Below are 53885 nucleotides of genomic sequence, written 5' to 3'. Positions count from 1 at the left end.
TAAGGTAATAAAGCTGTTAATTTTGCCGTCAAGTTTCTCAATGCGATTTAAAAAATGCGTGGTCAAATCAACGCTACTAAACTGCTTATTTTGCAGCCCTTGAATGAGCTGCTCGGTACTTAACTCATGAATTTCAGACATAACAAGTCGTCCGTTTATTTAAAGGTAATTAACATAAAAAATCAAAAAACGATGCAATCACGACTATTCAATCACTTGCGGCACAAGATATAAGCCATCACCAACTTTTGGCGCCATCGATTGGTTCAACTCGCGGTCGATATCGTGACGCGCCACATCCGCGCGCAAGTCTTGGCACGCCTCATGAATGTTGGCAAGCGGCGCGACGTTATCGGTATCAACGCCGGCAAGCGTTTGCATTAAGCTTAAAATTTTGCTGATATCACCGGCATAATTTTCGGCGGTCGCCTCATCAATTCCTAATCGTGCTAAGCTCGCCACTTCCAAAATTTCTTGGCGGCTGACCGCGCTGTCGGTTAACGCGGCTTGTTGATTGTCCTGTGACATAATTGCTCCCATGCCAAATCAATTATAAAATGCTTAAAATTTATTTTAACATCCCAATTTGCCGACCATTATAAAGCATAACCAGTAAATTGACAGAAATTGCCGTCATGGCTTGCCAAAATATGACCTCAATCCTGACCCAAATGGTCGCTTTGATTTTCCTAACTGATTTTTTAATAATGATTGTTAAAAAGAGTGCCTTATGACTTTAATTTTAGCCTCAAGCTCGCCGCGCCGCCGTGAGTTATTAGCTCAAGCCGAACTTGATTTTAGCACCTTAAGCGTTGATATTGACGAAGCCGTTTTGCCCAATGAAGCGCCGACCGATTATATTCAGCGAATGGTAGCAAGCAAAGCTCAAGCAGCAGTTCGGGCATTAAATTCGCTTTCTAATTTGAATAACTTTTCTAATTTGAATGACAAAGACGATATTATTATCATTACCGCCGATACCATTGGCGTGCTTCCTGATGGTAAAACTGTTTTGGTAAAACCTATCGACGTTGATGATGCCCGCGCCATGTGGCAAAAAATGTCCGATGCCACCCATCAAGTTTGGACGGCAGTTACCGTTACCAAAGCGGCTTATTTACCTGATGCTTATTTACCTGATAATGAAAAAGGCAATAAAAACGCTTGGCAAATAAGCGATCAAAAAAGTTTGATTGAGCGCACTGACGTCACTTTTGTGCCATTAACGGATGCCATGATGCAGCGCTATTGGGACAGCGGCGAACCGCAAGATAAAGCAGGCGGCTATGGCATTCAAGGCTTGGCAGCCGCTTGGGTCGCTAAAATCAATGGCAGCTATACCAATGTTGTAGGATTGCCTTTGGCACAAACGTTAGCGCTGCTTAAGCCTTTTTATAATGAAAAATTTTAAATTAAAAATAGGTTAATGATAATGCAGTTAAAGAAATTTGGCTAAAAATGGCGCTTAAGGATTGTCAGCATTGAGAGCGCTTTTTTGCTACACTATCTGCTTACCAAAAAACCGCGCTGTCGCCAAAAAAAGCCATGACGTTGGCTCAAGTTTTGAGATCAATGACTTATCATAGCTATAAGTTTTCAACCCTTCACCATTTATCAATATCAGCAAAAGAGGCGTTATGTCTGAAGAGCTTTTGATTAACGTCAGTCCGATGGAATCGCGAGTTGCCGTCATGGACAACGGCGTATTAAGCGAGATTTATATTGAGCGCCACCATAAATTAGGACTCGTTGGCAATATCTATTTGGGAACGGTCGTTCGCGTGCTGCCGGGGATGCAAGCGGCGTTTGTCGATATTGGTCAATCAAGAACGGCGTTTTTACACGTTAATGATATGCAGCGCCCTATAAAAACCGCCCCAAAAGAAGCTCAAGAATTACAAGTAAAAACGGGCGACTCAGATCAGCCTTTAGCTGCCATTGAAGCGGTAAGAAATGAAGAAGGAGAGAGCTTACCGGCTGCTCCTGTATCCATTAACCCTGCGCCGCTGACCTCAATTGATCAAGCTCAAAACCTTATTCAAAATCGGCTTCATGAAAGCCAGCGCGTGTTGGTTCAAGTGACCAAAGACCAGCTAGGCAGTAAGGGCGCTCGCTTGACCACCAATATTTCTTTGCCATCGCGATATTTGGTCTATTTGCCGTCGAGTGAGCATATTGGTATTTCGCAGCGAATCGACAATGAAGACGAGCGCTTACGGCTCAAAACTGAGCTTAGCAATCTGATGCAAACGGTCAATTTAAAAGGCGGCTTGATTGCCAGAACCGCTGCTGAGCGCGTTTTGGTGAGTAAGCTTGAGGAGGATATTTATTATCTGCTTCAGCTTTGGCGAACCATTTGCGCCCGTAGGCTTGAAGTTAAGCCGCATCAAAGCTCCGCGCTCATTTATCAAGAGCTGTCTTTGCCGATGCGATCAATCCGCGATTTGGTTCATAGCGATACTGAAAAAGTAGTGGTGGACAATGCTCAGTTGTTTGAGCAGTTGCGTCATTTTGCTAAAGAGTTTGTGCCCTTTGTTTTTGATCGAATTGTTCATTATACCGCTGAGCCGCCGCTGTTTGATGTTCACCGCGTTGAAGAGGACTTACGCGATGCCTTAAAGCGCCGCGTTGATTTAAAATCCGGCGGTTATCTCATCATCGACCAAACCGAGGCGATGACCACCATTGATGTCAATACTGGCTCCTTTGTTGGCGGCAGATCGCTTGAGGATACCGTTTATAAAACCAATTTGGAAGCCACCCACGCCATTGCCCGTCAGCTTAGGCTTCGCAATTTAGGCGGCATCATCATCCTTGATTTTATTGACATGCTTGAGCAAGAGCATAAAGATGACGTGCTGGCAAGCTTGCAAGAGCAATTAGCAAAAGACTATGCCAAGACCAACATCACTCAAGTCAGCGAGCTTGGCTTGGTTGAGATGACCCGAAAGCGAACCCGTGAGTCCTTAGGTCAGCAGCTTTGCGAACCGTGTTCCACCTGTCAAGGTCGCGGCTTTGTCAAAACTGCCGAGACCGTTTGTTTTGAGATTTTCCGCGAAATTATGCGCTGCGCTCGAACCTATAATGCTCCCAAAAAATTTACCGTTGTTGCTCACGCCGCCGTTATTGATTTACTGCTTACTACGGAAGCAGATACCGTTGCCGATTTAGAATATCTGCTAGGTCGCGTCATTACTTTTGAAGTTGAAAATTTATATACCCAAGAACAATATGATATTGTCCTTGATTAATGAGTTGCAGCAATTTTATTGAAATTGACTGAAAATTTAGTAAAAAAAGCGCGATATTGTCTTTAAAAACATCAGTTAGCGCTAATATCGCCTTGCAATGATTTAAATTGTCTGTATAATACATCCCACTGAATTATCAGCGGGCAGCTATTATCTGCCGACGCTATGACAGCTAGAGCATCGTTTCTAGCACTATTTCACTTTGGCTTTGCTACCGTCCAATAATAGGAGGGTCAGCGGGGCTTGACTATTTTGCTTTTAGCTTGCTACTGGTTCTATAAAGAACTTAAGCCGCCTGAAGTGAATTTTTAATCAATCGGCTTTTACTGCTTAAAGTAAAAGCACATATTAGGAGCTTGCTGGCATGGCTAACCAGAGAATCCGTATCCGACTTAAGTCTTTTGACCATCGTCTTATTGATCAGTCAGCTCAAGAGATCGTCGATACTGCTAAGCGCACCGGCGCACAAATTTGCGGTCCTGTACCGTTGCCGACCCGCATTGAGCGTTTTAACGTTCTAACCTCGCCACACGTCAACAAAGACGCTCGTGACCAATACGAAATCCGCACTCACAAACGCATGGTTGATATCGTTCAGCCAACTGACAAAACTGTCGATGCGTTAATGAAGCTTGATTTAGCAGCGGGCGTTGACGTTCAAATTGCTTTGGGTTAATCAACCTACCCAACCCATTAACAAAGATATAAAGAGGTTTAAAATGGCGATCGGTTTAGTCGGTAAAAAATGCGGCATGACCCGTATCTTCACTGAAGCAGGCGCTGCAATTCCTGTGACCGTGATCGAGGTCGATGCAAACCGCATTACTCAAGTAAAAACTCAAGATACAGATGGCTACCAAGCGATTCAAATCACCACCGGAACTCGTCGCGACAGCCGTGTGACCGCCGCTCAAAAAGGTCACTTTGCTAAAGCGGGCGTAAAAGCAGGTCGCGGTGTTTGGGAATTTCGCGTCAATGACAGCGAGCTTGAAGGTCGTGAGCTTGGCGGCGAGATCCTAGCTGACTTGTTTGAACAAGGTCAGATGGTAGATGTTACTGGTCAAAGCAAAGGTAAAGGCTTTCAAGGCGGCGTAAAACGTCATAACTTTAACACGCAAGACGCCACTCACGGTAACTCAGTATCTCACCGTGTGGTAGGTTCAACGGGTCAAAACCAGACGCCAGGTCGCGTGTTCAAAGGCAAAAAAATGCCAGGACAAATGGGTAATAAACAAGTTACCGTTCAAGGTCTTGAAGTGATCTCGGTTGATGCCGAAAAAGGATTATTGGTCATCAAGGGTGCCATCCCTGGTGCCAACGGTGGCGATGTCATCGTTCGTCCGTCAATCAAAGCCTAAGCAAGGGGATTAACGTGGATTTAAAAACAGTTACAGGTGCGGCGGTTGAACTTTCTGACACAGCATTTGGTCGTGAATTCAACGAAGCATTGGTGCATCAAGTGGTAACCGCATATCTTGCTGGTGCGCGCCAAGGTACTCGTGCTCAAAAAACCCGTGGCGAAGTTTCAGGTGGTGGCATCAAGCCATGGCGCCAAAAAGGAACAGGTCGCGCTCGTGCAGGCTCAATTCGTAGCCCAATCTGGCGTTCAGGTGGTCGCGCTTTTGCCGCCAAACCACAAGACTGGTCACAAAAAGTCAACCGTAAAATGTATCGTGGTGCCATGCAGTGCATCCTAGCCGAGCTTGTTCGTCAAGAGCGCCTAATTTTGGTTGAAGACATCAGCGTTTCTGCACCTAAAACCAAAGAGTTGATCGCAAAATTAAGTGAATTGAACGCCCCACGCGCGCTCATCGTCACCAAAGAAGTGGACGAAAACTTATATCTTGCTGCTCGCAACATCCCACACGTCAACGTTCTTGGAACGACAGAAGTGGATCCTGTGAGCTTGATCGCCTTTGATAAAGTGATCATGTCTGTTGACGCTGCGAAACAATTTGAGGAAGCACTAGCATGAACAACGCAAGACTTTATCAGGTCTTAAGAGGACCTGTATTCTCAGAAAAATCTCAAATGCTTGGCGACTCACTTGGTGTTCAAGTATTTAAAGTTGATGGTAACGCCACAAAGCGCGAAATCAAAAAAGCAGTTGAGTTGATGTTTGAAGGCGTTGAAGTGACTCGCGTAAACACTTTGAATGTTAAAGGTAAGACAAAGCGTTTTGGTAAAAGCATCGGCCGTCGTAACGACTATAAAAAAGCCTATGTTACCTTAAAAGCTGGTCAAGATGTACAAATGGCTGATGCTGGTGAAGACGTTGCAACTACGGCTTCTACTAGTGAAACAGCGAACAACGAATAAGGATAACAATCATGCCTATCGTAAAAGCAAAGCCAACATCACCAGGGCGTCGTTTTGTCGAAAAAGTGGTTCACCCACACCTTTACAAAGGTCGTCCTTTTGCCGCTCTTGTTGAGTCAAAAGGCAAATCAGGTGGTCGTAACAACAATGGTCGTATCACCACCCGTCACGTTGGCGGCGGTCATAAGCACCATTACCGTATCATCGATTTTAAACGCACCAAAGACAGCATTCCTGCCATTGTTGAGCGTATTGAATACGATCCAAACCGTACCGCTCATATTGCACTACTAAAATATGCTGACGGCGAGCGCCGCTACATCATCGCTCCTAGAAAATTGGCTGTAGGCGATACTGTTCAATCAGGAGAAGGCTCACCAATCCGTCCAGGAAACTGTTTACCACTTAAAAACATTCCACTTGGTACTGTGATCCATAACATTGAGCTTAAGATCGGTAAAGGTGCTCAAATGGCACGTTCAGCCGGTGCTGGCGTTCAGTTATTAGGTCGCGACGGTATCTATGCGATTTTAAGATTGCGTTCAGGTGAGACTCGCCGCGTTCACGTCAATTGCCGTGCGGTTATTGGTGAAGTTTCAAACAATGAAAACAACCTAAAATCACTTGGTAAAGCTGGTGCAGCGCGGTGGCGCGGCGTTCGTCCAACCGTTCGCGGTGTGGCAATGAACCCTGTTGATCACCCACATGGTGGTGGTGAAGGTCGTAACAAAGGTCGTCATCCAACCAGCCCTTGGGGTCAGAAGTCTAAAGGACTTAAAACACGCCATAATAAGCGTACTGACAGTATGATCATCCGTCGCCGTCGCGCCAAGAAATAAAGGAAAAATTTCATGCCTCGTTCATTGAAAAAAGGTCCATTCATAGACGCGCACTTGTTTGCCAAAGTTGAGAATGCTATTGATACCAACTCTCGCAAGCCTATCAAAACTTGGTCGCGCCGCTCCATGATTTTGCCACAAATGGTTGGCCTCACCTTATCTGTTCATAACGGTCGCACTCATGTGCCCGTTATCGTAAGCGAGCAGATGGTTGGTCATAAACTCGGTGAATTCGCCCCAACCCGCACTTACCGCGGTCACGGCGTTGACAAAAAAGCTAAGAGATAAGGTGCTCACCATGGAAGTAACTGCAAAATTGCGCGGTGCCGCCATCTCGGCACAAAAAGTTAGACTCGTTGCTGATGAAGTTCGTGGCAAATCAATCGAGCGTGCTTTGGATATTTTAACGTATAGCAATAAAAAAGGCGCGGTGTTCGTTAAGAAATGCCTTAACTCAGCCATCGCCAATGCCGAACATAACCACGGCTTAGATATTGATGATTTAAAAGTCTCAACCATCTATGTTGATGAAGGCATCACGCTAAAGCGTATCCTACCACGTGCAAAAGGTCGCGCTGACCGTATCAGCAAGCGTACCTGTCACATCACTATCAAGGTAGGAGAATAAGCTATGGGTCAAAAAGTTCACCCAATCGGAATTCGTCTTGGCGTTGTTAAAAAGCACAATGCAAACTGGTATGCTGATCCAAAACAGTATTCAGAGTACCTGATTAACGATCTTCAAGTTCGCGAATACCTTCGCAAAAAACTTGACGCTGCCATGATCAGCAGCATCGTTATCGAGCGCCCAACTGGAGCCGCTAAAATTACCATCGCTACCGCGCGACCTGGTATTGTTATCGGTAAAAAAGGCGAAGATATCGAAAAACTTCAAAAAGAATTGACCAAAATGATGGGTGTTCCCGCTCAGGTTAATATTGAAGAAATCACCTCTCCTGATCTTGACGCGCGTCTTGTGGCTGATGGCATTGCAAGTCAGCTTGAGCGCCGTGTGATGTTCCGCCGCGCTATGAAGCGTGCGGTTCAAAACAGCATGCGTTCAGGAGCGCAAGGCATTAAAGTTGAATTGTCTGGTCGTTTAGGCGGTGCTGAGATTGCACGAACTGAATGGTACCGTGAAGGTCGCGTACCTTTACATACCCTTCGCGCTGATATTGACTATGCATCAGTTCGTGCCGAAACAACTTATGGCACCATTGGGGTAAAAGTTTGGATTTTCCGCGGCGAAATTCTTGACGGAATGAACAGTGTTTATAATCCCGTTAAAGAAGAGCAGACCCGTGCGCCAAAACAACGCCGTGGTCGTGGAAACCGTCGAAACTCAGACAGAGGTTAAACTATGTTACAGCCAAAACGTACCAAGTTTCGTAAAATGCACAAAGGTCGTAACACAGGACTTGCCCATCGTGGAAGCACCGTTGCATTTGGACAAATTGGTCTAAAATCAGTGTCACGCGGTCGTATGACAGCGCGTCAAATCGAAGCGGCTCGTCGAACCATCACTCGCCGCATCAAGCGTGGTGGTAAAATCTGGATCCGTGTGTTCCCAGACAAACCGATCACCAACAAGCCTTTAGAAGTTCGTATGGGTAAAGGTAAAGGCCCGGTTGAATATTGGGTTTGCGAAATCAAGCCTGGTAAAGTACTTTATGAAATTGAAGGGGTATCAGAAGAGCTTGCTCGTGAAGCACTAACGCTTGCAGCCGCCAAACTTCCCTTTAAAACTACCATTGTTAAGCGGACGATAATGTAATGAAGATCAGTGAATTACGTGATAAATCAGTAGAAGAGCTGACCCAGTTACTTGATGAAAAGCAACTTGATGCTTTCCGTATTCGTATGGCAAAAGCAACTGGTCAGTTAGGAAGTACCCATGAAGTCAAAAGCAATCGTCGCTTGATTGCCAAGATTCAGACTTTGATTAACGAAAAACAAAGAGGCGACTCATGAGTGATAACAATCAAACCAGCCAAGAGGTTGGCACACTGACCGGCCGTGTGGTCAGCGACAAGATGGATAAGTCGATCACCGTGTTGATTGAGCGTTTGGTTCGTCATCCTTTGTATGGCAAGCAGCTTCGCCGTTCTACTAAGATCAAAGCTCACGATGAGAACAACATCTGCCAACAAGGCGATCTTGTCCGAATCAAAGAAACGCGCCCAATCTCAAAAACCAAGTCTTGGACATTGGTGGATGTGGTTGAAAAAGCAGAAAAAATCTAAGAAAATTGCTTTAAAAGTTAGAAGCTGTTAAACTAACCGCCTTTTTAAGGTTGGCTGATTGCGCCAAGCAGATCTTACAAGTTAATTAGAACTTCAAGTTCTTTGGTTTAAGCCTTACGGGCTTAAACCGCTTGGCGGTCAGCGGCAGCAACTGGCTTTTATTGCTCACACGTTTGGAGTAACGCTATGATTCAGACAGAGTCAATGCTGGAAGTTGCAGACAATAGCGGTGCAAGACGCGTTCAGTGTATTAAAGTACTGGGCGGATCTCATCGTCGTTATGCATCAGTTGGCGATATCATTAAAGTAACGGTAAAAGAAGCCATTCCTCGCGGTCGTGTTAAAAAAGGCGACGTGATGAATGCGGTGGTTGTCCGTACCAAAAAAGGCGTTCGTCGTCCTGATGGTTCAGTCATTCGTTTTGATGACAATGCAGCTGTATTGTTGAATCAAAACAAAGCACCGATCGCAACTCGTATTTTTGGACCGGTAACTCGTGAACTACGTGGTGATCAGTTTATGAAAATTGTATCCTTAGCACCAGAAGTATTGTGAGGTAACCCATGGCTAAATTACGTAAAGGCGATTCAGTAATTGTGATTGCCGGCAAAGATAAAGGCAAGCAAGGCACAATTCTCGCGGTAAAAAATGACCGCGTAAAAGTTGAAGGCATCAACATTGTCACCAAACACCAAAAGCCTAATCAGGCGACGGGCACTGAAGGTGGTATCGTTAAGCAAGAAGCTTTTTTACATATTTCAAATGTCGCAATTTATAATGCGCAAACCCAAAAAGCAGATCGTATTGCTTACCAAATCAACGATGACGGCAAAAAATCTCGCGTTTATCGTTCATCTGGTGAAGCTGTGGCGACTGCGTAAAACACTAAGGGTGTAATGGTAATGGCAAGATTAAAATCTTTATATAACGATGAGTTAAAGCAGCAAATCAAATCTGAGCTTGGTCTTGAAAATGTAATGCAGGTACCAAAGATCACCAAAATCACCATCAATATGGGTGTTGGCGGCGCCGCTCAAGACAAAAAATTACTTGAAGGTGCACTATCAGACATGACCGCAATCGCCGGTCAAAAACCTGTAGTGACCAAAGCTCGTAAATCCGTTGCTGGTTTTAAAATTCGTGAAGAGTGGCCAATCGGCTGTAAAGTAACCCTGCGCGGTGAGCAAATGTACGAATTTTTAGATCGTCTCATTGCCATTGCAATTCCTCGTATTCGTGATTTCCGTGGTTTTTCTTCAAAAGCTTTTGACGGTCGTGGCAACTACTCACTTGGGATCAAAGAGCAAATCGTATTCCCTGAAGTAGACTTTGACAAGATTGATCGCATTCGTGGTATGGACGTGACAATCACCACATCCGCTCAAAATGATGATGAAGGTCGTGCGTTACTTAAAGCTTTCGGCTTCCCATTTAAATAAGGTAAAGACGTTATGGCAAAAAAGAGCATGATTAACCGCGAATTAAAACGCGAAAAAATGGTTGCTAAATACGCAGATAAGCGTGTGAAGCTAAAAGATATCATCGGCGATATGAACGCAAGTGATGAAGAGCGGATGGATGCGATGCTAGAGCTTCAAGCGCTACCACGCAACTCATCACCAGTTCGACTTCGCAACCGTTGTGGTCTCACCGGTCGTCCTCATGGTTACTTCCGTAAGTTTGGCTTATCACGCAACATGCTGCGTGAACGAGTCATGCAAGGCGATGTTCCTGGTGTTCGTAAAGCAAGCTGGTAAGGAGTAACTCATGAGTATGCAAGATACCGTTGCTGATATGCTAACCCGTATTCGTAACGCTCAAATGGCGAATAAAGTTTCTGTAGCAATGCCAAGCTCAAAGCTACGCAAATCAATCGCTGATTTATTAGTAAGTGAAGGCTACCTTCAAAGCGCTGAAGTTCAAGCTGAAGACAATGGTAAAGCGACTTTGTCAATTGAACTTAAGTACTATCAAGGTCGCCCTGTTATTGAAACCATTCAGCGCTATAGTCGCCCTGGTCTTCGTCAGTTCCGTGGTAAAGACGCCATTCCAAGCGTTAAGCAAGGTATGGGCATTGCCATCGTTTCAACCAGCCAAGGCATTATGAGCGATCGTGCTGCAAGAGCTGCGGGTATTGGTGGCGAAATCGTCGCTTTTGTTGCTTAATTTTTTTAAGCTTCAGCCCTTATTTAGACTTATCCCATTTTTTCTTTGAGAAAGTGGGATAATTGCTAAATAATCGCAAAAAAATTATCAAGATATAAATAATTCGTTTATAATACTTGAGCTAAAAAAGCTGCTGATATTTTGGCAGCTAATGATGAGAAGCTATGCTAAACTAGCAGGTTTTTAACTTGTTAGTTTTTTCGCTAATATAAGCAAGTCAAATTTTTAAGGAATATTCCTATGTCTCGTGTGGCTAAAGCCCCAGTGACGCTGCCAAATGGCGTAAGCGTTACTTTGAACGATCGGCAGGTCGAAGTTAAAGGCAAAAATGGTAATATGTCTTTACGCCTGCATGATTTGGTCGAGCTGAAACAGGAAGATGATGCTATTATCCTCACCCCTTCAGACGATTCAAAAGATGCGATGATGTACACCGGTACCATGCGTTCACTAATCAATAATTTGGTAGTGGGCGTAAGCGAAGGTTTTGAAAGACGCCTTCAGCTTATTGGTGTTGGTTACCGCGCTCAAGCCGCAGGCAACAAAGTAACGCTAAACGTTGGTTACTCGCATCCTGTTGAATACATTCTTCCTGAAGGCGTTTCTGCTGAAACCCCGTCACAAACTGAAATTGTCTTAAAATCAAATGACAAACAGCAGCTTGGTCAGGCAGCAGCGAATATCCGTGCGTTTCGTCCACCAGAGCCTTATAAAGGTAAAGGTATTCGTTACAGTGATGAGCACGTGGTTCGCAAAGAAGCTAAGAAAAAATAAGGTGAGTTGATATGTTTGATAAAAAAGCAGCTCGTCTGCGTCGAGCTAAAAAAACCCGTGCCCATATCCGTCACCTAGGCGTTCATCGCTTGACGGTTAACCGTACCCCAAAACACATCTATGCCCAGATTATCTCTCCAACTGGTGGTGAAGTGATCGCTCAAGCATCTACCTTAGATGGTAGCTTGCGTTCAGGCGCAACTGGCAATGCTGATGCTGCAACTTCAGTCGGTCAATTGATCGCTGAGCGCGCTAAAGCTGCCGGAATCACCAAAGTGGCCTTTGATCGTAGTGGCTTTAAATATCATGGCCGAGTAAAAGCGCTAGCAGAAGCGGCTCGTGAAAATGGATTGGAGTTTTAATCATGGCTAGAAATGATAAAAATGATAGAACTGAGCAAACAGACGGCTTAGTTGAGCGCTTAGTGACCGTTGATCGTGTTGCAAAAGTAGTTAAAGGTGGTCGTATTTTCTCATTTACTGCGCTAACCGTTGTTGGTGATGGTAATGGTCGCGTTGGTTTTGGTCGTGGTAAAGCTCGTGAAGTTCCAGCCGCGATTCAAAAAGCTCTAGAAGCTGCCAAACGCAACATGATTACTGTTGAATTGAACGATGCTACTTTGTATCACCCAATTAAAGCACGTCATGGCGCCAGTAAAGTATACATGCAGCCGGCTTCTGAAGGTACTGGCGTTATCGCTGGTGGCGCGATGCGAGCTGTGTTAGAAGTGGCTGGGGTTAAAGATGTTTTAACCAAATGCTATGGCTCTACCAATACCGCAAACGTCGTTCGTGCAACCTTTAACGGTCTTCGCGACATGTCAACTCCTGAGAAGATGGCAGCAAAACGTGGTAAAACTGTAGAAGAAATTTTGGGCTAACTTTAAGTAGGTGAGTTACGATGAAAACAATGAAAGTCACTCAATTTAAATCGGGAGCCCATCGCCTCAAAAGCCACAAAGCGTGCTTGAAAGGATTGGGACTGCGCCGTATCGGTCATACTGTTGAAGTAGAAGACACGCCATCTACCCGTGGAATGGTCAATCGCATCAACTACATGGTAAAAGTGGAGGAAGTGTAATGGGACTTCGATTAAACGAATTATCACCAGGCGTTGGTGCGAAAAAAACTGCCCATCGCCGTGGTCGTGGTATCGGTTCAGGACTTGGTAAAACTGGCGGCCGCGGGGTCAAAGGTCAAAAGTCACGTTCAGGATCAAGCATCGGTGCAGGATTTGAAGGTGGTCAAATGCCACTTTACCGCCGCGTTCCTAAGTTTGGCTTTACCAGTAAAATGGCAATGACGACTGCTGAAGTTCGTTTGTCTGAGCTTAACAAAGTAGACGGCGATGTTGTAAGTCTTGAAAGCTTAAAAGCGGCTAACATCATCCGTCATGATATGAAACGCGTTCGCGTTATCTTGTCAGGTGACGTGACAAAAGCTTTCACCTTTAAAGGTGTTAAAGTAACCAAAGGTGCTAAACAAGCGATCGAAGCTGCTGGCGGCAGCATCGAGGAGTAAATCGTGGCTAAACAATCAATGTCCTCATCAGGAATTCCGCTCAATCCCATCGCCTTCATTCGTAAATATGATGAGCTTTGGTCGCGGTTGTTATTTTTAATTGGCGCATTGATTGTTTATCGCTTAGGGTCCCATATTCCGGTTCCTGGAATCAATCCGGTTAATCTGGCAGAACTATTTTCGCGCAACGAAAACACCATCTTGAGCATGTTTAATATGTTCTCAGGAGGCGCGCTTGAGCGAATGTCGATTATGGCGCTTGGCATCATGCCTTATATTTCAGCGTCAATTATTGTTCAGATGATGTCGGCTGTCCTGCCTTCACTTGAAGCTTTGAAAAAAGAAGGTGAAGCAGGTCGGCGTAAGATTAACAAGTATACGCGCCAAGGAACGCTGGCATTGGCATTGGTACAGTCTTTTGGGATGTGTGCTGGGCTAATCAGTCAAAACTTGACGCTATCCTCAGGGTTGACCTTTTATATTCCAGCAGTGACCTCTTTGGTTGCTGGCGCCATGTTTTTGATGTGGCTTGGTGAACAGATCACTGAGCGCGGCGTTGGTAATGGCATTTCAATGCTGATCTTTGCCAGTATTGTTGCCGGAACTCCGGGGATTATTTCGCAATCTATTGAGCAGGTCAATCAGGGTCAATTAAATCTGATTGTGCTGTTTATATTTGTGGTATTAGGCGTTGCCGTTACTGCAGGGATTGTTTATATCGAGCGCGCTCAGCGCCGAGTTCCAGTAAATTATGCTCAAAAACAGCAGCAGGGCCGGAAGATATATGCCCAGCAGCAATCGCATTTACCACTTAAAATCAATATGGCTGGGGTCATTCCTGCTATTTTTGCAAGCTCTTTATTGCTGTTTCCTGCAAGTTTGGGGCAGTGGGTGGGTCAGTCTAATGACCCGACCATGATTCAAAAGATTTTGCAAAATATGGCATTGGTATTGTCACCTGGTCAACCTTTATATTTGATTTTATTTGGCGCTATGATTATCTTCTTTTGCTATTTTTATACGGCATTGGTTTTTAGTCCGCGCGAAGTTGCTGAAAACCTTAAACGAAGCGGCGCTTATATTCCAGGAATTCGTCCCGGACAACAAACTCAGCGTTATCTTGATCATGTTTTAAATCGGCTGACCTTTATTGGAGCGATTTATATGACGGTGATTTGTTTAATGCCAATGATTATTCAGTCCTCATTTGGAGTGCCATTTCATCTTGGTGGAACTTCACTACTTATTATGGTCGTGGTAGTAATGGACTTTATTTCTCAAATCCAAGCGCATTTGATGACTCACCAATACCATGATCAAACGTTAATTCAGTCGCCCTCACAATCATAATTAGGTTGTTGGGAACCATTTTTAGGAGCATGCGATGAAAGTTCAAGCATCAGTTAAGAAAATTTGTGGTAGCTGCAAAATCGTTCGCCGTAAAGGTCGCGTTCATGTGATCTGCACTGCAGAACCACGCCATAAGCAGCGTCAAGGTTAATTTAATAATTAATACTTGAAAAATAACGGCGGATAAGATATTATCCGCCACTTGCCGTAGTTCATACATAATTTAGTTTAAAAAAATTAAATTATTTCTATGAACCGCAATAAATCTGAAAAACAAAAATTTAACCTTTGTTTTTCTTTAATGGAGAATAAGCAATGGCTCGTATTGCCGGTGTCAACATTCCGGACAACAAGCACGCTGTGATCTCATTGACTTACATCTTTGGTATTGGCCGCACTACTGCTCAAAAAATTCTTGAAGCCGTAAACATTGCACCAACCACTAAGATCAGTCAACTTGACGATACTCAGTTAGATGCTGTCCGTGCAGAAGTTGCCAACTATGCGACCGAAGGTGATCTTCGTCGTGAAGTGTCAATGAATATCAAGCGTTTGGTCGATTTAGGCTGCTACCGTGGCATCCGCCATCGTCGTAACTTGCCTGTCAATGGTCAGCGTACGAAAACCAATGCGCGAACTCGTAAGGGTCCTCGCCGCGCAATCAAAAAATAATTAACTTAGGAAGCTAAAAGATGGCTAAAGACACTCGCAGTCGCAAGAAAGTGACGCGTCGTTCAGTATCGGAGGGCGTAGCCCATATCCATGCGTCTTTTAATAACACCATTGTTACGATTACCGATCGCCAAGGTAATGCATTGGCTTGGGCCACTTCAGGTGGACAAGGCTTCCGTGGTTCACGCAAATCTACCCCATTTGCCGCTCAGGTGGCAGCTGAAGTTGCTGGTAAAGCTGCTCAAGAATATGGTGTGAAGAATGTTGATGTTTTGGTCAAAGGACCAGGGCCAGGTCGTGAGTCTGCGGTAAGAGCTCTTGGAGCATTGGGATATAAAATCAACAGCATCTCTGATGTAACCCCAATCCCACACAATGGTTGCCGCCCGCCTAAAAAGCGCCGCGTCTAAGATTTCAGACGAAGCTTTTTATCCCAAAAGCTTAAGGAGACATTTCAATGGCCCGTTATATTGGACCAAAACTCAAGTTATCACGCCGCGAAGGTACTGATTTAGGTCTTAAATCAGGTGTTAAACCTTATGACGTGAAAACCAAAAAAGCCGGTCGTGCGCCAGGACAACATGGCACCAGCCGCAATAAAACGTCAGAATACGCGTTGCAGCTTCGTGAAAAACAAAAAGTGAAGCGCATGTATGGCGTTCTTGAGCGTCAATTTGCCAATTACTATAAAGAAGCCGCTCGTAAACGTGGCGCAACGGGTGAAAACCTTCTTGCAATGCTTGAAAGTCGCCTAGATAACGTTGTTTATCGTATGGGCTTTGGCTCAACTCGCGCAGAAGCGCGTCAGCTTGTAAGCCACCGTGCTATCATGCTTAAAAAAGCTGGCCGTGAGGAGTTTGTTCGCGTAAACATTCCATCAATTCAGCTTCAAGATGGGGATGTGATTGCCGTTCAAGAAAAATCTCGCGAACAGCTTCGAATCAAAAACGCTGTTGAGCTTGCTTCTCAGCGTGGAATTCCTGAGTGGCTAGACGTTGATCATAGCAAACTTCAAGGTACGTTTAAGCAAGCGCCTGAACGCATTGATTTGCCAGCTGAAATCAACGAAAGCTTGATTGTTGAGCTTTACTCTAAGTAATAGTTAGTTGCTGTTACAACTGAGGTTAAGACCAATAACGCAATTGCGTTTATTAAACCAGTTAAATAATTCGAGGTGACACCATGATGCTAAATGCAACTGAGTTTCTAACGCCAAATGCCATTAACGTGGATACGGTTAACGAAACGATTGCGAAAGTCACACTCGAACCGTTAGAGCGCGGCTTTGGGCATACCCTAGGAAATGCCCTTCGCCGCATCTTATTATCTTCATTACCAGGCGCAGCTGTCATTGAAGCTGAGATTGATGGGGTTAACCATGAATACTCAACGCTTGAGGGATTGCAAGAAGACGTTCTTGACTTGCTTTTAAACTTAAAAGGCTTGGCAATTACTTTGCATGACCAAAATGAAGTATTTTTGACCTTAGATAAACAAGGTCCAGGCACGATTACTGCTGCAGACATTGCGCTGCCGCATAATGTGGACATCGCCAATCCTGATTTGGTGCTTGGAACATTAAGCGAGCGCGGTCATTTAAAAATGCGTCTGCGAGTGGTAATGGGTCGTGGATATGAGCCTGCAAATCAGCGCCGTGAAGATGGTGACACCAAAGCAATTGGTCGCTTAAAGCTTGATGCAAGCTTTAGTCCTGTGCTTCGTGTTGCTTATCAGGTTGAGAACGCTCGTGTTGAACAGCGTACCGATCTTGATCGTCTTATCATTGAGCTTGAAACTAATGGCACAATTGATCCAGAAGAAGCAATTCGAAAAGCTGCCACTATTTTACAACAACAGATTTCTATCTTTGTTGACTTAGAAGCTGAAGAAGCGCCTGAGCCTGTGAAAGAAAAAGAAGAGGTCGATCCGGTGCTTTTGCGCCCTGTGGACGATCTTGAACTAACGGTTCGCTCAGCCAACTGCTTGAAAGCTGAAAACATTTACTATATCGGTGATTTGGTGCAACGTTCAGAGACTGAACTCTTAAAAACCCCAAATCTTGGTAAGAAATCATTGACTGAAATTAAAGACGTTCTGGCTTCTAAAGATTTAGAGCTTGGCATGCGTCTTGATAATTGGCCTCCTGCCGATTTGCGTGTTGATGACCGTTTTTCTTATCGTAGCCGTTAAACTTTAAGGATATTTGACCATGCGCCATCGTAAGAGTGGAGTCAAGCTGGGTCGTACCAGCAGTCATCGTAAGGCAATGTTCCAGAACATGACCAACTCACTGTTTGAGCATGAACTGATTAAAACCACGTTGCCAAAAGCTAAAGAATTGCGCCGCGTTGCCGAGCCATTAATCACTTTAGCAAAAGAAGATAGCGTTGCAAATCGTCGTTTGGCATTCAGCCGGATGCGTAGCAAAGCTATGGTTGGTAAATTATTTGGTACATTAGGACCTCGTTATCAAACTCGTCCAGGTGGCTACCTTCGCATTGTAAAATGCGGTTACCGTGATGGTGATAATGCGCCGATGGCTTATGTAGAATTGGTTGATCGCGACTAATTTTATAAAGGCTTAAGCTAAAAAAGCTCCAATTTATTTGGAGCTTTTTTTATGGCTCATGTTAACTATCAATCTACTACTAGCTAAATCATCAATGAATCCACGTTTGTTGCGCCTTGACGAATGATTTTAGGCGAGCTTTCAGTCATATCTACAATGGTGGTCAGCTTAGTTGTTTGGATTCCAGCGTTGATTAAGCCATCAATTTGATTGCTAAGCGCCTCTTCAATATCAAATGGATCATCAAGAATTTGGCTTTGATCAGGCAGAATCAATGAGCTGGTTAAAATAGGCTCATCCATAGCTTCTAATAGAGCTTGAGCAATGGGGTTACTTGGAACACGAATACCGATGGTTTTTTTCTTGGGATGAGCAAGCTTTTTGGGGACGTCACGCGTTGCTGTTAAAATAAAAGTGATCGGAGCGGGCGTATGCGCTTTTAGCTGCTTAAATTGATGATTATCCACCACCGCATAAGTTGCAATCTCACTTAAATCGCGACAAAGCAAAGTAAATTGATGCTTATCATCAAGCTCGCGGATGTGTTTTAATTTCTCCAAAGCCTCTTTGGCGCCTAGTCGGCAACCAAATGCGTAGCTGGTATCAGTTGGGTAAACGATCAGTTTGTCATCGCGCAAAAGCTGAGCGGCTTGGTCAATCAGTCGCGGTTGTGGGTTTTCTGGGTGGATGTAAAGTGTTTGCATGATGCGCTCCTTATAAAGCTGTTATTAGAATTAAAATAAATCGCCAACGACTCAACAGTATAAGAAAAAGCAGGTCTTGATAATATAATGCTGACGTTAAAGCGCGTAGTGAATCGTTAAAAAGGTGAACAGTAGCAGTTGAGCGTCACTTGGGAGGGCGCTTGGACGGCTTAGATAGTCTAGCGCTTGATCGTAAACATCAGCAGCAAAGGTGCTATGGCTGGTATCAAAGTCAGCAAATAAATTGTCTTGAGAGACTTGAAAAGGTCTTTGGCAACTTAGGGTTAATAAGCACTCAATCGCTTGTGGTTTAATTTCAACTTTTTCAAACGCTGATTGCTGCTGCGCTGATCGACCATCTGGCGCGTACCAGTAGCCAAAATCATTAAGCTTACGCCGCTTTTGACCGGCAATACACCAATGGCTCATTTCATGAAGGGCGCTTGCAAAAAAGCCATGAGCAAAAACAATTTTTGCAGGTTGATCAAAGGTTGCTGGAAAATATTCAGGTTCATGATTGCCGCGAACTAAAATGGTGTTTTGCTGAGTAAATAAAGTATTAAAGAGCTCAATTAACCATGTCGTTGCTTGTTCTTCGTGGATAAAATTAGGGCGACCGAAATTGACTAATTGATTGTTTGATAAGGTCTTGATTAAGCGCTCAGGGTTATTGATTAAGTTATCAAGTGCCAATAATAGTGCTTTGGCACGATATGAAGTCATGAGTTTAGAAAAACTTGGCGCAGTAGTTGTGGTCATCGTTATTATCAACGTTTAAGAAAGTTTTAATGAACAGCTAGAAATGGTTCTAGGCGTTGTAACAATCGGCTCCTAGAGCTTAGCAACAAATTGCGTTAGTATAGCGCTCATTATTATATATGATTTTTGTCAGCGAGGCTGCGAATGAAGCAAAGTGACGCCACCTTGTCATCTGATCACTTAAATGATCAACTGAAAACCACAATTCCTGATAGCTTAGCTTTAGAAAAGTGGGCGGATACAGATTTTAATTGGTCAGGAAAAATCCCTGTTACGGCATTTGAGCGCTTGTCGGTGCTAAGTGATGCCAGTCAATTGCCTGAGCCCTTATTAATTAATGCTCATTTTTATCGCCAAAACCATGTGCTACATTTGGTTTTTAAGGTTACAGGCGAAGTTTGGCTGACTTGCCAGCGCTGCTTAAACCCCGTTGCTGTTGATTTAACCGATGATTATGATTTGGCGCTTCTTGATGATGAAGCTCAAATTCAGCTCATTGATGAGGATCAAGACTATTTGGTGCTAAATGAGGTGGTTGAGCAATCTCATCATGAGCAATTGCTACCATTTAAAACCTTGATTGAAGATGAGATGCTGTTAAAGTTGCCTTTAGCACCCAAGCATGATGATTGCGAGATGGCGGTGGAGCAAGTTGGCGATATTCCAGAGATTGAGCAAGAAAACCCATTTGCAGCGCTTGCGGCATTAAAAGGTAAGCTTTAATTTTCAAAGCTTAGGGCTTTATTAATCGCAAAAACATGCGTATAATGACCGGTTTATTGCATTCTGGCAAAAAACTGCTGGTAATATCATTTAAAAGCAAGACTTTTAATCACAAGGCTTGTTCAAAATATGATGCCAGTTTATTACTTTTTTGATTTAATGATGCAGCGACTTTAGGTGTTGTGATGATAGCGCCTGCGTTAGTATCGATTAAAGCTGAATTTTAAGCTTACCCTTTTTAGTATAGGAGCTATATCATGGCTGTTCAACAAAACCGTAAAAGCCGTTCGCGTCGTGACATGCGCCGTTCACACCACCACATGAGCGTGGCTGAGCTGAGCATTGATGCCACTACTGGTGAAAAACATCGCCGTCACCACATGACTAAAGATGGTTTTTACCGTGGTCGTCAGTTGTTTAAAGTGAGCCAAGAGGCTTAATTGAGCCTTAAAAAGATGATCAGTCATCTTTTTATTTTGCAGCTAAGCTATAACCGCCAAGTTATTTTGCGTCTTTGATAAAGGCTGCCGGATAACTTGGTTTTTTATTGATTGAAATTTTTAGTGGTAATATTTGTTAGGCGTGCTTTGATAATGCTGAAAAAGGCTAGGCGTAAGACAAGTTGCAGTGTATAGTTTGAGCTTGCAAATTGGCAATGATTCACAACAGCCGTTTACTATTGCTAGTAATGATAGCAGCCGGTGCTGATCGTGATTGTCATTAACATCAGAGAATTCGATAACTATTTTTAAGGATAATGGGCTATGGCGTTTGCCACTGAAACTGCAACCACTTTGCCATCACGAGTTGCGGTGATTTTTCCAGGTCAAGGCTCGCAAGCGGTCGCCATGATGAGTGAGCTTGCCGAGTTATACCCACAAATTAAAGCCACGTTTTCTGAGGCAAGCCAAGCACTTGGTGAGGATTTGTGGGAGATTTGCCAAGATGATGTGCGCTTAAATCAAACCAAATACACGCAGCCAGCACTTCTTGCCGCAAGTATTGCCTTATGGCGCATTTTAGAAGATAAGCTTGAAAAAGCGCCTCGTTATTTGGCAGGGCATTCATTGGGTGAATATAGCGCGCTTTGTGCCGCTGGGGTGATCTCATTTGCGGATGCGATCCGCTTAGTTCATAAACGTGGCGAGTTGATGCAAGAAGCGGTTGCGGGCGTTGACACCGCAATGGCAGCAGTTTTAGGGCTTGAAGACAGCCGAGTTGAGACCCTTTGCGAGCAGGCAACAGAACACGTCGATGGCGCGATTGTTAATGCGGCAAACTTTAATAGCCCAGGTCAAGTGGTTGTTTCAGGAAATGAAACTGGCGTAAATGCAGTCATTGATAAAGTCCAAAATACCGGTAAAAAAGCCATTCCGCTAAAAGTAAGCGTTCCTTCACACTGCGCATTGATGACGCCTGCTACAAGCGCTTTGGCGGACATGCTTGCCGCCATTAAATTTGAGCCAGCAGTGATCCCTGTCATTCAAAATCGTCATGCTCGCGTTGAGGCTAATATTCAAGCGATTAAACAAGCGTTAACTGAACAATTAAGCGAGCCGGTGCTTTGGTCAAAAACTATGCAAGAGCTTGCCGATAAACAAATTGACATCTTAATTGAGTGTGGCAGCGGCAATGTGCTGAGCAACTTGGCAAAGCGTCAAGCTGAGCCGATTCCAAGCTATCCTACGGACAAACCTGCGCGATTAGATAAAGTACTGGAGGTACTATCATGAGCCGAACCATCACGTTAGTAACAGGCGCCAGCCGCGGTATTGGCAAAGCAGTTGCCAAGCGTTTTGCAAAAGAAGGTCATTTTGTGATTGGCACGGCAACGACTGAAAAAGGCGCGGCGCTGATCGATGATTATTTGCATGATATTGGTGGCATCGGTCGCGTTCTTGACGTTCGCGACATGAGTCAGATCGAAAAGCTATTTGAAGAAATTGAAAGCGTTTATGGCGCTGTTCAAGTTCTGGTGAATAATGCTGGGATCACCCAAGATGGCTTGCTTATGCGAATGAAAGATGAAGATTGGGACAATGTCATTGACACCAACTTAACTTCCGTTTATCGCTTGAGCAAACGCGCTATTCGCGGGATGATGAAAGCGCGCCGTGGTCGAATCATTAATATCAGCTCAGTCGTTGCCGAAATGGGGAATGCTGGTCAATCAAACTATGCGGCAACCAAAGCGGGCGTTGAAGGCTTTAGCCGGACGCTGGCACGCGAGATTGGCTCACGACAAATTACTGTAAACTGCGTCGCCCCCGGTCTTATTGAAACGGACATGACCGATGAGCTTGATGAGCGCTTACTAAACTCAATGCTTGATGCGGTGCCGATTGGGCGTTTAGGTCAACCAGAAGACATTGCAGCAGCGGTCTCGTTTTTAGCCAGTGATGAAGCCAGTTATATCACCGGTGCCGTGCTTGCGGTCAATGGCGGCATGTATATGTAATTAATATTTGCCATTAGCAAGGGATGGCAAGCTTTTGAAATCGCTAATGATCATAAACAATAAAAATATGCGTGAACGAGTGTAAACTCGATAGAATGGTGTTATAATCAAGCTACTTTTTCGCCCAAGCTTTATAGGTGGATACAAGATAAAATGCCGTGATGATAAGTTATAAGCCAAGCTGATAACATCGGGTCAAATAAAACGCATGACGCAAACGGTATTTTGCCAATCAAGCCAACATATTATCAATAACAAAGGAGCATTATATGAGTAATGATACTGAAGCAAGAGTTAAGTCAGCCGTTGCTGAACAGTTAGGAATGAACGTTGAAGACATCAAAAATGATGCTTCTTTTATGGAAGATCTTGGCGCTGATTCATTAGATTTGGTTGAGCTGGTCATGTCATTTGAAAGTGACTTTGGCATCACCATCCCTGATGAAGATTCTGCTGAATTGACTACCGTTCAAAAAGCCATTGACTACGTTCAAGCTCAGCTTTAAGACAGGAAACGGTCTTAATTATAGGAGCCTTTGAAGGTTGTTAATAAAGGCTTTTATAAGACTTGAAAACCGTCTGATTTTGATCAGGCGGTTTTTTTATTTTAATGATACTCAATTAACGAAAGTCGCGAGGTTTTAACATTAATCAACATACGCTTACTTTGCAATATTCAGCAGTTTGCTATACTTATTTTCGTTCAATAATATTTCGTTCAATATTAACTATAAAAATTAGGTCATGCAAACAGTAGCATTTAACAAAAACTTTATTTAACAAAAGTTAGCCTAGTTTTTATAACAACGATAAATAATAAGCAAATAAAGGAGAGATCATGGGAGTGTTTAGTTTTGCCAAAAGCGTTGGTGATAAAATTTTTCATCGTGATGATACCAAACACCAAGCAGAAACAGAAACTCATGCCGATGCCAGCAAACCTGTTCAGCCTACTGAGCCATCAGCACAATCGGTTGCCAATATTTTGTTGCACCGCATTCAACAGCAAAATTTGAATATCAGCAATCTCAAGGTTAAATATACCGGATCAACGGATACTGCCGAGATTAGTGGAACGGCAAAAACGCAAGCAGATCGCGAAAAAGCCATTATTGCCGTAGGAAACGTTCAGAACGTTGCTAAAGTTATTGACAATATTACCGTTGAGCAGCAGTCTCCTGAATCTACCATGTATACCGTCCAATCAGGTGATACCTTATCAAAAATTGCAAAAAGCGTTTATGGCTCAACAGATGACTATATGAAAATCTTTGAAGCTAATAAGCCATTATTATCTGATCCAAATAAAATTTATCCAGGACAAGTATTAAGAATTCCAAAATCATAATCAGTCTAATAAAGTAATTTAATAAAAAAAGCCTTTTGACAATCAAAAGGCTTTTTTTTAAGTGATAAAAAAGACCATTTTATGGCTATAGCGATTGGGTTGATATTTTTTTAAGTTTTTGATTTTGCTCATTAATTGCCCAGTTAATATGCTCATTAAGCATGGCGTTATGGACATGTTTTTGACGAGATAGGGCGCTTATAATTTCAGAACTTGGCGGCGCGTTTCCTAATCCAATGGCGATATTTCGTAAAAAATTAATAAATCCCGTCCGGCGAAGCGGGCTACCTTGGGTATTATTTAAAAAGGTGTCCTCTGACCACTGCCAAAGCTCAAGCAAGCTGCTGTCATCGAGCCGATTTCGGGGCAAAAAATCCTCAACGGGCGTCAGTTTGGCATAGCGATTCCAAGGGCAAATCAGCTGACAATCATCGCAGCCAAAGATACGATTGCCAATAGCACGGCGGTATTTAAGATCAATTGCGCCTTCATGCTCAATGGTTAAGTAAGAAATGCAAGCGCTGGCGTTGACTTCATAAGGGGCGACAATGGCTTTGGTAGGGCAAATGTCAATACAAGCTTGGCAGCTGCCGCAATGCGGCGTTATGGGCGAATCATCCGGTAAGTCTAAACTAATAAACAGCTCACCTAATACGAAAAATGATCCAGCGGATTTATTTAATAAAAGCGTGTGCTTTCCTGTCCAGCCAAGACCTGCGGCATCAGCAATGGCGCGCTCAAAAATAGGGGCAGAATCGCTAAAGGGTCGAAAAACAAAATCTTGCTCAGAGCAGATGCCAAGATGTTGCCATTCTGGAAGCTTTGTGGCAATTTGATGGGCTAACTGCTTAAGACGACCGCGCATGGTTTTATGATAATCGCGACCGCGAGCATAGCGGGCGATGATGGCATGATTGGGTCGCAGATCATCTTCAATCGTCCGCGGTTTAATGGGATCGGTAAGATAATCCATGCGAACGCTAACGATGGTTTTTGCGCCTTCGACCAGTTGTTCAGGATGGGCTCGCAGCTCATGATTGTTATGTAAAAACTGCAATTGACCTTCGTAGCCTTTATCAAGCCACTGCTGCAAATGCGCCATTTGTTTTTTAAATAACGGATGGTGAACAGAGATAAAGCCGCAATCGGCAAACCCAAGCGCTATGGCTTGGCTTCGAATCCACGCTTTAACTTCAATCACTGAGGCTTTTGGCAAATCTTCATTTGAATGGGATTTTTGGGTCATAACGCTATAATTTTAAACTAAGTTGTCCTATGTTCATTATAGCGTTAAAAATCGCTGCATTTAAAAAGATAACTGCCAAGCCCTTTATAAAACAAAATAAATAAGGACAAAAGGTGATGACCAATGTTAATGCTTTTAGCTCGCTAAATTCTCAAGAGCCGTGCCATCTGACTTTAAATAAAAGCGCTGCGCCAATCGATCTTTATGATGCTGATCAAATAAAGCAAATCGAGCAAGCTTGGTTTGATCAAAGCTTTGATCGCTTTGGGCTGATGCAGCAAGCGGCTTGGCAAATGGCTCAGCAAATTATTAAGGGCTATCGACCAAAACTTTCGGCAAGACCAAAATCGCCTATCGCTTTAATTTGGGTAGGTGAGGGTAATAATGGGGGCGATGGTTGGTTAATTGCTCATTATTTGCAGCAAGCAGGCTGGCAGGTTCACGTTATTTTAGTAACGGAAAGTCATCATAAAAAATTAACGGCAAACGAGACTGATGAAAATAGTGCCGATCGCGCTCGCGATCTCGCAATTTCGGCAAACTGTCCTTATAAGTGCTTTAAAGAGATCGCCGATACCTATCAAGATCAAGATCAACATCAGCACCATTTATTAAATGCCGATGTTTATGTTGATGCTATATTTGGAATTGGATTATCCCGAGCTCCAACGGGAGTCTTTAAAGACGCGATTAAGTTATTTAATCAAGCGGCAATGGAAAGTCACGCTTGGGTGATTGCTGCTGACATTCCAAGCGGGCTTATGGCGTCAACAGGTCAAGTCTTTGATGGGACTGCCGTTAAAGCCGAGGTAACCTTATGTTTAATTGCGCGAAAGTTAGGGCTGCATACCAAAGATGGCTTGGATTATTGCGGGGACATTATTGATCTGCCTTTAATTCCGCAAGCTCTACCGCCAAAAGCGCTCAGATTATCGCAACCTAGCGCTATTCCGCGTCGTCAGCAAAATAGCCATAAAGGCAGTTTTGGTCATGTGATCATTATTGGCGGCAATCAAGTCAACGGCTCGCAGGGCATGGGCGGCGCTACGATATTGGCATCGGCAAGTGCGCTTGCAATGGGTGCTGGCAAGTTAACAGTAGCTTGTCATAAGGCGTTTCATAGTGCGCTTTTGACCGTACTGCCGGATGCTATGACTGCTGATTTGCATGATGAACAAGGCGTTTGTCAGCTGATTAAAGCTGCGGACGTTATTGCCATTGGCATGGGACTTGGTCGCGATAAGCCTGCAAAAAACTTATTTATTAACTATGTTCAAGCTGCTATTAACCATGATAAACCGCTTATTATTGATGCCGATGGCTTATATCATTTGGCAGCGCTTAATTTAGATCAGCATTTTTTAATCGATCAGCTAAAAGCATTTAGCCAAAAGCAATCGCTTTATTTAACGCCGCATAGTGGCGAGGCGGCAACCTTATTAAATAGCAGCGCGGATAATGTGGAAGCGGATAGAGTGTCAGCAATTTATGCTTGTCAAAATCACTTTGGCGGCGCTTGGGTATTAAAGGGTGCAGGGTCGCTTATTTTGCAAGATCAGCTGTTTGTTTGTGGTACGGGAAATTCAGGGATGGCAAGCGCTGGCATGGGCGATGTGTTATCAGGCGTCATTGCAGGGTTGCTCGCCCAAAAGGATTTGGCAGAGTTACCAAATCCGTTAGCACAAGCGGTACTGATTCATGGCTTAGCGGGAGATATTTTAGTGAATGGTAACTCAAAATCACATCATTTTGAGCAAAATGGTCTTGTCATTGGTCAGCGCGGGCTGCAAGCTCAAGATATGCCAGCAGCCATTCGCCATGTGGTCGAAGCTTTTACAATTTAGCTTATGTAAGAACTTAGCTTGCGCAGTATTGGCTAATGGCTTGCTGGACACGATCGCGTTTAAGTTCAATCTCGCGGCTGTCTAAATATTTGCGATTGCCATTGGCGTCCATTTCATAGATGCGACCGCCAACATTTAAGTTGGTTAAATTATTTCTTAAAGACTGACAGCGCTGGGCGTTGGCATTGGCTTCTTGCTCTTGAATTCTAGCTTCAAGTTGAGCGACGCGCTGATCTTCAGCGCTTGGCGTGGCAGGCTGCTGATTGGGATCAGTTTTTCCAGCGTATTGCCCGGCGCTTGCTTGTCTGCCGTCACTGCGAAATTCAATCACTTCCACATTTTTGCCATGTTGCGGCGGATACTGGCTGTATTTAACCTCACCAAAACTGCCAATGGACTTATAAACCTGAATGGCGTGACTTTGGGTCATGCTTGCTGTCAAGCAAATCGTGGTCAATGCGCAAACAAGCCAAGTTTTGGCGTCCATGATTGATAAAGGCATAATGCAATCCTTAAAGCGTTAATATCATCAAAAAGTATCAGCCCAAAGTCGGCTTATGATCCTACGCGCAAAGGATTGCGCGATAATAAAGAAGTGAACTTATTTTAACAAAATTTACTTATGAGATCACCAAGTTTAATAACCATTAGTTAGTATTGACTATCATAAGTTTTTCTTGACAATACCGCATAAATTAACGAAGATAATAACTGTTGATTGGTCAGCGAGCGGCTTTTTTTATTGCCGTAGCGCTTGCAAATCCGCTTCTCCAAGGCGCTTATCGGTGATCTTGGTCAGCTGATTTCTTTGTGACAATAGCCGCTAAATTTAAGCTCAAAAAAGCTAAGTTGGCAGTTATCGTTTCTGGACTTATCGGTCTACAATGACTAAAACAAACTTATTGTTATTTAAATCGTGATAACGTCAAAGCGATTGCCTTTGCTTATCATGAGGGATAAAAATAATAAGCTTCTTTTAAAGGTGCTGCTGCATCTTGTCACTGATTGCCGATGATACCATCAATCATCTAACCTCGATCATCATATTCTATGAGTATGAGACTCATCGTCTTGACATAAAAATCAATAAGCCGCTTTTAGCCTTATTGACGCCGCAAATAAAAGGTGACGACAGTGACGCAAACCACGCAAAGCCCTAATATGACGGGCATCAATCAATCCGGAAATGCCGCTAAACATTTTAAAGAAAAGCAGCAACTGCTCGCTGAAGGTAGCGATAAGCCAGTCATGATGTCTGGGGCGGAAATGCTGGTGCAAGCGCTGACCGATGAGGGAGTCAAATACATTTTTGGCTATCCGGGTGGCGCGGTATTGCATATTTATGATGCCTTATTTCAGCAAGATAATATCGAGCACATTTTAGTTCGCCATGAACAAGCTGCCGGACATATGGCAGACGCTTACTCGCGGGTGACTGGAAAAGCGGGCGTGGTTTTGGCAACTTCAGGACCTGGCGCGACCAATACCGTTACCGCCATTGCAACGGCGTTTATGGACTCAGTGCCCATGGTGGTGATTGCAGGGCAGGTGCCAAGCAGCCTTATTGGCGAAGATGCGTTTCAAGAAACGGATATGATTGGCGTGTCACGACCCATCGTCAAACACAGCTTTCAAGTTCGCCACGCCAGTGAAATTCCAACCATTGTCAAAAAAGCCTTTTATATTGCTGAATCTGGACGCCCAGGTCCTGTGGTCATTGATATTCCAAAAGACATGACCGCGCCAAACGAAAAATACGCTTATGAGTACCCAAAAGAGGTGTTTGTTCGCTCGTATCAACCTTCCGTTAAAGGTCATTCTGGTCAAATCAAAAAAGCGGTTGAAACATTACTGGCGGCAAAACGTCCCGTGCTTTATTCAGGTGGCGGCGTGATTTGGGGCAATGCCAATGAAGAGCTTACCGAGCTTGCGCACCGCTTGAATTTGCCCGTGACCAATACCCTTATGGGACTTGGCGCGTTTCCAGGATCGGATCGTCAGTTTTTAGGAATGCTGGGTATGCATGGCACTTATGAAGCCAATATGACCATGCATCACGCCGATGTCATTTTAGCCGTTGGCGCGCGTTTTGATGACCGCGTGACCAATAACGTCAAAAAATTCTGCCCAAATGCCACCATTATTCATATTGATATTGATCCGGCATCCATTTCTAAAGCAATCATGGCGCATATCCCAATTGTTGGTGATGTCAAATCGGTATTGACCGATATGCTTGAGATGATTGGCGATGACAAAGCTTTAGACCAACATGCGCTCCTTGATTGGTGGTCGCAAATCAATGAGTGGCGCAAGCGTCATGGTCTGCGCTACGATACCAATACTGAAAACGGCATCAAGCCGCAAAGTGTGATTGAAGCGCTTGATCGCGTAACCCATAGCAATGCCATTATCACAAGTGATGTCGGTCAGCATCAGATGTTTGCCGCCCTTTATTATACTTACAATGAGCCGCGGCAATGGCTCAATTCAGGTGGTCTTGGCACCATGGGCGTTGGCTTGCCGTATGCGATGGCAGCAAAGCTTGCTTATCCTGAGCGCGATGTGGTTTGTATTACGGGTGAAGGCTCAATTCAGATGAATATCCAAGAGCTGTCAACCTGTTTGCAATATAATTTGCCAGTGAAGATTTTAAACTTAAATAATGCTCAGCTTGGTATGGTAAAACAGTGGCAAGACATGATCTACGAAGGTCGTCACGCCCACTCTTACATGGACTCCTTGCCAGATTTCATTAAGCTTGCTGAAAGCTATGGTCATGTGGGGATCAAAATTACTGACCCTAGCAAAATGGAAGAACAGCTTGCCGAAGCGATGGCAATGAAAGACAAACTGGTCTTTATTGATGTTTATGTGGATCGAAATGAGCATGTCTACCCGATGCAAGTTGCCGGTCAGACCATGCGCGATATGTGGTTATCAAAAGGGGAGCGAACCTAATGCAGCAGCATCTGATTTCAGTATTAATGGAAAACGAAGCCGGATCGTTGTCGCGGTTGGTTGGACTCTTCTCTCAGCGTGGCTACAATATCGAAACGCTAAATGTCGCCCCAACTGAAGACCCCTCGATTTCAAGGTTGACATTAACCACCATCACCTCTCCTGAAAAAATTGAGCAAATCACCAAGCAGCTGCATAAGCTGATTGAAGTGGTTAAAGTATTGAATTTGTCCAATACCGTTCACGTTGAGCGCGAGTTGATGCTGATTAAAGTTCGAGCAACGGGCAGCCACCGCGAAGAAATTAAGCGCAGTGCCGATATCTTTCGCGCGCAAATTGTCGATGTAAACAGCAATTTATATACCATTCAAATCGTTGGTGATACCGCCAAGCTTGATGGCTTTATCGATGTGATTGGTCGCGAGCGCATTTTAGAAGTGGTGCGCTCAGGCGTCATCGGCATTGCTCGCGGTGAAAAGACTTTGAGCATTTGATATCAATGAAATAACAGCTAAGCCAAACGTTTAGCTTAAACTAAAGTAATTTTAATGCGGTGTAATACGCTTATTTAAGCCATTACACCAACGACCCATGGCTTACCATGACTTAGGAAAAGGACGCTATCTATGAACGTTTATTATGACAAAGACTGTGATTTATCGATCATCCAAGGTAAAAAAGTTGCGATTATCGGCTATGGCTCACAAGGTCACGCCCACGCGCTAAACTTGCAAGATTCAGGAGTCGATGTTACCGTCGGTCTGCGCGCAGGATCAAGCTCATGGAAAAAAGCTGAAAATTCAAACCTAAAAGTAGCTGAAGTTGAAGAAGCGGTTGCCGCTGCTGACGTGGTCATGATTTTGACCCCAGATGAGTTTCAAAAAGAGCTTTACAGCGATGTGATTGAGCCGAACATCAAAGAAGGCGCAACTTTAGCCTTTGCTCATGGTTTTGCCATCCATTATAACCAAGTCGTTCCCCGTAAAGACTTGGATGTGATCATGGTTGCGCCAAAAGCACCAGGTCACACGGTTCGCTCAGAATTTGTTAAAGGCGGCGGTATTCCTGATTTGATCGCCATCTATCAAGACGCTTCAGGTCAAGCCAAACAATTGGCATTGTCTTATGCTTCAGGCGTTGGCGGCGGTCGCTCAGGAATTATCGAAACCACCTTTAAAGATGAAACCGAAACCGATCTTTTCGGTGAGCAAGCCGTACTTTGTGGCGGCGCAGTTGAGCTTGTTAAAATGGGCTTTGAAACCCTAACTGAAGCCGGCTACGCTCCTGAAATGGCATATTTTGAATGCTTACATGAGTTAAAATTGATCGTTGACTTAATGTATGAAGGCGGCATTGCAGATATGAACTATTCAATCAGTAACAACGCTGAATACGGCGAATACGTCACTGGTGTTGAGGTCATCAATGAGCAATCTCGCGAAGCCATGCGCAACGCCCTAAAACGCATCCAATCTGGCGAATACGCGAAAATGTTTATCAATGAAGGCATGAGCAACTACCCATCAATGACCGCACGCCGCCGTAACAACGCTGCTCACGATATCGAAGTGACCGGTGCCAAGCTTCGTGCGATGATGCCTTGGATTGGTGGTAACAAAATCATCGATAAAGACAAAAACTAAGCGATAATCCTTAAAAAGCATTATTAAAGCCCATGTCATTTTGGCATGGGTTTTTTTATGAAAGCCTTGAAAGCATAAGACGCCGACCTTATTTATCATGGCGATCAAAGCTTTTGACCGCTGAATTTAACTACGTTATTTTATCCAAGTGTGAGTGTTTCAAATGTCGTTTCCAAATGGGCTAACGCCGCAACTGTTCTATGTGATTTTTAGTGGCATGGTTGCCATCTTTATTTGGATTGAGGCATTCATGCTAAAAAAGAACAGTGGAAAGCTGCCTAAATCGACTCTATTTCAACTCAGCTCATTATTAGATACTGTTTGGTTTTTTGTTTCAGTAGCGGTGCTTTATCTAATTGATCTGACTCCGATTGCACTTGTTATCCCAGCGGCTTACGGCGTTTATACGCTTGTTGGCTGGGTTTATGGCTCAAGGCTTTTGCGCAAAAAAGGCATTCCTGACTCACCAAAAGCTTTGGTCGTGCCTAGCAAATATATCGCTTATAGTCAGTCATTTGCGCAAGTATTTTTCCTACTTTGTGTATTTGTTCTTATCAGTCCTAAAATTGGGATTTAACGGGTTAAAAGCAAAACTAGCCATTTAGCAAGTAAAATTTCATTGCGAACTTAAGTTTATTGTTAAGAAATGAAATTATTTACAAAACTCATTAATTTATTCTGTTAATCGATTTAAAAACTGCTATACTACAACAGTACTCAGGGGATTTTGATTAAAAATACTGAAATATCATTAAGGTATAAAAGTATCGCGATTAATGTTCTTATCTTAATTAAGCTGGGTATTTATCAATCAATCGGTGATGACTTGAGTCGCACCAATCGTTAAAAAGTTAGGAAAATTTATGTCTGAGAAAGTTGAAGGCACTGTAAAGTGGTTTAATGAAGCTAAAGGTTTTGGTTTTATCGCTCAAGATAACGGCGGACAAGACGTATTCGCCCACTACAGCGCAATCCAAGGTAATGGTTTCAAAACCCTAGCCGAAGGTCAAAAAGTGTCTTTCATTTTAGGTGAAGGCAAAAAAGGCCCACAAGCTGAGCAAATCGAAGCGATCTAATGTTAAAGCTTGGGAAGTCTTTCTGAGATTCAGTCAGCCTTTTATGCTTAAAATGACATCAACGCCAGATTAATTTGCTGAATAAGCAAATCCTATCGTTTAGACTGTATCGTAAAAGCAACCTTTAATCGGGTTGCTTTTTTTTGTCTAAAAACTTAACTTTTTAATAATATATAAGTCTGATCGTTGCAATAATTGTCTAGTAAAAATAGAAAAAAGTTTATTAAAATAATTAACTTAACTTATGAGTACTAAAATTTGTTAATTAATGGTGACAAATTTATGACGCATTATTCACGGCGTCGTCTTGATTTAACGTGAAGGCTCTTGCAAGATAGTTGAGGCGAATCGCAATTGCGAACGGGCGTTACTTTAAGATGGGTTTGCTGTGATTTTATTGACAGATCAAACTAAACTTATGTGAAAGTTGCCTAATTATTAAAAAATCATATTAAATTTGGCTTATGATAAGCCCTTTTTATTCATTACTATAACGAGGATCGTATGAAAGCACTAGTCGCCGTCAAGCGGGTTATTGATTATAACGTTAAAGTTCGGGTGAAAGCAGATCATTCAGCAGTGGATTTGACCAATACCAAAATGTCTATCAATCCGTTTGATGAGATTGCCGTTGAAGAAGCGGTTCGGCTCAAAGAAGCGGGCGTGATTGATGAAATTATTGTCGCCTCTATTGGTCCAAAAGAGTCTCAAGAGCAAATCCGCTCAGCGCTAGCCCTCGGCGCCGATCGTGGCATTTTGGTACAAACTGAGGATAAAGCCTATCCGCTTCAAGTTGCCAAAATTCTAAAAAGCATTGCTGAAACTGAAGGCACAGAAATCATCTTACTGGGTAAGCAAGCCATTGATGATGATAACAATCAGACCGGTCAGATGCTTGCAGCATTGATGGGCGCGCCGCAAGGCACATTTGCTTCAAAAGTAGTGGTTGAAGGCAATGAAGTGAAGGTAACTCGCGAAGTTGATGGCGGCTTGCAAACCGTTGCGCTTGATTTGCCTGCAATTATCACAACCGATTTGCGTTTAAATGAGCCGCGCTACGCCAAATTGCCAAACATCATGAAGGCAAAGAAAAAGCCGCTTGATGAAAAAACCCCTGCGGATTTTGGCGTGGATATGACTTCAAAACAACAAATCATCCAAGTTGAGCCGCCAGCGGATCGTAAAGCGGGTATCAAAGTAGGATCAGTTGATGAATTGGTTGATAAACTTAAAAATGAAGCAAAAGTTATTTAATTGGTCGTTAAACGCTAACTCATTTTATAGTAATTGATAACATTAAAATAAAGGACAATAACGATGGCAATTTTGGTATATGGTGAGCATGACAATGTCAGCTTAAAAAAAGCAACACTGAACACCATTGCGGCGGCAAAGCAAATGGGCGATGAGGTTCATGTTTTGGTCGCAGGAAGTAACAATCAAGCGGTTGCTGCTGCTGCCGCAAAAGCTGAAGGCGTAAGCAAAGTTTTAGTGGCGGATAACGCCGCTTATGAGCATCAAATGGCAGAAAATATTGCACTGTTGGTGAGCGATGTAGCAGGTGGTAACTATAGCCATGTGGTAGCAGCAGCAACAACGACCGGTAAAAACTTTATGCCGCGCGTGGCAGCGCTTTTGGATGTCAGTATGATTTCTGATGTCACCGCAGTGATTGATGCCAATACCTTTAAGCGCCCAATTTATGCAGGCAACGCGACAGCAACGGTTCAAACCTCTGAAAGCAAAATTGTTGTTACGGTTCGTACTACAGCTTTTGATGCGGTGGCAAGCGAAGGTGGTTCGGCAAGCATTGAAACGCTTGATGACGTTCAAAACGCCGGTAAGTCGCAATTTGTCAGCGAAGAGATGGCAAAATCGGATCGCCCAGAGTTGACCTCAGCAAGTATTGTGGTTTCAGGGGGTCGCGCGCTTGGCAGCGAGGAGAACTTTGAAAAGTATATTGAGCCACTTGCTGACAAACTTGGCGCGGCAGTCGGGGCATCTCGCGCGGCAGTTGACGCAGGTTACGTTCCAAACGATATGCAAGTTGGTCAAACGGGTAAAATTGTGGCTCCTGATTTGTATATTGCTGCCGGAATTTCAGGCGCCATCCAGCATTTAGCGGGAATGAAAGACTCTAAGGTAATTGTAGCAATTAACAATGACCCAGAATCACCAATTGCAAGCATTGCTGATTATTATTTAGAAGGCGATTTGTTCAGTGTGCTTCCTGAGTTGACCAGCAAAATTTAAGTTGACACTTGCTACAAAAAAACCCGCCAAAGATTAGCGGGTTTTTTTTTGAAGTTGTAAGTTACGTTTTATTTAGAGCTATAGTGGCGCTGACGCAGCGTTTCATAAAGGCAAAGCGATCCTGCAATAGCAACATTTAAGCTTTCTTGACCATTAGGCTGCGGCAGGGCAATGGCGGTTGCTGATTGTAAAAAGTTTTGGCTCACCCCTTGACCTTCATGTCCCATCACCCAAGCCAAAGGCGATTGCAAATCGTAATCATAAATGAGCGTTTTGGTGTGTGAGCTTGTGGCTAACAGCGGCACTTTAACGTGAGCCAATACGTCATCAATGCTAAGCCCCTCAAAAATACTCAAAGAAAACTGCGCTCCCATACCAGCGCGTAACGTCTTTGGTGACCAAGCTTGCGCCGTTTGCGTGGTGCAAAGGATCGTGTTAACGCCAACTGCTGCTGCCGTTCTAAGGAGCGCCCCAACATTACCGCTGTCTTGAACGTCATTTAAAATCAGGCAGTCATTATGAATAGCAGTAAGCTTTGGCGTTGGGATATCAATGATCGCTAAAATATCAATTCCTGTGCCAAGGGTTTTAACACTGCTATAAAGCGCATCAGTCAAGGTGAGCACGGTCGTGGTTTCAGTCAAGCGGCTTAACAGCGCTTGAACCTCGGGGTGGTGATGCATGGATTCAGCGACCATGACCTGATTTATTGTCAGCGGGCTGTTCAGCGCGGCATCAATTAGATGCGCGCCTTCAAGGATGGTTTGACCTGATTTTTTGCGCTGGCGTGATTGAGAAAGCAGCGCTTTAACCAATTTGACCTGCGGATTTTTATCCGAGGATATTGGCTCAAAAGCAAAGATTGCCATTACTTAGCGCTACCTTGTTGACCAGATAGCGAGTGAATATGAAGACTTTTAACATAATCTACTTCATTTTTACTGCCTAAAACGACTGGAACGCGCTGATGAATGTCAATAGGAGTAATATCCAAAATACGATTGATGGCATCAGTTGCGCCGCCGCCTGCGCGTTCAATAAGTAGGCTCATCGGATTGGCTTCATACATCAAGCGCAGTTTGCCGGCTTTGTTAGGATCTTTGGTGTCAAAAGGGTAGGTGAAAATACCGCCGCGGCACAAAATACGGTGGACGTCGCCGACCATCGCCGCAACCCAGCGTGTGTTAAAATCGCGACCGCGAGCGCCGGTTTTGCCAGCAATCAGTTCGTCAATATACTGCTGCATTGGCGCTTGCCAGTAGCGATAGTTGGAGCTGTTAATCGCGTATTCTTTGGTGTCCGCATCAATCTGAACGCGATCATTAATTAAAATAAACGCATGGCTGTCCGGATCAAGGCTAAACATAGCAACGTTATCGTTGACGGTTAAAGCCAGCATGGTTGAGGTGCCATAAAGCAAATATCCGGCGGCTAATTGCTGATTTCCCGCTTGTAAAAAATCGCTGTTTTGGCTTTTTTGACCTTGGTTTTGATACGGTAAAATTGAGAAAATCGTGCCAACTGCCATATTGATATCAATATTTGAGGAGCCATCAAGTGGGTCAAATAATACAAGTAAGCTGCCGTTATCATTGGCGGGAGTGGCATCATCAAGCTCTTCTGAAGCGACGCCTGCGCAGTGCTTATTTTGGGTGAGGGCGTCAAGGAGCAAGTCATTGGCAAGAACGTCCAGCTTTTTTTGGTCTTCACCTTGGACGTTTTGGTTTCCTGCTTCCCCTAAAATATCGGCAAGCGCGCCTTTTTTAAGCAAGTTTGAAATGTTTTTGCCAACGTCTGTGATGGTGGTGATCACTTCACTTACGGCGTTATTGGTCGCGTTATTTTGTAAATATTGGGCTAACGTGGTCATAAAGTTTCCTGAAAGTTTGGATATAAAAAAGGAATAGGGTGGAGTAATCTGCTGGCATGAATGAAATTAGCCGTGGCAGCAGCTTTGTCCTTGGGGCAAAATCAGCTAAACTATAGCTAAAATGATAAGTGTTGTGGCGAATCAGCGCAAGAATTTGTACATTGTTAGTGCCAAGCGCGCAATTTTTGCTAAATTGTAGCAAATACAAGGCAAAAAGTCGCTGAAAGCCGTCGATTCTTATCACTCACTTTTTTATTTTTTGCCAACCAAAAAGGCGAACCATGATGCCAACTGACCAAAATCTTGATTATCCTCATTTGAGAACTTCAGCCTCGCGGACTTTGGCGACTGACTTTGCCAAAGTTGACCCCAATACCATTCACGAGCGGCTTAACGCGTCCTTAAGCAAACCACAGCTTAATGAGGATGGCAGCATTCGTCACTTTTTGGGGGTAGAAGGGCTGAATAAAGCTCAGCTTAAAGCGATTATTGAAAAAGCGGAGACGTTTTTTGATGAGAAAGGGCAATTGGTTGACCGCCCTGAGCTTGACGGCTGTACGGTGATGAATTTGTTTTTTGAGCCGTCAACGCGAACGCGAACGACCTTTGAGGTAGCTGAAAAGCGCTTGGGCGCTAACGTAATCAACATTGATATTGCGCGATCAAGTACCCAAAAAGGTGAAAGCCTTCGCGATACGCTTTGGAATTTGCAAGCGATGACGGCAGATATTTTTGTGGTTCGTCATTCAGCCTCGGGCGCGGCGCATTTTATGGCAACGGAAGTCACGCCGGATATCGCCATTATTAACGGTGGTGATGGCTGGCATGCCCATCCGACCCAAGGGATGCTTGATATGCTGACCATTCATCGCTCCATGCCAAGACCATTTGAAGAATTGTCAGTGGCAATTATTGGCGATATTAAGCACTCAAGGGTTGCCCGCTCCGATATTAGCGCGCTGAAAACGCTTGGCGTTAAAGACATTCGCGTCATTGCACCAAAAACTTTGCTGCCAAAAGGTATTGAACGCTTTGGGGTGCAAGTGGTTGAAACGATGGAGAAGGGACTTTTGGACTGTGATGTGGTCATGGGACTACGGATTCAAAATGAGCGCATTGGTTCGCCGCTTTTGGCGTCATCAAACGAGTATTATAAACAGTACGGGATTACCCCTGAGCGCTTGGCATTGGCAAAACCGGATGCGCTGGTGATGCACCCAGGACCTATGAACCGCGGCGTTGAGATTGCCTCAAGCGTGGCGGATGGCGCGCAATCGGTGATTTTGCAGCAGGTCAATAACGGCATTGCCATCCGAATGGCGGTGTTGTCGCTTGCGATGAAAGGTCAGCGTGACCACCAAGCTGCGCGTTAAGGTTTGATCCTAATTTCTACTTTGCTCCCAATTATTTTATGGTAATGCTCATGACCGCCCAAACTTATATTGATTTGCTCCCTAAAGCTTTTGAAAACTCGCTCACCAAAACCGCTCAAGAAAAACTTTCAACCTTTAACCAGGTGATTGCTGATGACTTGGATAACGCTCAAGATGCCTTTTGGTTATTGCCGCCGCTGGTTGATTTGTGCGCGCGACTTCGTGAACCCGGTCAGCAGCAGCATGGCACACTGATTTCAGAAGGTCATGCCGCACGAGCCAACGGTTTTTTGCATGTGGTGATTCCGCCCGATACCAATCCAATTTTAGAAAACGGCTCGCTACTTAAAGGGCTTCGCGAGCGTGCGCTTGAAGATGGCGGCATTTATTTACATATTTTAGGGGCATTAAGCGCCGGTCTTGAAGGCGAGTGCCCTGCAAATATTGCAGGACTTAAAAAAGGCGGCTGCATTGCGGTATCCAATGCTCGCCAGCCATTTGCCAATGATTTGGTCTTGCTGCGAACTTTAGAGTATGCGGCAACCTTTGGCATGAAAGTCTTTTTTTATCCCGATGAGCCAAGTTTATCTAAAAATGGCGTGGCTCACGAAGGCTATATTGCCTCGTATCACGGCTTGCAAGGGATTCCTTGGATTGCTGAAACGGTGGCGCTCTCCACGCAGTTGCTGATGGTTGAGGAAACCGGAATCGCCGCGCATTTTAGCCAATTAACTTGTAAATCCTCAGTTGAGCTCATGCGCTGGGCAAAAAATAAAGGGCTTCCGGTCACCTGCGATGTTGCTATGCATCAATTGTACCTGACCGATGATAATTTAGAAGGCTTTAACGCGCTGGCTTATGTGCTCCCGCCGCTACGAAGTAACACCGACCAACAAGCGCTGCGAAAAGGGCTAAAAGACGGCACGATTGATGCGATTTGTAGTCACCATGAGCCGCTTAACAGCACCGCCAAAAAAGCGCCGTTTGCAGAATGCACCCCCGGAATTTCAAACTTTGATTCCTTTATGGCGCTGGCTTGCCAATTGGTTCGTGAGGAAGTGCTCACCCTTGACGAGCTGGTCGCCAAAATCTGCCTAAACCCTGCCAAAATCGCCGGAATCGAAGCGCAGTATGACAGCGTTGGCGGCGCGGTGTTGGTTGATCCGAATCTGACTTGGCAAGTTAATAACGAGACGATGGCATCCAATGGCAAAAATACGCCGTTTTTTGGTCAAAACTTGACCGGTCGCGTGGTGGAGACATTCTTTGGCTAATTTGCCACAAAAAGCGCCGCCGCAATCAAGCGAAGCCATCAAAGCCGTTGCCATTTATGAGATTGTCAAAGGCATCGGCGCGCTGATTGGTGCCGCGCTGCTTTGGCATTGGCATGACAATTTGCAGCTTTGGGTTGATCATGTTGCCACGCGTTGGCAGCGTGATTTTGGTGAGCTGTTAGCGCCGCAAGTGGCAAGCGTGGTTGAGATCGCCCAAAAAGCCAATCAAGACTGGTCGCTGTTTTTACTTTTGATCTTTTTTTATGCCAGCCTGCGCTTTTTGGAAGCTTATGGGCTTTGGCAAGATAAAATTTGGGCGTATTGGTTTAGCGTTTTAGGCTATGGGATTTTTATTCCCGTTGAGCTTTATTATTTGCTGACCAGTCCTTTTGACTGGGTTAAGCTTGGCATTTTTATGCTAAACGCGGTGATTGTGATTGTGGTTTATCGCAATATGAAACAAAAAGGCTTGCTCTGATGGCAAGCCTTTTTTTAGGTTAAATCTTTAGTCTTTTTGATGCGGATTGTCCGCCTCGGTGATGATGTTGCCTTTAGCATTGGCAGCTTCTTGGCTAAAGTCGTCATCTGGGATTAAGATTTTATTGTCGTGATTGTCATAGTCTTTATCGCTATCTTCGTCAAAGGGCGCCGGCTCAAATTTGTTTTTGGTGCTGTCATCCTCTTTTTGCGATGGTGTTGTGGTAGTCGGGCTTGGGCTTTTTTGATGTAAGATATCACCAAATTTATAAGCTCTTGCCGAAGTGGCTGCTGCTGCATCGGTCTTGTTATCGGCTTTATCTTCTTTATCAAACAGCTTATCACTGTGCGGCTTTTTCGCAGAATCGCTATAACCGGTTGCTTTTTTGCGCGGCTGGCTATGAGCAAAGATGCTGGCAAGCGGCACAGCAAGCTGATTGCGAGCGCATTTTTCGGTATTTTCAAAGCGCTGAACGAGTAAGCTGAGCCAAGGCTGCTGATGCTGATCCTTCATTTCATCCAGCTCATCTTTGATGGGCAGCGGATACGGCAAGGTTTTATAAAAATCCCAAAGCGTCATGTTGCTCAAATCGCGCTTTAACACATAATTGTCGTCTTCGGTTGCCGTAATAAGCTTGCTGTCTTTTAGATAATTGATATAGGTGTACCATTTTGGCAGCTCTTTACGACCTAAAACATTACGAAGCTCTTGCTCGCTCACTGATTGACCGCGAACATGATAGCTGTAAACCAGATTGAGCATGTCAAGCAAACTTAATAACGGATGGCGCGGGTAAACTTCTTTGGTTTCAAAAATGGTCAAGGTATAGCTGATTTCAACGCCCAGTAAAATTAAATTCCAAGACAAATAAATCCAAAGTAAAAAAATCGGTAAGGCAGCAAACGCCCCATAAATGGCTTCATAACTGGTAAAGTTGGTCATGATCGTGCCAAATAAATGGCGCATCAGCTCAAAAACAAGAGCAACCACGATGCCTGCAATGGCAGCATTTTTCACCGGAACGCGGGCTTTTGGGATAAACCAATACATGCCAATAAAGCCTGCTACCGTCACTGCAATGGAAACAATTTGCACCCAAAATGACCAATCAATGCCATAGCCTGCAATTTCTTTATTTAAAAAGCTTAAGCTTTGAACGGTACTTGAGACGATAAACGCCGTTCCAAGAACCAAAGGTCCAAGGGTGACAATCGCCCAATAGCGCAAAATGCTTTTCATACCGCCGGATTTGTCTTCAACGCGCCAGATTTGGTTAAAGGCGCGCTCAATGGTGGTCAGCGTCATGATCGTGGTGACAAACAGCGCCCCAACCCCGATGATGGTCAGATTGGATGACTTTTCAGCAAAGCTGTTGATATATTTGCTCACCTGAAGGCTTGATTGCGGGAGTAAATTGCTATAAATGACCTCATAAATCTGCGCCCGAACGGAAGCGAGCGCTGGCACAGACGATAAAATCATCAACAGCACTGTCAATATCGGCACAATCGACAGCATGGTGGTGTAGGTGAGCGATGCCGCTTTTTGCTGGCAATCATCCTCAATAAAATGGCGGGTCAAAAAGCGCAAAAATTGAAACCAGCGCTGTTTAACAAAGGGCAGTTTGTTCAGTAATTTTTCCATATCAGCAAATTTTTATCCTAAACTTATTATTCTTAACAAAATCGTGAGTCCTTAAGCTTTTATTGGCTAAGCTTTGATAGAAAGTTTACAAAATCATCGCGCCGCAATCAGCACTATATTTGTGTCAAAATGCACTTAATTGCTGGGCATTGCTTGTCAAATCGGCTTGGTGCTGCTATTGATGGCAAGCAAAAATTATGAGGGGTAAAAATTCATAGGAATTTGTAGGCTTTAAAGTCAGCTTTTGCCTTAAGTTATAAAAAGTCGCTTATAATATGGCAAAGAATACAGCGAGATGGAATTGAGCATCGCAAAAATAACCATTGAATGAATCATTGAGGATAACTATGACCAGCCAGCCGCCTTATGTTTTGGTACTTTATTATTCCAGCCACGGCACGACTAAAGCGCTTGCTTATAGCATCGCCCAAGGGGTTGAGGATGCGGGACTTCGCGCCAAAATCCGCACCGTGCCGACCGTTGCCGCCGAAACGCAAGCTCATAAACCGCTGATTCCCGATGATGGCGATTTGTATTGCACGATGGAGGATTTAAAAGATTGCTTGGGGCTTGCGCTTGGTAGTCCGACCCATTTTGGCAATATGGCAGCGCCTATGAAGTATTTTTGGGACAATACCGTGACCCTTTGGCTGGCAGGAAATTTGCAAAATAAACCGGCTTCGGTGTTTACGGCAACTGGCACGATGCATGGCGGTCAGGAAACGACACTTTTGACCATGATGTTACCTCTCATGCATCACGGCATGATGATTGTGGGTATTCCTTATGCAGAGCCTGCGTTAAACCGAACCCATCGCGGCGGCACGCCTTATGGCGCAAGCCACATTAGCGGGACAGGTCACGATCAGCCTATAGCCGATGATGAACGCGAACTGGCAGTGGCTCAAGGCTACCGATTAGCAATCAGCGCCAAAGCGCTTGCGCAAGCCGATTTTAGCCGAAAAATCCGCCCGTAACTGAATTAACACTTATAATTGAGCTTAACGATAATCAAGCTTAAGGATTAATGAGCTGCCATGACTATGCCTAATTCAGCCCAAGCTTTACCAAAATCACCGATAAAGCCCGCCTCGACCATGCGCCGCCGCTTAATGATAACATGGTTGATTTGGCTTGGGTTTCGCCTGCTGGTGTTGCCAATTTTAATTAGTGTGATGAATGCTCAGCATCCGGATTTGGCAGGTGGCATTGCTTGGCAAGCGCTTTGGCTGATTCCGGCGTTTATTTTAACGCCCTGGATGATCAAAGGTCGCTCGCCTTATGCGCTGATTGTAGCGAGCATGTTTACGCTTGTTTATTTGGGCGCAAGTGGCGTGGTGCTGTTCACCCGAAGTTATGGCGCAAGCTTTGGCGAGATTTTGGTTTATTTTGGCGATTTTTTGCTGCTACTATTTATCAATACATGGCTGTTTTTTTTATTAAAGCGCTTGCCATCGATGAACAATGTGGTCAAAAAACCGCGCGAACGGCTTTAATCGTCCGCGTTGACATCCCGCGTTGATATCATGATTATTGCAGCTAAGCTATCGCAACTAAAAATAACCCAAATGGCTAAATAAAATCCAAGTTGCAATGGCAATGAGCATAACACCACCGAACATTTCTGCTCTATGACCTAAAATTGCGCCCAGCACCTTCCCAAGCAAAACCCCAATGGTAACCATAATAAAGGTTGCCAAACCAATAAGTCCTGCGGCTACCAAAATATTCACCTCAATAAAGGCAAGGCTTAAGCCAATTGCCATCGCGTCAATGCTCGTGCCAAAGGCGGTTAATGCCAAATTAAGCAAGGTAGGTTTTGAGGGGGCACTGCTGTCTTCATCATCAGTTGACTGCAAACTTGCAATTAATAAATGCAGTCCCAAAGCGCTTAAGATAATAAAAGCAATCCAGTGATCCCAAGCTTCAATAAATGCAGGATCAACAAATCCGGTGGCAAAACGACCTAAAAGCCAGCCAATGATTGGCGTGATGGCTTCAATCGTACCAAAGATAAGACCAAGTTTGAGCGCTTGATGAAGGCGCGGGTTATTCAGACTGGCGCCTTTGCCGATCGCAACAGAAAACGCATCGGTCGACATTGAAAAGGCGAGAAGGATCAGGGCTAACGGGTTCATAACAATTCTCTTTGGTCGAGTTCAAGTCCACGACATCGCCACACCCTCGACCTGCAAGTGTGGAAATATCGATGGTCTTGCCAACCAAAGCGGTGTTCGTACCATGGCAATGTGGCCAAGTATGTTGATACGAACGCTTTTATAAAAAAAGCAGGCTACTCCCCAAAGAGCGCTCAGAGTATCATTAATCCCTAATAAGTCAAGTATCAAGTTAATCTTGACTTTATTAAACAATACCAATAACCCAAAAAAAGACTTTCCTAAGAAAGCCTTTTTAAATGAAAAAAGTATTAATTTACCTTAGTAAGCTCTAAATCCATTTTTTTACCATCGTTGATTTGAACGACTTTGACTGGCAAATAATCTAAGCTTGGGGCAAGCCAAAAACTCGTTGAGCGGCTGTTGTCATCATGAACGCGGTCGACGCGAACGGTATCAAAGGTGCCGGCAGGAACGGTGATTTTGGTAGCTCCTGACTTTTTAAAAGGCGTTTTTTCAATCTTGTCATGCTTTGCCATGTAGTAATTGCCGGTAAATTTACCATTTAATAGGTCTTGGCGAATTTGCATCTCAAGGCTTAAATCATCAAAAGTGGGCTGCGCCACTTTTAAATTGACCGTTTTGCCTCGATAAGCGCTGCTGACTTGTTTACTGGCATTATTAAAATTAAGCGTATGGGTTCGTCCAACGCCAAAGATTTTATAGGTCGTACTTGCCGAAATTGGCGTGACCGTATTGCCGTTTAAAGTAAAGGCGCTGTTTTGAGAGGCGGTCGCCACGCCTGCCACGCGAGCTTTAACATTATATTTCCAAGTATTTCCTGATTTAGTCAAGCTTCGGTTGGCGGTGCCTTTATATTTGTCCTCAACGGTAAAACTGTAATCTGCGTTTGATGGCTGGATCACTTTGGCTTGGGCGATAGTTGCCGCGCCCATACTCATCATTCCGACCGTCACCAAAGCGGCGCTCATCGCAGCGGTAGAGCGCACAGATTTAATCGGTTTTAAAATTGTCTTTAATGCGACTGACATCATCACTTTCCTTATCATCGTTATTCATACAGAGTAATAAAAAGTACGGGGTAAAAATTCTTTTATTATAATGGTCATAAATTGTTACATTTTCAAGGCAGGATTATGGCTTAGGCGTTGGCATTTTGTTGTTCAGGTTACTCAATGCTTAGTGATTGTGACTTTGCTGATCGCTTTTTCATTATTTACCCCTAAACGCTAAATTTTGATAATTATTTTGCAATCTTACTTGAAGGAAAATCGAATTGACCCCATTTTGTCAATCAAGCTTGATGCTTAACCTTTAGCAGAATTGAGAACGACAATCTCAATCTTTTTTTTGATTCAAACCTTTATTTTGGAGTCATATCGATGAACATTCGTCCTTTACATGACCGTATTGTGGTTCGCCGCTTGGAAGAAGAGCAAAAAACAGCTGGCGGCATTTTATTGCCAGGATCGGCTCAAGAAAAGCCTTCTCAAGGCGAAGTGATTGCGGTTGGCAACGGTCAAATCCGTGACAACGGCGACGTTCGCGCTTTGGACGTAAAAGCGGGCGATAAGGTCTTGTTTGGTCAATATGCAGGTCAAACAGTCAAAGTTGACGGTGAAGAATTATTGATTATGAAAGAAGCGGATGTGTTAGGAATTTTAGAGGGCTAATCTAAATTTCGCTCAAAGCGCCTGATAACGACAAAGATAACCTGAAATGTGTAGGGATGCAGGGCGCTTTACGCTTTATTAATGACAACAAACAACTTTTTATTGGAGTAATGACTCATGGCAAAAGATGTAAAATTTGGTGGCGACGCCCGCAAACAAATGATGGACGGCGTGAACATTTTGGCAAACGCGGTAAAAGTGACGCTTGGTCCTAAAGGTCGCAACGTGGTCATCGACAAGTCCTTTGGTGCACCAACCATCACTAAAGATGGCGTTTCGGTGGCTAAAGAAATCGAGCTTGACAATAAATTTGAAAACATGGGCGCGCAATTGGTTCGTGAAGTTGCTAGCAAAACCAATGACGTTGCAGGTGACGGAACAACTACAGCAACGGTACTTGCGCAAGCCATTTTGGTTGAAGGCATGAAATCGGTTGCTGCGGGCATGAATCCAATGGATTTAAAACGTGGAATCGACAAAGGTGTTCGCGAAGCCGTTAAGCAAATCCATAGCCTATCAACCCCTGCTGATGACCACAAAGCCATTGCTCAAGTCGGTTCAATTTCTGCCAACTCAGACACCAAAATTGGTGAGCTGATCTCACAAGCGATGGAAAAAGTCGGCAAACAAGGCGTGATCACTGTTGAAGAAGGTTCAGGATTTGAAGACAGCTTAGAAGTCGTTGAAGGTATGCAGTTTGACCGCGGTTACATTAGCCCGTACTTTGCCAATAAGCAAGACAGCTTAACTGCTGAATTTGAAAATCCGTTTATCTTGTTGGTTGACAAAAAAATCAGCAACATTCGCGAAATCGTACCATTACTTGAGCAAGTGATGCAGCAAAGCAAGCCGCTGCTTATCATTGCTGAAGATGTTGAAAACGAAGCGTTAGCAACATTGGTTGTGAACAACATGCGCGGTGGCTTAAAAACTTGCGCAGTTAAAGCACCAGGATTTGGCGATCGCCGTAAAGCGATGCTTCAAGATATCGCAACTTTAACGGGCGGTACGGTCATTTCAGAAGAAATCGGCTTAAGCTTAGAGAGCGCGACCATTGATCAGCTTGGCACCGCGAAAAAAGTCACCGTTGGCAAAGAAAACACCGTGATCGTTGATGGCGCAGGAAACAAAGCCGACATCGAAGAGCGCGTGGCTGCTATTCGTCGTCAAGTTGAAGAGTCAACCTCAGACTACGACAAAGAAAAATTGCAAGAGCGCATTGCCAAGCTTGCCGGCGGCGTTGCCGTGATCAAAGTTGGCGCGGCTACCGAAACTGAAATGAAAGAGAAAAAAGACCGCGTTGATGATGCCCTTCACGCGACTCGCGCTGCCGTTGAAGAAGGCGTGGTTCCTGGTGGTGGGGTGGCATTGGTTCGTGCGCTAAATGCGTTGGCTGAGCTAAAAGGCGACAATGACGACCAAGACGCAGGAATCAACATTTTACGCCGTGCGATGGAAGCGCCACTTCGTCAAATCGTGACCAATTCAGGCGAAGAAGCGTCAGTCGTAGTTAATGCCGTGAAAAATGGCGAAGGCAACTATGGCTATAACGCTGCCACGGGCGAATATGGTGATATGCTTGAAATGGGTATCCTTGACCCTGCAAAAGTTGCGCGATCAGCGTTAGAGCACGCCGCCTCTGTTGCCGGTCTTATGCTCACGACCGAAGCGATGATCACTGATCTTCCACAAAAAGATGACCCAATGGCTGGCATGGGCGCTGGTGGAATGGGCGGTATGGGAGGAATGGGCGGCATGATGTAAGTTGCCGTTTAGCCTTCTATTTTAAAAGTTTAAAAAAGCCTCAACGTGATGTTGGGGCTTTTTATTTTGGCTGGTTTTGATTATTTTATAAAGTTTTAAACTTAAAGCGCATCGCGGCGAAACGTCCATGTATTGCCATTTGAAGCATTTTCGCAATAGTAATAACCGTCCAAATTAAAGCCTTTTAAATCTTCAGCACAGGTTAATTGATTAATCGCGGCAAACCTTGCCATCATGCCGCGCGCTTTTTTGGCGTAAAAGCTGATGACTTTATATTTGCCATTTTTATAATCTTCAAATCTTGGGGTGATGATCTTAGCGTTAATCAGCTTGGTATTTACCGCTTTAAAATATTCGTTAGAGGCTAAATTGATAAGTACATTTTCGCCTAAACTGTCCTTTAAGCGCTGATTGATGAGCTTGGCAATATCATCGCCCCAAAATTCGTACAAGTCTTTTGCTGATTCGGTGGCAAGTGCCGTTCCCATCTCAAGCCGATATGCTGCCATTAAATCAAGCGGTTTTAATAGCCCATAAAGCCCCGATAACATTCCTAAATTTGAGTTTAAATAGTCAATCGCGTCCAAATTAAGCGAGGCGCTATCCAAGCCGCGATATGCATCACCATCAAACATATAAATCGCAGGTTTGGCGTTATCCGTATCAAACGGCAATTGCCAGTCTTGATTGCGATTGGCATTTAGCGCTGCGATTTTGCTCGATATACCCATCAATTCTTGCAAGTCGATGGGGTCTTTTTGTTTGAGGATTTGCATCAGGTCGGCAGCTTGGCTTGCCAATTTGGGCTGCGTGAATTGAGGATTTAACGTGTCTGACCAGTTTTTTTGTTCATTTAAGGCTTTGGCAGGCGAGAGTAAAAAATACATGAACGATCCTTTAATCATTTTTTAATAAAGTCATGGCAACCATTATAAGCAAAATTTAGCATTTAAAAAGCTGACATAAAACTAACGCTAATCCATTAAATAAATGGCGATCATGCTAAGATAATTTTAAAAAATAAATAAAGGATCGTTTTATGAACATGCTCTTGCGCTTTTTTATTATGATAAGTTTGCTCAAACGTGAATTGAAGCCCACCCCAAAACATGCCAAGCTAAGCCAAAGCGAGTTGCAAGCGCCCGTCACTCAACGCTACCGCATCTTGCCGCAGGATATGGGCTGGCGCAATCATTTGCCCAATTATCGCTACTTGTCGTTTATTGAATTGAATATCACCAATTGGCTGATATCGAGCTGCCATAAAAAAGGCATCAAAACGCTGCGCTGGGTGTTGGCGATGCAGGAGGTGGTTTATTTAAAGCCCGTATCGTTTTTGGACAAATTGGAGGTGAAAAGTCATCTTTTGGGTTGGGATGAAAAATATCTTTATTTTCAGCATCAATTTTTTGTGAAGCATCAACTGCGAGCGGTAGGTCTCAGCAAAATTATATTGTCAAATGCTAATGGCAAATGTCCACCAAGCGATCTTGATTTGACCGCAGTCAATCTCAATGACGTTATTCGGACTTGGAACGCCAATCAAGACGCAATTAAAGCTCAGCTGGCTTGAGGCTATAAAATCCGTGCAAATTCTGCTAGCATAGGGGTCATATTTATGAGCCTTGAGGAGCCATCATGACCCAAAAGCTAACTTGGTCGGACAGTTTGGATATCGCCATCGAACTTGCTGAAAAATTCCCCGATACCGACCCACGTTATATCCGCTTTACTGACTTGCACCGCTGGATTACTGAGCTTGATGGCTTTGATGATGATCCCAATAAATCAAACGAAGGCATTTTAGAAGCCATTCAAATGAATTGGATTGATGAGGCGGATTAATTATCCTGTTGAATTCATTGAGTCAGTATTAATCATCGCCGTTCACGCCTGAAACCTCGTCAAGGAGCCCTATGGCCATTATTTGCCAAATCAATAGCCCCATTAGCCCTGAACAATATGTTCAATTGGTCACCAAGTGCCAAGTAGAGTTGCCGACGCCCTCGCATTATTTAATTAAAGGTATGCTGGATGATACCAATTTGCTAGTTTCAGCGTGGTCGCAAGAGGGCAACGATGCTCATGAGCTTGTGGGAATTGCGCGCTGTAATAGCGATTTTAGTCACAGTTGCCGCATTGCCGAGCTGCTTGTCCGACCTGAGTTTCAATCGCAAGATGTGGCAGAGCTACTTATAAAAACCATCGAGACCCAGCTTACGCCAAGCTGCCTTATGATGGTCATGACCAAAAATCTTCCTGATATTACCTTTAAAAAGTTAGGATTTGAAAACCATAACCAAACTTGGGTGAAGCTTGCCGATTGAAGGTAAATAAAAAACGCCGCGATTTGTGATAAAGACGCGGCATTTTTTAAAATTATCAAAAATCTGAACTCAAAAGCTGACATTCAAAAGCTTAATCGAGCAATAACCGCTCTAAAATCCCTTCATAAATTTGCGCCAGTTTCCCTAAATCATCGACTTCGACTTTTTCATCGACTTGGTGAATGGTTGCGTTACGAACGCCAAGCTCGACCACTTGAGCGCCCGTTGGGGCAATAAACCTGCCATCAGAGGTGCCGCCTGAGGTAGAAAGCTGAGCTTTTGTTCCGGTAACGGCTTGAATCGCCTCTTGGCAAGCGCTGACTAAATTGCCTTTTGGCGTTAAAAATGGCTCCCCTGAGAGCGTCCACTCAATGTGATAGCTTGCGTTTGAATGAGTAAAATGCTTGTCAAAAATTGCATGAGTTTTGGTTTTTAACTCGTTTGCGGTCGTTTCAGTTGAAAAGCGAAAGTTAAAAACAACGGTTAACGTTTCGGGGATGACGTTGGTTGCGCCCGTACCGCCATTGATGTTGGACAGTTGCAAAGAGGTTGCCGGAAAATAGTCATTGCCATTATCCCAAGGCGTTTCGGTGAGTTCGGCAAGGGCAGCAAGCGCCTCGTGGATTGGGTTGGTTGCCAAATGCGGGTAGGCGACGTGACCTTGTTTGCCCGTAACGGTGAGCACCGCGCCGAGCGAGCCGCGACGACCATTTTTAATAATATCGCCCAAAGTATCCGTACTTGATGGCTCACCAACCAAGCAATACGTGATTTTTTCTTGCCTGGCTTCAAGCGCTTCAACCACTTTTACCGTCCCATTTGTTGCTACGCCTTCTTCATCAGCGGTGATTAATAGCGCAATGGAGCCGTTATGATTTGGGTGATTGGTAACAAATTTTTCAGCCGCGACCGTAAAGGCGGCAATTGCGGTTTTCATGTCCGCCGCACCACGACCCCAAAGATAGCTTTCATGAACCGTTGGGGTAAAAGGATCAAAGCGCCAATTTGCCACATCGCCTGTTGGTACGACATCGGTGTGACCGGCAAAGCAAATGACCGGAGTTTGATTGCCGCGCCGCGCCCAAAGATTGCTTACCTCAGCATTTTTCCCTGATTGACTGGCGTCGCCAAAGCTCATGGTTTCGCAATGAAAGCCAATTGGCTGCAAGCGCTCAATCAGTAACTGTTGGCAGCCCTTATCGTTTGGCGTGACTGAGACTTTTTTCATCAGCTCGCAGCTTAAGGCGAGCGTCTCGTTTTGATAATATGGGTAGTCCTGATGATTTTTTGATAGTTCACTTTGCGGCATATTGTCCTTCTTTTTTTATTTAACTAAGATCATGATTTAAAATCATTCAACAAATGGCACCAACGTATCGCGGCGCATCCAAGTGGCGATTGAGTAGCGTTTTCGGTGGGCAATGGCAACTTGGTGTTGTAAATTGCTGTCAAAAACGACCAAGCGATTGGCAAGCGGCGTCAACTTGTGCAGGCAGTCTTGCAAATCGACCACTTCAAGCGCGCCGCCATCTGCTGCTTCCCAGTCATCATTTAAATAAAATACCGCAGAAATCACCCGCTCATCGCGACCGGCAGGATTGTCGCTGTGCCACTGATAGCCAAAGCCAATAGGGTAGCAGGCAAAATGCGCTTCGCTGTGGCGGATTCCGGTAAATAAATGCTGATTTAAGTGCGCTGATAACGCATCAATACTTTGTAAATAAAAGCTTCCGGCAGGGCAGTCTTTGCCAATCCAGCGAATATTGTCGCCGCGAATTTGGCTTTGCCGGATGCCAGCGGTCAATTGAGCGGCGCGATAATCGATAAAGCCGCTTTCTTGTTGCAATGCGATCAGCGCTTTTTCAGAAAATACATCATCAATCACCACCCAACCTTGATGGGCAAGCTGATCTAAGCAATTATCTGAAATGACCTTTTCCCAATTTACCCAAAAGTCAGCTTGATTAAAGCAAATTTCAGGCGCTTGATCCTTTGTTTTGCTGGGTTGTAGCTCAGATTGTTGATCTGATTTTAAACGTTGGATAACGGTTGCCATACTTCACCCCGAATATTATTAAGCGATACCATTCAGAATTACCAAAACCAGCGTTATCTTTTATGGTTTGCTATGCTACCATAGATGCAATTTTTCTGAGTTAAACTTTTATCCTTATGAATTACAAACACGCCTATCACGCCGGAAACTTTGCCGATGTCGTCAAGCACATTTTACTGGTGCAATTGCTCAACCAACTGAGCCAAAAAAATAAGCCGTTCTACGTGCTCGATGCTTACGGTGGTCGCGGACTTTATTCCTTAGCAAGCGACGAGGCAAAAAAAACGGGCGAAGCAAAAGGCGGTGTTGAGGCGCTATTGGACGCGGATATGGACAATGCGCCAGCCGCAGTTCAAGAATATATTTCTGAACTAAAAGTTGCTAAAAAGACCTATGATAAGCACGTTTACCCCGGATCGCCTTGGTGGATCGCTCATCATATTGAAATGCATCCTGAGGGCGGCATTCGCGGTGAAGCCTTTGAAGCTAAAGCTAACGAATTTGACGCGCTCAATTATCAATTGCATCAACTGCCGATCGGCATTCATCATCGCGATGCGTTTGAAGGCATCACCGCCGTTATTCCACCAAAAGAGCGCCGTGGTCTGGTGCTGCTAGACCCGCCATTTGAGCAAGAGCATAAAGACTTTTCGCGATTGGTTGATTTGCTTGTTGCTGCCTATAAAAAATGGCCGCAAGGCGTCTACGCGCTTTGGTTTCCGATCAAAAACATCGAAGCGGTTGAGCTGTTTTATAAAAAGATGAAGCGCACCGACATTCGCCGTCAGTTGGTTTGCGAGCTGAACATTTACCCAACGGATGTCGCCGTTGGGCTCAACGGCACCGGAATGCTGATTATCAACCCGCCTTGGCAATTTGACAGCCAAGCTCGCGACATTTTGCGCTTTTTACAGCCCATTTTAAAAGCTGAAGATGCCCCAAACCTATCGCCTGATAGTGCCACCAATGTTCGCTGGTTGGTTGGCGAATAAGGATTGTTTATGAGCCGTCAACCATTTACCGACTCGCCGTTAGAGGCAACGCTAAAGCCTGCAGCAAGTTTGCCGCCCGATCATGATGCTAATGTTCATCTTGCCGACCACGACAATCATGATGGGCTGACCTTTGAAGTCATCGAAACCGAAGTGGCTGGAGGCAAGCGCGTGGTCAGTCGCGGCGTTTATTTAGCGCCAAACCTTATCACCACTTTGTCGCTGCTTTCAGGCTTTTTTTCTATTTTAGCCAGTACCCAAGGCGAGTTTTACAAAGCTGCTCTTGCCATCTTTTTGTCTGCTATTTTAGACGGCATGGATGGCAGGGTTGCTCGATTATTAAACGCGCAAAGCCCTTTTGGTGAGCAGTACGACTCGCTTGCCGATATGCTTGCGTTTGGTGTGGCGCCTGCTATCTTGATTTATAGCTTTGCCCTACAACCTTTAGGTCGCATCGGTATTGGTTGCGCGTTTGTCTTTACGGCTTGCGGCGCGTTTCGTTTGGCACGCTTTAATGTTCAAATCGGCTCGGTGGACAAAAAATATTTTGTGGGATTAGCAAGTCCACTTGCTGCCATCTTAGTGACCGCCGCCGTTATGGTTGCTATCGACCATAACGCTTGGGTCGGCAGTTATGATCCTTTAATTACCTTATTATTTGCCGCTTGGGTTGTCATTTGCGGTTTGCTTATGGTCAGCAACGTCAAATACTACAGCTTTAAAGAGTTTGACAAAAAAAAGGTACCGTTTGTTGCCTTAATCGTTGGCGTTTTAATTATGAGCATCGTACTTTATGACATTCCTGTTGGAATTTTAGCTATTGGCATCATTTACGCGCTCTCAGGAATTGTCACTACTATTAAAAGTAAAGTTTAGTAAAAAACTACTGTAAATTCAATATTTTATAAATTAATTAAAATAAATTATAAATAAAGCTTGACCTTCTCCTAAACCTCTCTATAATACGCCCCCACAAGGACGGAAGTTAGCGGCTAGCGATATGGCGGCTGAGTAGTGAGAGGGGATGTTAAGAAGCTAGCGACGGGTGACTAACCGATTAAGCCAAGCGACTTGAAATAACTTTAAACTCTTAAAAAAACTTCTTGACTTATAAAATTAAGCGTCTATAATACGCACCTCACAAGGCAACGCTGGTGCCAAGTTTGAAAGCTTGAATTGAACAAGCGAATCAAGCGGCAATAACAGATTTCCTTGAGAAACAAATTAAAACAAAAGCTTGACAGACGATCACGATGTGATAAGATAGACAGCTTGAGCAATACTGGACGACAGATTGCTAACTATTTAACAGCGAACTAAAGAACAACTTGTGTGGATTTTTGCTAAGACAAAATGCTAATAACATTATCATTTAGTTTCAGCAAATAACTCAAGTTAATTCATATACGAATGCAAAAGTAATTTGCTAGTAATTAAATGAGCCAAAGATTAGAAGTCGTCTTCTATGTTTACATAGTAAAGGCTTCAAGATAGATTAAACTGAAGAGTTTGATCATGGCTCAGATTGAACGCTGGCGGCAGGCTTAACACATGCAAGTCGAGCGGTAACAGAGAGAA

70 protein-coding genes, 1 rRNA gene and 1 riboswitch (1 of these 72 running past the window's edge) are annotated in these 53885 nt (G+C 44.2%); of the genes, 57 read left to right on the top strand and 14 right to left on the bottom strand.

The annotated features are described in order from the left end of the window. Positions 1-141, bottom strand: partial view of an Asp-tRNA(Asn)/Glu-tRNA(Gln) amidotransferase subunit GatA gene (gene gatA / locus HF322_RS10865; protein ID WP_169393479.1) — the start only. Its footprint begins 1356 nt before the window's first position; the window shows 141 of its 1497 coding nt (coding positions 1-141); the start codon lies at positions 139-141; the stop codon falls past the left edge of the window. 63 nt (positions 142-204) lie between these two features. Next, entirely contained in the window at positions 205-528 is a 324-nt protein-coding gene (gene gatC, locus HF322_RS10860) for an Asp-tRNA(Asn)/Glu-tRNA(Gln) amidotransferase subunit GatC (protein ID WP_169393478.1), read from the bottom strand. Positions 529-730: 202 nt separating this feature from the next. Between gatC and HF322_RS10855 the strand changes: the two genes are divergently transcribed. The 30 genes from HF322_RS10855 to rplQ all read left to right on the top strand — a co-directional run bounded on the left by HF322_RS10855 (position 731) and on the right by rplQ (position 17703). Next, positions 731-1411, top strand: coding sequence for a nucleoside triphosphate pyrophosphatase (locus HF322_RS10855; protein WP_169393477.1), 681 nt, complete (start codon positions 731-733; stop codon positions 1409-1411). Between the two features lie 226 nt (positions 1412-1637). Continuing rightward, on the top strand, positions 1638-3251 hold the full coding sequence (locus tag HF322_RS10850; RefSeq protein WP_169393476.1) for an Rne/Rng family ribonuclease: 1614 nt from the start codon (positions 1638-1640) through the stop codon (positions 3249-3251). A 364-nt stretch (positions 3252-3615) separates the two neighbouring features. Continuing rightward, positions 3616-3927 (top strand): 30S ribosomal protein S10, encoded by a 312-nt coding sequence (gene rpsJ / locus HF322_RS10845; RefSeq protein ID WP_169393475.1) that lies wholly within the window; start codon positions 3616-3618, stop codon positions 3925-3927. A gap of 43 nt (positions 3928-3970) precedes the next feature. Next, the gene (gene rplC, locus HF322_RS10840) at positions 3971-4609 is read left to right on the top strand and encodes a 50S ribosomal protein L3 (protein ID WP_169393474.1); all 639 of its coding nucleotides are present in this window, start codon (positions 3971-3973) and stop codon (positions 4607-4609) included. Between the two features lie 14 nt (positions 4610-4623). Beyond that, positions 4624-5226, top strand: coding sequence for a 50S ribosomal protein L4 (rplD, locus tag HF322_RS10835; RefSeq protein WP_169393473.1), 603 nt, complete (start codon positions 4624-4626; stop codon positions 5224-5226). Beyond that, positions 5223-5570 (top strand): 50S ribosomal protein L23, encoded by a 348-nt coding sequence (gene rplW / locus HF322_RS10830; protein ID WP_169393472.1) that lies wholly within the window; start codon positions 5223-5225, stop codon positions 5568-5570. The genes rplD and rplW overlap by 4 nt, the downstream gene beginning before the upstream one ends. 11 nt (positions 5571-5581) lie before the next feature. After that, positions 5582-6409: a 50S ribosomal protein L2 gene (rplB, locus tag HF322_RS10825; protein WP_169393471.1), complete on the top strand. Its 828-nt coding sequence runs from the start codon at positions 5582-5584 to the stop codon at positions 6407-6409. A 12-nt stretch (positions 6410-6421) separates the two neighbouring features. After that, complete coding sequence (gene rpsS, locus HF322_RS10820) at positions 6422-6697, top strand: 30S ribosomal protein S19 (protein ID WP_169393470.1); 276 nt, start codon at positions 6422-6424, stop codon at positions 6695-6697. 10 nt (positions 6698-6707) lie between these two features. After that, a complete protein-coding gene (rplV, locus tag HF322_RS10815) occupies positions 6708-7037 on the top strand; it encodes a 50S ribosomal protein L22 (RefSeq protein WP_169393469.1) in 330 nt (109 codons plus the stop codon). Between the two features lie 3 nt (positions 7038-7040). Beyond that, positions 7041-7766 carry a 30S ribosomal protein S3 gene (rpsC, locus tag HF322_RS10810; RefSeq protein WP_169393468.1) on the top strand — a complete coding sequence of 242 codons (726 nt, stop codon included), beginning with the start codon at positions 7041-7043 and terminating at the stop codon, positions 7764-7766. A 3-nt stretch (positions 7767-7769) separates the two neighbouring features. Next, entirely contained in the window at positions 7770-8183 is a 414-nt protein-coding gene (rplP, locus tag HF322_RS10805) for a 50S ribosomal protein L16 (protein WP_169393467.1), read from the top strand. Beyond that, a complete protein-coding gene (rpmC, locus tag HF322_RS10800) occupies positions 8183-8380 on the top strand; it encodes a 50S ribosomal protein L29 (protein ID WP_169393466.1) in 198 nt (65 codons plus the stop codon). Before rplP ends, rpmC begins: the two co-directional genes overlap by 1 nt. Next, positions 8377-8652, top strand: coding sequence for a 30S ribosomal protein S17 (rpsQ, locus tag HF322_RS10795; protein WP_169393465.1), 276 nt, complete (start codon positions 8377-8379; stop codon positions 8650-8652). Before rpmC ends, rpsQ begins: the two co-directional genes overlap by 4 nt. A 186-nt stretch (positions 8653-8838) precedes the next feature. After that, positions 8839-9207, top strand: coding sequence for a 50S ribosomal protein L14 (gene rplN / locus HF322_RS10790; protein WP_169393464.1), 369 nt, complete (start codon positions 8839-8841; stop codon positions 9205-9207). 8 nt (positions 9208-9215) lie between these two features. Beyond that, positions 9216-9533 carry a 50S ribosomal protein L24 gene (rplX, locus tag HF322_RS10785; protein ID WP_169393463.1) on the top strand — a complete coding sequence of 106 codons (318 nt, stop codon included), beginning with the start codon at positions 9216-9218 and terminating at the stop codon, positions 9531-9533. Between the two features lie 21 nt (positions 9534-9554). Further along, the gene (gene rplE, locus HF322_RS10780) at positions 9555-10091 is read left to right on the top strand and encodes a 50S ribosomal protein L5 (protein ID WP_169393462.1); all 537 of its coding nucleotides are present in this window, start codon (positions 9555-9557) and stop codon (positions 10089-10091) included. 12 nt (positions 10092-10103) lie between these two features. Next, on the top strand, positions 10104-10409 hold the full coding sequence (gene rpsN / locus HF322_RS10775) for a 30S ribosomal protein S14 (protein WP_169393461.1): 306 nt from the start codon (positions 10104-10106) through the stop codon (positions 10407-10409). Between the two features lie 10 nt (positions 10410-10419). After that, positions 10420-10818, top strand: a complete 399-nt coding sequence (gene rpsH, locus HF322_RS10770; RefSeq protein WP_169393460.1) for a 30S ribosomal protein S8 — start codon at positions 10420-10422, stop codon at positions 10816-10818. A 240-nt stretch (positions 10819-11058) separates the two neighbouring features. Then, positions 11059-11592 carry a 50S ribosomal protein L6 gene (rplF, locus tag HF322_RS10765; RefSeq protein WP_169393459.1) on the top strand — a complete coding sequence of 178 codons (534 nt, stop codon included), beginning with the start codon at positions 11059-11061 and terminating at the stop codon, positions 11590-11592. An 11-nt stretch (positions 11593-11603) separates the two neighbouring features. After that, the gene (gene rplR / locus HF322_RS10760; RefSeq protein WP_169393458.1) at positions 11604-11954 is read left to right on the top strand and encodes a 50S ribosomal protein L18; all 351 of its coding nucleotides are present in this window, start codon (positions 11604-11606) and stop codon (positions 11952-11954) included. Positions 11955-11956: 2 nt separating this feature from the next. Continuing rightward, positions 11957-12472, top strand: a complete 516-nt coding sequence (gene rpsE, locus HF322_RS10755) for a 30S ribosomal protein S5 (protein ID WP_169393457.1) — start codon at positions 11957-11959, stop codon at positions 12470-12472. A 20-nt stretch (positions 12473-12492) separates the two neighbouring features. Beyond that, positions 12493-12672 carry a 50S ribosomal protein L30 gene (rpmD, locus tag HF322_RS10750; protein WP_169393456.1) on the top strand — a complete coding sequence of 60 codons (180 nt, stop codon included), beginning with the start codon at positions 12493-12495 and terminating at the stop codon, positions 12670-12672. Beyond that, positions 12672-13112, top strand: coding sequence for a 50S ribosomal protein L15 (rplO, locus tag HF322_RS10745; RefSeq protein ID WP_169393455.1), 441 nt, complete (start codon positions 12672-12674; stop codon positions 13110-13112). Before rpmD ends, rplO begins: the two co-directional genes overlap by 1 nt. A gap of 18 nt (positions 13113-13130) precedes the next feature. Next, on the top strand, positions 13131-14462 hold the full coding sequence (secY, locus tag HF322_RS10740) for a preprotein translocase subunit SecY (protein WP_188211262.1): 1332 nt from the start codon (positions 13131-13133) through the stop codon (positions 14460-14462). 34 nt (positions 14463-14496) lie between these two features. Beyond that, complete coding sequence (gene rpmJ, locus HF322_RS10735; protein ID WP_025644371.1) at positions 14497-14613, top strand: 50S ribosomal protein L36; 117 nt, start codon at positions 14497-14499, stop codon at positions 14611-14613. A gap of 164 nt (positions 14614-14777) precedes the next feature. Then, positions 14778-15134 carry a 30S ribosomal protein S13 gene (rpsM, locus tag HF322_RS10730; RefSeq protein ID WP_169393453.1) on the top strand — a complete coding sequence of 119 codons (357 nt, stop codon included), beginning with the start codon at positions 14778-14780 and terminating at the stop codon, positions 15132-15134. A 20-nt stretch (positions 15135-15154) separates the two neighbouring features. Beyond that, a complete protein-coding gene (rpsK, locus tag HF322_RS10725; protein ID WP_169393452.1) occupies positions 15155-15544 on the top strand; it encodes a 30S ribosomal protein S11 in 390 nt (129 codons plus the stop codon). 47 nt (positions 15545-15591) lie between these two features. Further along, positions 15592-16233, top strand: coding sequence for a 30S ribosomal protein S4 (gene rpsD / locus HF322_RS10720; protein WP_169393451.1), 642 nt, complete (start codon positions 15592-15594; stop codon positions 16231-16233). A gap of 83 nt (positions 16234-16316) precedes the next feature. Then, on the top strand, positions 16317-17324 hold the full coding sequence (locus HF322_RS10715; protein ID WP_169393450.1) for a DNA-directed RNA polymerase subunit alpha: 1008 nt from the start codon (positions 16317-16319) through the stop codon (positions 17322-17324). A gap of 19 nt (positions 17325-17343) precedes the next feature. Beyond that, complete coding sequence (gene rplQ, locus HF322_RS10710) at positions 17344-17703, top strand: 50S ribosomal protein L17 (protein ID WP_169393449.1); 360 nt, start codon at positions 17344-17346, stop codon at positions 17701-17703. 83 nt (positions 17704-17786) lie between these two features. Here the strand turns inward: rplQ and HF322_RS10705 are convergent, their stop codons facing one another. Then, complete coding sequence (locus HF322_RS10705; protein ID WP_169393448.1) at positions 17787-18407, bottom strand: L-threonylcarbamoyladenylate synthase; 621 nt, start codon at positions 18405-18407, stop codon at positions 17787-17789. Between the two features lie 96 nt (positions 18408-18503). After that, on the bottom strand, positions 18504-19166 hold the full coding sequence (locus HF322_RS10700; RefSeq protein ID WP_375138538.1) for an elongation factor P hydroxylase: 663 nt from the start codon (positions 19164-19166) through the stop codon (positions 18504-18506). A 144-nt stretch (positions 19167-19310) separates the two neighbouring features. Here HF322_RS10700 and HF322_RS10695 point away from each other — a divergent pair, with 144 nt between their 5' ends. The 6 genes from HF322_RS10695 (at position 19311) to lysM (ending at position 23695) form a co-directional block, all read left to right on the top strand. Beyond that, positions 19311-19889 (top strand): DUF177 domain-containing protein, encoded by a 579-nt coding sequence (locus HF322_RS10695; RefSeq protein ID WP_169393447.1) that lies wholly within the window; start codon positions 19311-19313, stop codon positions 19887-19889. Positions 19890-20146: 257 nt separating this feature from the next. Beyond that, complete coding sequence (rpmF, locus tag HF322_RS10690) at positions 20147-20329, top strand: 50S ribosomal protein L32 (protein ID WP_169393446.1); 183 nt, start codon at positions 20147-20149, stop codon at positions 20327-20329. Positions 20330-20653: 324 nt separating this feature from the next. Next, positions 20654-21622, top strand: a complete 969-nt coding sequence (gene fabD, locus HF322_RS10685) for an ACP S-malonyltransferase (RefSeq protein WP_169393445.1) — start codon at positions 20654-20656, stop codon at positions 21620-21622. Then, on the top strand, positions 21619-22347 hold the full coding sequence (fabG, locus tag HF322_RS10680) for a 3-oxoacyl-ACP reductase FabG (RefSeq protein WP_169393444.1): 729 nt from the start codon (positions 21619-21621) through the stop codon (positions 22345-22347). Before fabD ends, fabG begins: the two co-directional genes overlap by 4 nt. A 269-nt stretch (positions 22348-22616) precedes the next feature. After that, positions 22617-22853, top strand: coding sequence for an acyl carrier protein (gene acpP, locus HF322_RS10675; RefSeq protein ID WP_169393443.1), 237 nt, complete (start codon positions 22617-22619; stop codon positions 22851-22853). A 332-nt stretch (positions 22854-23185) separates the two neighbouring features. Continuing rightward, complete coding sequence (gene lysM, locus HF322_RS10670) at positions 23186-23695, top strand: peptidoglycan-binding protein LysM (RefSeq protein ID WP_169393442.1); 510 nt, start codon at positions 23186-23188, stop codon at positions 23693-23695. An 85-nt stretch (positions 23696-23780) separates the two neighbouring features. Here the strand turns inward: lysM and queG are convergent, their stop codons facing one another. After that, positions 23781-24941: a tRNA epoxyqueuosine(34) reductase QueG gene (gene queG, locus HF322_RS10665; RefSeq protein WP_169393441.1), complete on the bottom strand. Its 1161-nt coding sequence runs from the start codon at positions 24939-24941 to the stop codon at positions 23781-23783. Between the two features lie 116 nt (positions 24942-25057). On the opposite strand from queG, the gene HF322_RS10660 reads away from it, so the two are divergent. Then, positions 25058-26785, top strand: coding sequence for an NAD(P)H-hydrate dehydratase (locus HF322_RS10660; RefSeq protein ID WP_169393440.1), 1728 nt, complete (start codon positions 25058-25060; stop codon positions 26783-26785). Between the two features lie 13 nt (positions 26786-26798). Here HF322_RS10660 and HF322_RS10655 read toward each other — a convergent pair whose 3' ends face one another. Then, complete coding sequence (locus HF322_RS10655) at positions 26799-27287, bottom strand: DUF4124 domain-containing protein (RefSeq protein ID WP_169393439.1); 489 nt, start codon at positions 27285-27287, stop codon at positions 26799-26801. Positions 27288-28033: 746 nt separating this feature from the next. On the opposite strand from HF322_RS10655, the gene HF322_RS10650 reads away from it, so the two are divergent. The 7 genes from HF322_RS10650 to HF322_RS10620 all read left to right on the top strand — a co-directional run bounded on the left by HF322_RS10650 (position 28034) and on the right by HF322_RS10620 (position 34718). Further along, entirely contained in the window at positions 28034-29746 is a 1713-nt protein-coding gene (locus tag HF322_RS10650) for an acetolactate synthase 3 large subunit (RefSeq protein WP_219848221.1), read from the top strand. Further along, positions 29746-30240 (top strand): acetolactate synthase small subunit, encoded by a 495-nt coding sequence (gene ilvN, locus HF322_RS10645; RefSeq protein ID WP_169393437.1) that lies wholly within the window; start codon positions 29746-29748, stop codon positions 30238-30240. The genes HF322_RS10650 and ilvN overlap by 1 nt, the downstream gene beginning before the upstream one ends. Positions 30241-30372: 132 nt before the next feature. Beyond that, on the top strand, positions 30373-31389 hold the full coding sequence (gene ilvC / locus HF322_RS10640; protein ID WP_169393436.1) for a ketol-acid reductoisomerase: 1017 nt from the start codon (positions 30373-30375) through the stop codon (positions 31387-31389). Between the two features lie 163 nt (positions 31390-31552). After that, the gene (locus tag HF322_RS10635; RefSeq protein ID WP_169393435.1) at positions 31553-31966 is read left to right on the top strand and encodes a hypothetical protein; all 414 of its coding nucleotides are present in this window, start codon (positions 31553-31555) and stop codon (positions 31964-31966) included. 286 nt (positions 31967-32252) lie between these two features. Next, positions 32253-32465 carry a cold-shock protein gene (locus HF322_RS10630; RefSeq protein WP_169393434.1) on the top strand — a complete coding sequence of 71 codons (213 nt, stop codon included), beginning with the start codon at positions 32253-32255 and terminating at the stop codon, positions 32463-32465. A 504-nt stretch (positions 32466-32969) separates the two neighbouring features. Further along, positions 32970-33719, top strand: a complete 750-nt coding sequence (locus HF322_RS10625) for an electron transfer flavoprotein subunit beta/FixA family protein (RefSeq protein ID WP_169393433.1) — start codon at positions 32970-32972, stop codon at positions 33717-33719. A 63-nt stretch (positions 33720-33782) separates the two neighbouring features. After that, entirely contained in the window at positions 33783-34718 is a 936-nt protein-coding gene (locus tag HF322_RS10620) for an electron transfer flavoprotein subunit alpha/FixB family protein (protein ID WP_169393432.1), read from the top strand. A 68-nt stretch (positions 34719-34786) separates the two neighbouring features. Here the strand turns inward: HF322_RS10620 and HF322_RS10615 are convergent, their stop codons facing one another. Together HF322_RS10615 and HF322_RS10610 are read right to left on the bottom strand one after the other, a co-directional pair. Next, on the bottom strand, positions 34787-35587 hold the full coding sequence (locus HF322_RS10615) for an RNA methyltransferase (protein WP_169393431.1): 801 nt from the start codon (positions 35585-35587) through the stop codon (positions 34787-34789). After that, a complete protein-coding gene (locus HF322_RS10610) occupies positions 35587-36588 on the bottom strand; it encodes a class 1 fructose-bisphosphatase (RefSeq protein ID WP_169393430.1) in 1002 nt (333 codons plus the stop codon). Before HF322_RS10610 ends, HF322_RS10615 begins: the two co-directional genes overlap by 1 nt. Before the next feature lie 284 nt (positions 36589-36872). On the opposite strand from HF322_RS10610, the gene HF322_RS10605 reads away from it, so the two are divergent. Genes HF322_RS10605 through HF322_RS10595 form a run of 3 tightly spaced genes read left to right on the top strand, consistent with a single transcriptional unit; the run spans position 36873 to position 39713 of the window. Continuing rightward, the gene (locus tag HF322_RS10605) at positions 36873-37961 is read left to right on the top strand and encodes an aspartate carbamoyltransferase catalytic subunit (protein WP_169393429.1); all 1089 of its coding nucleotides are present in this window, start codon (positions 36873-36875) and stop codon (positions 37959-37961) included. A gap of 50 nt (positions 37962-38011) precedes the next feature. Next, positions 38012-39235: a dihydroorotase gene (locus tag HF322_RS10600; RefSeq protein WP_169393428.1), complete on the top strand. Its 1224-nt coding sequence runs from the start codon at positions 38012-38014 to the stop codon at positions 39233-39235. Continuing rightward, entirely contained in the window at positions 39228-39713 is a 486-nt protein-coding gene (locus tag HF322_RS10595; protein WP_169393427.1) for a DUF2127 domain-containing protein, read from the top strand. Before HF322_RS10600 ends, HF322_RS10595 begins: the two co-directional genes overlap by 8 nt. Before the next feature lie 27 nt (positions 39714-39740). Here the strand turns inward: HF322_RS10595 and HF322_RS10590 are convergent, their stop codons facing one another. Continuing rightward, positions 39741-41357, bottom strand: a complete 1617-nt coding sequence (locus HF322_RS10590) for a YhjD/YihY/BrkB family envelope integrity protein (RefSeq protein WP_169393426.1) — start codon at positions 41355-41357, stop codon at positions 39741-39743. A 347-nt stretch (positions 41358-41704) separates the two neighbouring features. On the opposite strand from HF322_RS10590, the gene wrbA reads away from it, so the two are divergent. Together wrbA and HF322_RS10580 are read left to right on the top strand one after the other, a co-directional pair. Further along, positions 41705-42334: an NAD(P)H:quinone oxidoreductase gene (gene wrbA, locus HF322_RS10585; protein ID WP_169393425.1), complete on the top strand. Its 630-nt coding sequence runs from the start codon at positions 41705-41707 to the stop codon at positions 42332-42334. A gap of 66 nt (positions 42335-42400) precedes the next feature. Continuing rightward, positions 42401-42853 (top strand): hypothetical protein, encoded by a 453-nt coding sequence (locus HF322_RS10580; RefSeq protein ID WP_375138540.1) that lies wholly within the window; start codon positions 42401-42403, stop codon positions 42851-42853. Between the two features lie 57 nt (positions 42854-42910). Here the strand turns inward: HF322_RS10580 and HF322_RS10575 are convergent, their stop codons facing one another. Then, positions 42911-43495 (bottom strand): manganese efflux pump MntP family protein, encoded by a 585-nt coding sequence (locus HF322_RS10575; protein WP_169393423.1) that lies wholly within the window; start codon positions 43493-43495, stop codon positions 42911-42913. A 9-nt stretch (positions 43496-43504) separates the two neighbouring features. Next, positions 43505-43671: riboswitch (yybP-ykoY riboswitch) on the bottom strand. A gap of 114 nt (positions 43672-43785) precedes the next feature. Further along, complete coding sequence (locus HF322_RS10570) at positions 43786-44466, bottom strand: DUF3108 domain-containing protein (RefSeq protein ID WP_375138539.1); 681 nt, start codon at positions 44464-44466, stop codon at positions 43786-43788. 411 nt (positions 44467-44877) lie between these two features. Between HF322_RS10570 and HF322_RS10565 the strand changes: the two genes are divergently transcribed. Together HF322_RS10565 and groL are read left to right on the top strand one after the other, a co-directional pair. Next, a complete protein-coding gene (locus HF322_RS10565; RefSeq protein ID WP_169393421.1) occupies positions 44878-45168 on the top strand; it encodes a co-chaperone GroES in 291 nt (96 codons plus the stop codon). 117 nt (positions 45169-45285) lie between these two features. Then, positions 45286-46932, top strand: a complete 1647-nt coding sequence (gene groL / locus HF322_RS10560) for a chaperonin GroEL (protein ID WP_169393420.1) — start codon at positions 45286-45288, stop codon at positions 46930-46932. Between the two features lie 101 nt (positions 46933-47033). Here the strand turns inward: groL and yaaA are convergent, their stop codons facing one another. Beyond that, positions 47034-47819, bottom strand: a complete 786-nt coding sequence (yaaA, locus tag HF322_RS10555; RefSeq protein ID WP_169393419.1) for a peroxide stress protein YaaA — start codon at positions 47817-47819, stop codon at positions 47034-47036. A 152-nt stretch (positions 47820-47971) separates the two neighbouring features. Between yaaA and HF322_RS10550 the strand changes: the two genes are divergently transcribed. The 3 genes from HF322_RS10550 to HF322_RS10540 all read left to right on the top strand — a co-directional run bounded on the left by HF322_RS10550 (position 47972) and on the right by HF322_RS10540 (position 49259). After that, positions 47972-48505 (top strand): acyl-CoA thioesterase, encoded by a 534-nt coding sequence (locus tag HF322_RS10550; RefSeq protein WP_169393418.1) that lies wholly within the window; start codon positions 47972-47974, stop codon positions 48503-48505. A gap of 65 nt (positions 48506-48570) precedes the next feature. Next, a complete protein-coding gene (iscX, locus tag HF322_RS10545) occupies positions 48571-48777 on the top strand; it encodes a Fe-S cluster assembly protein IscX (RefSeq protein WP_169393417.1) in 207 nt (68 codons plus the stop codon). Positions 48778-48848: 71 nt separating this feature from the next. Next, positions 48849-49259, top strand: coding sequence for a GNAT family N-acetyltransferase (locus HF322_RS10540; protein WP_169393416.1), 411 nt, complete (start codon positions 48849-48851; stop codon positions 49257-49259). Between the two features lie 91 nt (positions 49260-49350). On the opposite strand, the gene dapE is transcribed toward HF322_RS10540, so the two are convergent. Together dapE and HF322_RS10530 are read right to left on the bottom strand one after the other, a co-directional pair. Beyond that, complete coding sequence (gene dapE / locus HF322_RS10535; RefSeq protein ID WP_169393415.1) at positions 49351-50568, bottom strand: succinyl-diaminopimelate desuccinylase; 1218 nt, start codon at positions 50566-50568, stop codon at positions 49351-49353. Between the two features lie 42 nt (positions 50569-50610). Next, a complete protein-coding gene (locus HF322_RS10530; RefSeq protein WP_169393414.1) occupies positions 50611-51315 on the bottom strand; it encodes a 2OG-Fe(II) oxygenase in 705 nt (234 codons plus the stop codon). A gap of 116 nt (positions 51316-51431) precedes the next feature. Between HF322_RS10530 and HF322_RS10525 the strand changes: the two genes are divergently transcribed. From HF322_RS10525 to HF322_RS10515, 3 genes are all read left to right on the top strand, one after another. Beyond that, a complete protein-coding gene (locus HF322_RS10525; RefSeq protein WP_169393413.1) occupies positions 51432-52307 on the top strand; it encodes a 23S rRNA (adenine(2030)-N(6))-methyltransferase RlmJ in 876 nt (291 codons plus the stop codon). 9 nt (positions 52308-52316) lie between these two features. Continuing rightward, the gene (pssA, locus tag HF322_RS10520; protein ID WP_169393412.1) at positions 52317-53183 is read left to right on the top strand and encodes a CDP-diacylglycerol--serine O-phosphatidyltransferase; all 867 of its coding nucleotides are present in this window, start codon (positions 52317-52319) and stop codon (positions 53181-53183) included. A gap of 621 nt (positions 53184-53804) precedes the next feature. Beyond that, a 16S ribosomal RNA gene (locus HF322_RS10515) occupies positions 53805-53885 on the top strand; the annotation flags it as partial.

The sequence above is a fragment of the Psychrobacter sp. MF31 genome, from assembly GCF_012847335.1.
Taxonomy (GTDB): Bacteria; Pseudomonadota; Gammaproteobacteria; order Pseudomonadales; family Moraxellaceae; genus Psychrobacter.
The sequence above is the reverse complement of the archived record's forward strand: the minus strand, read 5'-3'. Positions and strand labels throughout refer to the sequence as shown.

Bases quoted from the DNA above. Each gene is read 5' to 3' on its own strand.
- gatC (WP_169393478.1), bottom strand. From the start codon at position 528: ATGTCACAGGACAATCAACAAGCCGCGTTAACCGACAGCGCGGTCAGC.
- HF322_RS10855 (WP_169393477.1), top strand. From the start codon at position 731: ATGACTTTAATTTTAGCCTCAAGCTCGCCGCGCCGCCGTGAGTTATTA.
- HF322_RS10850 (WP_169393476.1), top strand. From the start codon at position 1,638: ATGTCTGAAGAGCTTTTGATTAACGTCAGTCCGATGGAATCGCGAGTT.
- rpsJ (WP_169393475.1), top strand. From the start codon at position 3,616: ATGGCTAACCAGAGAATCCGTATCCGACTTAAGTCTTTTGACCATCGT.
- rplC (WP_169393474.1), top strand. From the start codon at position 3,971: ATGGCGATCGGTTTAGTCGGTAAAAAATGCGGCATGACCCGTATCTTC.
- rplW (WP_169393472.1), top strand. From the start codon at position 5,223: ATGAACAACGCAAGACTTTATCAGGTCTTAAGAGGACCTGTATTCTCA.
- rplB (WP_169393471.1), top strand. From the start codon at position 5,582: ATGCCTATCGTAAAAGCAAAGCCAACATCACCAGGGCGTCGTTTTGTC.
- rpsS (WP_169393470.1), top strand. From the start codon at position 6,422: ATGCCTCGTTCATTGAAAAAAGGTCCATTCATAGACGCGCACTTGTTT.
- rplV (WP_169393469.1), top strand. From the start codon at position 6,708: ATGGAAGTAACTGCAAAATTGCGCGGTGCCGCCATCTCGGCACAAAAA.
- rpsC (WP_169393468.1), top strand. From the start codon at position 7,041: ATGGGTCAAAAAGTTCACCCAATCGGAATTCGTCTTGGCGTTGTTAAA.
- rplP (WP_169393467.1), top strand. From the start codon at position 7,770: ATGTTACAGCCAAAACGTACCAAGTTTCGTAAAATGCACAAAGGTCGT.
- rpmC (WP_169393466.1), top strand. From the start codon at position 8,183: ATGAAGATCAGTGAATTACGTGATAAATCAGTAGAAGAGCTGACCCAG.
- rpsQ (WP_169393465.1), top strand. From the start codon at position 8,377: ATGAGTGATAACAATCAAACCAGCCAAGAGGTTGGCACACTGACCGGC.
- rplN (WP_169393464.1), top strand. From the start codon at position 8,839: ATGATTCAGACAGAGTCAATGCTGGAAGTTGCAGACAATAGCGGTGCA.
- rplX (WP_169393463.1), top strand. From the start codon at position 9,216: ATGGCTAAATTACGTAAAGGCGATTCAGTAATTGTGATTGCCGGCAAA.
- rplE (WP_169393462.1), top strand. From the start codon at position 9,555: ATGGCAAGATTAAAATCTTTATATAACGATGAGTTAAAGCAGCAAATC.
- rpsN (WP_169393461.1), top strand. From the start codon at position 10,104: ATGGCAAAAAAGAGCATGATTAACCGCGAATTAAAACGCGAAAAAATG.
- rpsH (WP_169393460.1), top strand. From the start codon at position 10,420: ATGAGTATGCAAGATACCGTTGCTGATATGCTAACCCGTATTCGTAAC.
- rplF (WP_169393459.1), top strand. From the start codon at position 11,059: ATGTCTCGTGTGGCTAAAGCCCCAGTGACGCTGCCAAATGGCGTAAGC.
- rplR (WP_169393458.1), top strand. From the start codon at position 11,604: ATGTTTGATAAAAAAGCAGCTCGTCTGCGTCGAGCTAAAAAAACCCGT.
- rpsE (WP_169393457.1), top strand. From the start codon at position 11,957: ATGGCTAGAAATGATAAAAATGATAGAACTGAGCAAACAGACGGCTTA.
- rpmD (WP_169393456.1), top strand. From the start codon at position 12,493: ATGAAAACAATGAAAGTCACTCAATTTAAATCGGGAGCCCATCGCCTC.
- rplO (WP_169393455.1), top strand. From the start codon at position 12,672: ATGGGACTTCGATTAAACGAATTATCACCAGGCGTTGGTGCGAAAAAA.
- secY (WP_188211262.1), top strand. From the start codon at position 13,131: ATGTCCTCATCAGGAATTCCGCTCAATCCCATCGCCTTCATTCGTAAA.
- rpmJ (WP_025644371.1), top strand. From the start codon at position 14,497: ATGAAAGTTCAAGCATCAGTTAAGAAAATTTGTGGTAGCTGCAAAATC.
- rpsM (WP_169393453.1), top strand. From the start codon at position 14,778: ATGGCTCGTATTGCCGGTGTCAACATTCCGGACAACAAGCACGCTGTG.
- rpsK (WP_169393452.1), top strand. From the start codon at position 15,155: ATGGCTAAAGACACTCGCAGTCGCAAGAAAGTGACGCGTCGTTCAGTA.
- rpsD (WP_169393451.1), top strand. From the start codon at position 15,592: ATGGCCCGTTATATTGGACCAAAACTCAAGTTATCACGCCGCGAAGGT.
- HF322_RS10715 (WP_169393450.1), top strand. From the start codon at position 16,317: ATGATGCTAAATGCAACTGAGTTTCTAACGCCAAATGCCATTAACGTG.
- rplQ (WP_169393449.1), top strand. From the start codon at position 17,344: ATGCGCCATCGTAAGAGTGGAGTCAAGCTGGGTCGTACCAGCAGTCAT.
- HF322_RS10705 (WP_169393448.1), bottom strand. From the start codon at position 18,407: ATGCAAACACTTTACATCCACCCAGAAAACCCACAACCGCGACTGATT.
- HF322_RS10700 (WP_375138538.1), bottom strand. From the start codon at position 19,166: ATGACCACAACTACTGCGCCAAGTTTTTCTAAACTCATGACTTCATAT.
- HF322_RS10695 (WP_169393447.1), top strand. From the start codon at position 19,311: ATGAAGCAAAGTGACGCCACCTTGTCATCTGATCACTTAAATGATCAA.
- rpmF (WP_169393446.1), top strand. From the start codon at position 20,147: ATGGCTGTTCAACAAAACCGTAAAAGCCGTTCGCGTCGTGACATGCGC.
- fabD (WP_169393445.1), top strand. From the start codon at position 20,654: ATGGCGTTTGCCACTGAAACTGCAACCACTTTGCCATCACGAGTTGCG.
- fabG (WP_169393444.1), top strand. From the start codon at position 21,619: ATGAGCCGAACCATCACGTTAGTAACAGGCGCCAGCCGCGGTATTGGC.
- acpP (WP_169393443.1), top strand. From the start codon at position 22,617: ATGAGTAATGATACTGAAGCAAGAGTTAAGTCAGCCGTTGCTGAACAG.
- lysM (WP_169393442.1), top strand. From the start codon at position 23,186: ATGGGAGTGTTTAGTTTTGCCAAAAGCGTTGGTGATAAAATTTTTCAT.
- queG (WP_169393441.1), bottom strand. From the start codon at position 24,941: ATGACCCAAAAATCCCATTCAAATGAAGATTTGCCAAAAGCCTCAGTG.
- HF322_RS10660 (WP_169393440.1), top strand. From the start codon at position 25,058: ATGACCAATGTTAATGCTTTTAGCTCGCTAAATTCTCAAGAGCCGTGC.
- HF322_RS10655 (WP_169393439.1), bottom strand. From the start codon at position 27,287: ATGCCTTTATCAATCATGGACGCCAAAACTTGGCTTGTTTGCGCATTG.
- HF322_RS10650 (WP_219848221.1), top strand. From the start codon at position 28,034: ATGATGTCTGGGGCGGAAATGCTGGTGCAAGCGCTGACCGATGAGGGA.
- ilvN (WP_169393437.1), top strand. From the start codon at position 29,746: ATGCAGCAGCATCTGATTTCAGTATTAATGGAAAACGAAGCCGGATCG.
- ilvC (WP_169393436.1), top strand. From the start codon at position 30,373: ATGAACGTTTATTATGACAAAGACTGTGATTTATCGATCATCCAAGGT.
- HF322_RS10635 (WP_169393435.1), top strand. From the start codon at position 31,553: ATGTCGTTTCCAAATGGGCTAACGCCGCAACTGTTCTATGTGATTTTT.
- HF322_RS10630 (WP_169393434.1), top strand. From the start codon at position 32,253: ATGTCTGAGAAAGTTGAAGGCACTGTAAAGTGGTTTAATGAAGCTAAA.
- HF322_RS10625 (WP_169393433.1), top strand. From the start codon at position 32,970: ATGAAAGCACTAGTCGCCGTCAAGCGGGTTATTGATTATAACGTTAAA.
- HF322_RS10620 (WP_169393432.1), top strand. From the start codon at position 33,783: ATGGCAATTTTGGTATATGGTGAGCATGACAATGTCAGCTTAAAAAAA.
- HF322_RS10615 (WP_169393431.1), bottom strand. From the start codon at position 35,587: ATGGCAATCTTTGCTTTTGAGCCAATATCCTCGGATAAAAATCCGCAG.
- HF322_RS10610 (WP_169393430.1), bottom strand. From the start codon at position 36,588: ATGACCACGTTAGCCCAATATTTACAAAATAACGCGACCAATAACGCC.
- HF322_RS10605 (WP_169393429.1), top strand. From the start codon at position 36,873: ATGCCAACTGACCAAAATCTTGATTATCCTCATTTGAGAACTTCAGCC.
- HF322_RS10600 (WP_169393428.1), top strand. From the start codon at position 38,012: ATGACCGCCCAAACTTATATTGATTTGCTCCCTAAAGCTTTTGAAAAC.
- HF322_RS10590 (WP_169393426.1), bottom strand. From the start codon at position 41,357: ATGGAAAAATTACTGAACAAACTGCCCTTTGTTAAACAGCGCTGGTTT.
- wrbA (WP_169393425.1), top strand. From the start codon at position 41,705: ATGACCAGCCAGCCGCCTTATGTTTTGGTACTTTATTATTCCAGCCAC.
- HF322_RS10580 (WP_375138540.1), top strand. From the start codon at position 42,401: ATGCCTAATTCAGCCCAAGCTTTACCAAAATCACCGATAAAGCCCGCC.
- HF322_RS10575 (WP_169393423.1), bottom strand. From the start codon at position 43,495: ATGAACCCGTTAGCCCTGATCCTTCTCGCCTTTTCAATGTCGACCGAT.
- HF322_RS10570 (WP_375138539.1), bottom strand. From the start codon at position 44,466: ATGAGCGCCGCTTTGGTGACGGTCGGAATGATGAGTATGGGCGCGGCA.
- HF322_RS10565 (WP_169393421.1), top strand. From the start codon at position 44,878: ATGAACATTCGTCCTTTACATGACCGTATTGTGGTTCGCCGCTTGGAA.
- groL (WP_169393420.1), top strand. From the start codon at position 45,286: ATGGCAAAAGATGTAAAATTTGGTGGCGACGCCCGCAAACAAATGATG.
- yaaA (WP_169393419.1), bottom strand. From the start codon at position 47,819: ATGTATTTTTTACTCTCGCCTGCCAAAGCCTTAAATGAACAAAAAAAC.
- HF322_RS10550 (WP_169393418.1), top strand. From the start codon at position 47,972: ATGAACATGCTCTTGCGCTTTTTTATTATGATAAGTTTGCTCAAACGT.
- iscX (WP_169393417.1), top strand. From the start codon at position 48,571: ATGACCCAAAAGCTAACTTGGTCGGACAGTTTGGATATCGCCATCGAA.
- HF322_RS10540 (WP_169393416.1), top strand. From the start codon at position 48,849: ATGGCCATTATTTGCCAAATCAATAGCCCCATTAGCCCTGAACAATAT.
- dapE (WP_169393415.1), bottom strand. From the start codon at position 50,568: ATGCCGCAAAGTGAACTATCAAAAAATCATCAGGACTACCCATATTAT.
- HF322_RS10530 (WP_169393414.1), bottom strand. From the start codon at position 51,315: ATGGCAACCGTTATCCAACGTTTAAAATCAGATCAACAATCTGAGCTA.
- HF322_RS10525 (WP_169393413.1), top strand. From the start codon at position 51,432: ATGAATTACAAACACGCCTATCACGCCGGAAACTTTGCCGATGTCGTC.
- pssA (WP_169393412.1), top strand. From the start codon at position 52,317: ATGAGCCGTCAACCATTTACCGACTCGCCGTTAGAGGCAACGCTAAAG.